Consider the following 57671-nt stretch of genomic DNA (forward strand, 5'->3'; position numbering starts at 1 on the left):
GTTGGTGGAATTTCTCGATCACATAGCGGAAGTTGTCCGACACCTAGCCGAATTTCCTGATAACGGGACGCAATTCATTACAGAGACAGCCGACAAAAAAACACTCGATGAGAGTGTTTAGATGTGTGAACTATTTTCTTTCATGTATCCTCTGTTTTTAGATGCGCCTACAGGGACTAGGTTCATATTTAGTAGAGTTCGACGAGTGAATTGCGAACAATGGACACGGCAAAATCTCCTCCATTCTTTGTTAGTCAACGGACCACCGAACAGATGGAACCAATCCAATATGGCTTGCTTGTGTGCAGTTGTAGATCGATTCCTACAGCTTGGACAATTCCAGAATTGGCCATTTTTCATCATGCCAAGAGCATGACACGCTGGACAGGCAACCCCAGTCAAGAAGTCTTCAGGAGGTATCGAGTAAATTTCAGCAACTGGTTTAGGTGAATAGGCGCGATGTTCTTTAACCATACGGCGGGCCAAGCTCTCAAATTCTTCAGGAGAGAGTAGTGGGTGATTCGTGTGAATCGACCGTATGTGTTGAGGAATTATGCTTGGAAAGAGGATAGGCACAGGGGTCTTAAAGATCGATAGTCGTTGCTTAGGGTATGCCAACACTACACACCCGAGGACCGGGAGATTGATATTTTTGGCACTCAGCCAGTCTTCGAATAATTGACAGGTGTTGGTCAGTTGAGCAATCGGACTTGGAAACCCGAGTATTTCACCATTTTCTGACATACGCAGAAGCTGTGGGGGATTCTCTGTAACGGAGAGGTCTCCTGCAATATTTTTCACTTCACAAATCAATGCAAATTCTTGGGTGAGAATCAATGTGTCAATCTGAAAGAGGGAGCTAGAGGATAACGACACATCATTTAAAATATGCGTGGGCATCGGAAAGGTATAATTGCCAAGAACTCTGTCCAGTTCTTGCTCGCCTCCATACCCCGCTTTTATGGACGCCGCGCGTTGCTTGATTTTCCCATACATAGGATGGGTCTCAGGCAGTCTACTTAAAGCGACTGTCAGTCCTTCCAAAGCAGGCGGAAAAGATCGTTCTTTATAAATGATTGCATTCACTTCCTTTCATGTTATTAAGTCCATTCTATCACACTTGTTAGAATAATCTATCATTAATTATAAGTATGCTGCTCAATTTTAAGAATCAGCTACAGGGGAAATGCCCGACACCGGTCACAGATTGTGCATCACACAAAGTGAGTTCATCATCACGTAGCCAGGTTTCCCCGACACTTAGCAAAGTTTCTCGATAACGAGACACAATTCAGAGTGATGAAAGTATTAATTGGCAGCGCTGCGCTTGTTAAAATTAGAGCCATACTATATAGCTGGCTCCCGTAAACTATCTACATCTGTTCACTACAGAATTTTCTGTCATATTATCTTGCGCTCCAGAATCATGAGTGGTACAATCATCTTCTGTTTCAAATTTCCCCAGCAAGCCATCACCATCCGGAAACGACAGGACAAATTCTAGGAAAGCGGAGGATCTGTACATGCAGAGACACCCTGATTTTGAGTTTGAGGCTGAGCGTCTGGACTACACCGTACATTACATGCGACGGCTTTTAGAAGAATCGCAGCGTGATGTCGACGCCTCTCAAGAACAAATTCGTCACGCGATGGCGGATTTGGATTATTTGGACTCCAGTATGAGTTACATTAACATTCTCACGAACACACGGTTTTTCGAAATGGCACGGTCCCAGAAGGAGACATTTGAAGCCGTTCAGAAGAAGCCGTATTTTGCGCGGATCCACTTTCAGCCTGATGATGAAAAGGACCAAATGCTGTACATCGGTAAGACCTCGGTGTTTCATCAGGAGACGCAAGAACCGATAATAGTCGATTGGCGTTCGCCAGTCGCGAATGTGTATTATGACGGACGTTTAGGTGACCTGACGTATGATGTGCGGGGTGAAGAAGTCAGTGGTCATCTGCATTCGAAGCGGCAATATCAGATTGAAGAGGGCGGATTGCTTGATGTTCGTGACATTGACTTGACCACGAACGATGAGTTGCTGCAGGAAGCGCTCGCGGGCAAAGCGGATGTCCGGTTGACGGAAATCATCTCGACGATCCAATCCGAGCAAAACGACATTATCCGAGCAAGTCTGCGCAAGCCGATAATCGTACAAGGCGCTGCAGGCAGTGGAAAAACGACGATTGCGCTGCATCGGATTTCCTACTTTCTTTACACAAAGGGAACGGATTTCCCTGCTGAAAAGCTGATGATTCTCGCACCGAGTAAGTTGTTCATGGATTATATCGGAGATGTGCTCCCTGAACTTGGGGTCGGCAGTATTTGCCAGACAACGTTTGAAGAATATGTCCTGAATGCCACAGGTCTTAAGCTGAAATTGACGGATACGAATGCAAAACTCGAGAAATTGGCATCATCGGATTCGGTGGATGAAACCGCAATCGCCATTGCGAGGATGAAAGGATCCGATGAGTATCGGTCAATTATGGAGAGGTACGTGAGAAAACTCGAGCAGCAAACAGCGGCATTATTCGAGGATGTTTTCATCGACAATTATCGTATCATGGGTGCAAAGCGGTTGCGCAAGTTATTCCTGGAAGACTTCGGATACTTGCCAATTGAGAAAAGACTTGATCGTATCAAGCTAGTCATGAAATCGGAAGTGACGCGGAAGCGCAAGCAGCTCTACCAGCTATTATCGGATAAATACGAAGCAGCATTGGATAAAGCGTTATATGGAATCCGGGATGACGATAAGCGGCGGGCCAGGATCACACGGATCATGGATGAACGAGATGAGAGACTTCCTAAGATTGAGAAGGAAGGCAAGCAGAAAGTCGCTTCTTATATGAAGAGATTCAAGAAATTTAACGTGAAGCAATTGTATCGGAGTTGGTTGGTAGATGTCGGGTTACAGTCAGAACTTGCGCCGGAGTGGTCGGAAGCGTTCCGGGTTTCGTTCCAAGAAGCGCATTTAAAAGGCATATGGGAAACTGAGGATTTAGCAGCGCTGTTCGACTTGCATGTGCAGCTGAAGGGGCTCGAAAGTGAATGGAAAATGCGCGTCGTTTTCATAGATGAAGCACAGGATTACAGTGAGTATCAGCTCGCGGCGCTGCACGACGGGCTCGAAACGGAGTTGTTCACATTGGTTGGCGACTTGGCGCAAGGAATCCACAGTTACCGGGCATTGACGTCATGGGATCCCGTACGGAAGATGCTGCCGACCGCCACATATACGACGCTTCAGAAGAGTTATCGGACAACGATTGAAATCATGAATCTAGCGAATCGGGTGTTGGCTCAAATGGAAGAAGATTTGCCGCTCGTCGAGCCGGTCGTTCGACATGGAATCGAGCCGGTGTTTTACGAAATGGAGGAGCTGGATGTCGGACGAGTACGGGAGATTCACGAGGAAATTGCGGGGCGCGGCCATCGCTCGGTTGCGATGATCTGTAAGACGAACGGTGAAGCAAAGCAACTTTTTGAAGTGTTGTCCAAGGGCGGAACAGCAGTCCAGCTGCTTGACGAGCAAAGCGATATCGATGATGCACGCATGCTCATCGTGCCAAGCGTTTTGTCGAAAGGATTGGAATTTGACGCAGTCATTGTGGCAGCTTTTCATGATCCATTTCGTGACTCCCAGATCGACCGAAAGCTGCTGTATGTCGCAATGACGCGCCCGATGCACGAGTTGCATGTGCTAGGTGATGCAGCAAAAGAAGTTTTAGGCGAATAAATTCCGGAATCCCGTGGGCGAGTGGTGCGCTGCGGGATCTTTTGCGTGGTTAGATGAGGGAGGCAGTTGTGCTCATATCAGAGAGAAATCTCGCTGGGAAGTCGCACCAATACAACTTCTCCGACACATAGAGTGAGTTGTCCGACACCCCGAGAGCTTTCGAGATCACTCAGTCTGAATTCTCCATTACATAGAAGCATTTCTCCGACACCCAGCAGAATTTCTCGATAACGGGACACAATTCACCTACTTTCAGGGATTAATTGGGTGCGCTTCGCTTATTGAAAGAGGGCTAGTCACCCACCCCAAGCCTTTCCTGCGTTCCTCGACACATCCTGCCGTTTGTCCGTCACCAGATGAAAGTTCTCGATTACATAGTGCCCTTTACCAATCAACTCTTTGCATTTCTCCGACACCTAGCGGAATTTCTCGATAACGGGGCACAATTCACCTGCTTTCAAGGATTAATTGGGTGCGCTTCGCTTATTGAAAGAGGGCTAGTCACTCAGCGTCAGCCTCTCCTGCGTTCCTCGACACATCCTGAAGTTTGTCCGTCACCTGATGAAAGTTCTCGATTACATAGTGCCCTTTACTAATCAACTCTTTGCACTTCTCCGACACCTAGCGGAATTTCTCGATAACGGGACACAATTCAACTGCTTTCAGGGATTAATTGGGTGCGCTTCGCTTATTGAAAGAGGGCTAGTCACTCGGCGTCAGCCTCTCCTGCGTTCCTCGACACATCCTGAAGTTTGTCCGTCACCTGATGAAAGTTCTCGATTACATAGTGCCCTTTACCAATCAACTCTTTGCATTTCTCCGACACCCAGCAGAATTTCTCGATAACGGGACACAATTCAACGGCTTTCAGGGATGAATTGGGTGCGCTTCGCTTATTGAAAGAGGGCTAGTCACTCAGCCGTCAGCCTCTCCTGCGTTCCTCGACACATCCTGCCGTTTGTCCGTCACCTGATGAAAGTTCTCGATTACATCGTGCCCTTTACCAATCAACTCTTTGCATTTCTCCGACACCCACCAGAATTTCTCGATAACGGGGCACAATTCACCTGCTTTCAGGGATGAATTGGGTGCGCTTCGCTTATTGAAAGAGGGCTAGTCAACCACCCCAAGCCTCTCCCACGTTCCCCGACACATCCCGTCGTATGTCCATCACCTGGCAAGAGTTCTCGTTCACCCAGTGCCCTTTACCAATCAGCTCTCCGAACTTCCCCGACACCCACCAGAATTTCTCGACAACGGCACACAATTCAGCATGAATAAGCAAAAAAATAGAATCACCCAATATCTAAATAACAAGAAAACACCCATAATTAAGAAACCCTCAAGCGTTAAATCCCCCTGCAACCCAACAAATCCTGTCGCATCCATTGTAACTAACCTCGAAATTTGTTGTAATGGTAAAAACGGAACGGCTGGGGGGACTCGTATTGGAGAATGATATTCAAGCACCGACGCAGCGATTGGCGGATACGACAGTGCGTGTACTACGTTGGGGAGCGACTCTCCGCCGTATCATTATGCTTGTGATTCTGGGGGGGTTCCATGCTGCCAGTACGTACTTTTCCTGGTGGGAATGGACGCGCACGATCACATATTGGGGCGCAGGGCTCACTCTGATTACAGCCATCTGGTCCATCGGCTTGCGTCCCGTCTATTTCCATAAGCATTTCCGTTATGGGGTTACAGATGAATTTCTGCACATAAAATCAGGAGCGTTCCATGAAAACTATGAACTGATCCCGATGTCGAAGATCCAGGCAGTCTCAACGAATCAGGGACCGATTTTAAGGCGCTATGGGTTGTATTCCTTGGAAATCGAAACAATGGGGTCGAGTCATGGCATTCCTGCGTTGCCGAAAGAAGTGGCAATTGAAGTGAGAAACCAAATCGCCCGCCGCGCGAAAATTAAGGAAGTGGATGAATGATGAAGCGCTATCATCCGTCGACCATCTTGTTCGACTTTGTTGCCATTGTGAAAAGCTATGCCATACTTGCGTTTGTTGTGGCCGTCAACATCGGTTCGGATTCTTGGCTGTCTCGAGTGGGCCGTATACTTTTGCTGGGATCAGTAGTCCTCACCGTATCCGCCAGTATTCTGAAATGGTTCTCTCGAAAGTATGCAGCAGACGATATGGCGTTCCATCTGGAATCGGGCATTTTTGAGAAAACGGAGCGGACGGTGTACTTCGACAAAATACAAAATGTGCAGTGGCATACCTCGTTTTTACATAAGCTGTTCGGGATGACTTCCATCACCTTTGAAACAGGTACTTCCGGGATGAATTCAAATGTGAAATTCGATGCATTAAGACGTTCTGAAGCGGATCGTTTAGAAAAAGCAGTGAAAGAATTCATGCAACCTGTGAATGAGATAACACAAACGGAAGACGGAATAGCGCCTATTATTCCGGAGCGCGTCGTCCATTTCACTCCTACTAGAAAAGATACGATCAAAGCGTCTTTCACATCACTCAGTTTTTTGATTATCTTGCTGGTTGGTACATCGGTCTTCTCCAAACTGAACCAGCTGTTCGATGTCGAGGATTATGTAGAGGGATGGCTTGCTTCCATTCTTACGTCGGGTTGGATGATCGCTGGGTTATCACTCGGTCTCTTCGTTCTTGCTTTGACGATAGGCGTTGTTTGGACGTTTGTGAAATATGGACATTACGAAATCGCTTCGGACGAAGATCGGATCTTCATTTCAAAAGGCGTCTTGGAGGAAACCGCATTTTCCATCGCGAAGAAACGAGTGCAGGCAGTCGAAATTACGCAGTCCTTCATGAAAAGAATGCTTGGCCTAGCTGAAGTGAAGCTGATTAGCGCAGGAGATCTTGGGGATGATGAGGATGAAGTCAGTACACTGTATCCATTTTTGCCAGTGAAGCGGGCGTATGCCATGATTGCAGAATTGCTGCCTGACTACGAAGTGATTCCGGATACCAAGCGGCTGCCGCGGAAATCGTTGGCGGCTCGGCTCTTCAAGCCCTATTGGTTTTGGTTGATTGTCACCAGCCTGCTCGCCTATTTCAGGCCGGAAGTATTCAAACTGCAATTCGGCTGGGCAATGGTGTCCATCGCACTTCTCGTCCTTCTTGTAATCAGTCGGATACTGGGCTATTGGAACACGTCTTACGCGCTGAAGGGGCAATTCATTCAACTGAGTCAGGGGACATTTGAGAAAACGACATTTCTTTCGAGGCGTGACAAAATCATTGAAGTCTCCGTAAAGCGGACCAAACTGCAGCAGTGGTTCGGCCTCGGATCGATTGGACTGATTAATCGGGCAAAACCGGTGCGGCACGAGATGCTAGAGGACATGCCCATTCAAGAAGCCCGGCAGTTTGTTAGCTGGTATGCAGAACGGACCAAAGACGTACAGTTACAGTGAGAGGGTTTTAATCGGAACAACTTCAGGAATAGACTAAGTAGTGATGTCTGTCTAATAAAAGGGGTGTTGAAGTGGGGAGACGAAAAAAATTCGGGAAGATGAGTGTAGTGGTGCTCGTGACGTATATAATCATGATTGTCATGAACTACTTGGCGAACGAACTGCCACTGAATGGGAAGACGACAGGGGAAGTATCGGATTCTTATAGCAACTTGTTTGCACCGGCAGGATATACGTTTGCGATTTGGGGACTCATTTATGTGCTGCTAGCGTTTCATGTCATTTACCAACTCGGTTTCTTCCGATCAGGGGAACGGTCGGACGTGACCCGGCTCATGCAGAAGAATGCGGTGTATTTTTCGATTTCATCCGCAGCGAATGCTTTGTGGATTGCAGCGTGGCATTACGGAAAGCTTGAAGTTTCCATTGTTTTGATGGTCCTGATTTTAGTGAGTCTGATCATCATCAACGGCATGACGGTGAAAGCCGATCTGTCGTTTAAAGAGAAGTTTTTCATTCGCCTGCCATTCAGTGTGTATTTCGGATGGATTACAGTTGCGACCATCGCAAATATTACTGCATATTTCGTTTCAATTGATTGGAACGGCTTCGGGCTGTCCGATCAGACGTGGACAGTCATCCTTCTTATTGTTGGAACGGCTATCGGCATCGCGACGCTATTGAAAAATTGGATTGCCTCTTACGGATTTGTCCTTGTTTGGGCGTATGTCGGGATCTATAACAAACACGTTTCTCCGGAAGGGTGGAATGAGGCCTATCCTGGTATTATCATGACGGTTTCCATCTGCATCATCTTGCTTGGGGTGCTCAGTCTTTGGGTACTTGTGAAAAGACCGAAACGACGTAATCGCAAAGGGAGAATTCAAACATTCAGGTGATTGGTTTTCAAATAGGTGAAAGTATTAGTAAAGGATCCTTTAGATCCCGAATGGTCACTTTCCATTCAATCCTGTATACTGGCTTTAGGAAATTAATGGGGTGTGATGGGAAATGAAACCATTTGAACGATTTATCAACTATACAACGGATCATACAGATGAACTGGCCGCAACGATTGTCGATCGGGTGTGTGAACAATTACCTGAAGAAGTGCCTCAAGAAGAGCAGCATCAGGCATTGATCATGTACAAGGAACTTTGGAAATCATTGGGTGAATCATTAAAGGATGACCAATTTAAAATCCCGGAAGCACTCATGAAATGGAGTCGCAGTAACGCGGCGATGATGACGGAGATCGGTGGTAAAATCTCTGTCATCGTCGATCGCTATCCTCCGACACGCGTCATATTTTCCGAAGTTCTCGTGGAAGTCAGTGAACGATTAGGACTTTCGTTAAAAGAGTTCGCCCGTGTCAATCAACAAGTGAACACCATGCTCGATATCAGTCTGAACGAAACCTACTATGCATTTGAACGGCTATCCGAGCTGTATCGTTCTGATACGGAGCAGGAACTCGCTGAACTATCAGCGCCGATTGTTCCTGTACGGGATGGCATTGTCATCATTCCGTTCATTGGAGAAATCACCGACGATCGATCCTATGCAATCATGAATAACGTATTGCCTAGAATTGCGGAGATGGAAGTCGAGTGTACGATCACTGATTTTTCCGGTCTCGTTTCAGTGGACGATCAGGTAGTCCGGTCCCTTCACCAGCTTGAGGATGCACTCAGTCTGATGGGCATTGAAGTCATCACTACGGGACTCCGTCCGGAACTCGCTCAGAAGATTGTCAGTTCAGGTATGGATTTCGCGGGGACGAAATACTATGCAACCGTTAAACAGGCATTGGAAAGTTTGTTGTGATTTTATAGAATTCGAAAAACGCGGTCTCTATCGGGATAGAGATCGCGTTTTTTCTGCAGAAATCGGATCCTCCTCTAGTTACGTCACAAAACATAGAAAAACCAGCCGTCTGGCAGCGGCTGGTTCGGGAAAATGTGAATCTATATCAGGATTGTATGTAGGTGCTCTGTTTGCTGCAAGATAAGAGTCTGTTTTGAACAGTGAACTCGTCTTCGGTAAGAAGTCCTGATTCCCTTAAGTCCTTGAGCCGCTTCAATTCGCTGGCTAAGAACTCTTGACGGGCCGGGCGTTGGGAGTGATTCGTTTGGCCGAACCGTTTCTGGTGATTCCTGAAAAATGTAACCCCTGCATACAGTGCGCCACATGTAAGAAGTGACAAGATTCCTATTGTAACTGACTTTGTAAAACCCCATGTGACTAGAAGGACAAAAATACCGAGAACTGACCAGCTCATCTAGTTTTACCTCCACTGCGTGATAAGACTATATTATCTATAAAATGAAGAAATGTATACAGGACTTTAGGTCTATATCTTTCTATTTGCAAGGTTTAGCTCTTCTTTAGGAGCATCGTTTTATAGAGATTTGTAAGTCTTTGTAAGTGTATGCTGCGGCTTGAGTGAACTCTCCTAATTGTCCTGAAATTCATAGATGTTCCTTGGATTTATTGCTCCACGACCTATTCAAACTGTATAATTATGGTCGATATAAAACACAAATGCACTACAGGGGGAAATATGTTGAAGAGAGAAGCAAGAACTTATCGCAAGTGGTCGCTACTGATCATCCTGATGATGATCGTGTCATTCATTTCACCAGGACTGGTGGAAGCGGATGGGTTTCGGGACGTCTCACCTGCTTACAAGGAATCGGTCAATTACTTAACAGCTAAGAAATATACCAATGGAATATCACCAACTCTTTTTGGTACAGGTGAGCCGATTACACGCGGCAGTGCAGCCGTCATATTGGCCAACGCATTGGAGCTGCCGATGAGACCTTCTGAAACAGGTGCGTTTTCGGATGTACCTGCGCGTGCAGAACAGGCAATCGCAGCATTGAAAGAAGCAGGGATTGTCCGTGGAAAGAACGATACCTATTTCGGATTTGCGGATTCGATTAAACGGGGTGAGATGGCACTCATGATGAGTCACGGAGAGGCGTACGCCTTAGAAGGGGAGCCTTCAAACGTTTCGTTTCGTGACGTCAACAGCCGGTATCTAGACGCGGTGGCAGGATTGGTGTCCAGCGGGATAACTAGAGGGAAGTCAGATACACACTTTGGAACAGACGATTTACTGAAACGTGGGGAGTTTGCCGTGTTGGTGTATCGTGCTGAAATGGACAAGCTGACGAAGTCGATGCCGAAGTCGTACAGCCAATTCGCTGATAAATTGAACAGCGGGAATGTGAAAGCCGTCAAATTGATCGGCGATAGTATTACTGCTGGTGCTGGCGGTGACGGGTTTTCAATCCCTCCGAACGGTCGGGTGATTTTACAGGACGGGAAATCGACGTATCGGGAAGCTTCCTATACAGCGGATACTTGGGCAAATCGGTTCCGCTCGTATATCGCCAGCCCGGAATATGGTCAAATTGAATTCTTCAATGCAGGCATCAGCGGAAAAACGGCGCAGTGGTTGTTAACGCGCAAGGATCAGCTTATTTCATCCGAAGAAGATGTTGTCTTTGTCATGCTTGGTACGAACGACCGTATTGATAGTAGCCTAGATCAGTACGAGCAAACGATCCGCACGCTGCTCAGTGAAGTGGAGAAGCGATCGGAGCTGATGATCGTGATGGCGCCGCCGCCTTCGACGAATACGATCGCAAACTACCAGTTCGCACCCGAGAGTATCAACAACGTGTTAAAACGGATAAGTGATGAAAATGGCTATGTGTTCATATCGCACTTCGATGCACTGAATGCCTATTTGGCGCAGCATCCTGACAAATCCTATGAGGATCTGATGGAAACGAGGAGCCCGCATCCAACGAGCGCAGGCTATGCAGTCATGTGGGAAGCGATACAAGAAAAGTTACAGTTGAAGTGATGAGTACCCGGCCCCCTTCTTGATCCTTTGAAGGGGGTTTTATGCTGGCTGAAATGAGCAGGAACACAAAAAGCCACCCTCGAAAGGGTGGCTTTTTCGGTTCAAGAATGTGTGCGGACGTTTTGCAATTCATTAACGAATGTACGGGTGATATCACGCGGACGGGTAATCGCGCCGCCGACGACTGCAGCATATACCCCAAGCTCGAATACGCGTTTCAGCATGTCGGGTGTCGCGATATTCCCTTCTGCAATAACAGGTGCGGTTACAGAGTTCAATACTTCTTTCAAGAATTCGAAATCATTGGTATACACTTTTTGCCCACTCGTATTGGCGGTATAGCCATGTAATGTCGTACCGATATAATCGAAGCCGATCTGTTCTGCGTGAACCGCTTCTTCCACGGTCGCAATGTCAGCCATGAGTTCAACGTTAGGTGCAGTCTTCCGAACGTATTCAACCAGTTCCTGAAGGGATTCTGCTGGACGCTCTGCAAGTGTGGCATCCATTGCAATCACTTCGCAGCCGCTTGCGAGCAGTTCATCCACCTCAGTGCGTGTTGCTGTAATGTAGACGTCCGACCCCGGATAATTCCGCTTTACAATGCCGATAACAGGCAGCGGAACTTCTTGCTTTATCGCTAGAATATCTTCTTTTGAATTGGCACGAATCCCTTTTGCACCGCCTTGGAACGCGGCGAGTGCAAGCTTACTCATGATGAAGGACGAGTGTAGCGGTTCGTCTTCGAGTGCCTGGCAAGAGACGACCAAATCAGATGGTAAATGCATATAGAATTCCTCCTTATTGCTCTAAAATTTCTTCGATCTCATTTTTCACGACAGAAACTTGAGGACCATATACGACTTGGACACCAGTTCCATTCATAATGACACCTTTACTGCCTGTTGACGGGAAAACCTCTTTCTTAACCAACTCAGGGTCCTTCACCGTCACGCGCAGCCGGGTCGCGCAATTATCGAGGTCGAGAATGTTTTCTTTACCGCCAAGTGCATCGATGATGGAATGCGGACGGCTCGCTTGAGGATCGATGGACGATTGACCATCAGCAGGTTCAACGGCTTTCTCATCTTCACGACCAGGTGTTTTAAAGTTGAACTTGCGTATCAAAAACTTGAATGTGAAGTAGTACAGGAAGAACCAAACGATACCGATCGGAATGACGTACATCCAGTTCGTCTTCGCCTCGCCTTGTAACACCCCGAAGAGGATGAAGTCGATAAATCCACCAGAGAATGTCTGACCGATCGTAATGTTGAAAATATCCGCCATCATGAACGCGAGTCCATCAAAAATGGCGTGGATCAAGTACAACACAGGTGCAATGAATAGGAATGAGAACTCGAGAGGCTCTGTAATTCCTGTTAAGAACGAAGTCAATGCAGCAGAGAGCATGAGTCCGCCAACGACCTTTTTGTGCTCAGGCTTCGCTGTATGATATATCGCAAGAGCTGCCCCTAGAAGACCGAACATCATCGTAATGAAACGGCCGGACATGAAACGGGATGTCCCTTCATAGAAACGACCTGTCGTCGGATCACTTAGTTGTGCAAAGAAGATGTTTTGTGTCCCTTGTACAAGTTGCCCTCCGATTTCAAGTGAACCACCGAGACCGGTTTGCCAAAATGGTAAGTAGAAGATGTGGTGCAATCCGAAAGGACCGAGCATACGGAGGATGAATCCATATAAGAACGTCCCGATGACACCTGTTGCATTGACCAGATTTCCGGCTTCTGCAATCAGGTTCTGGAATAGTGGCCAGACGAGATACATGATCGCGCCGAGAATGATGGAAGAAAACGCCGTCACGATTGGTATGAAGCGGGAACCTCCAAAGAACCCTAAGTACTGTGGAAGCTCGATTTTGTTGAATCGGTTATGCAGCATCCCTGCCATGATCCCGACGACAATACCACCGAACACACCCATCTCCAGGGTTTGGATGCCTAATGCGGTTCCTTGTCCGACGGCAGATAGATTGTCTGTTGCAAGAGAATCGGTAATGATCAAAATGGCATTGATGGTTGCATTCATGACTAAGTAACCGACAAGTGCTGCAAGTGCGGCTGTCCCTTTATCGGAACGCGCAAGACCAATGGCAATCCCGACGGCAAAGATGACCGGGAGATTGGCGAATACAATACTGCCCGCACTGCTCATTATGGTAAATAGTGCTTGTAGGAAAGATTGATCTAAAATAGGATATGAATTGATCGTATTCGGATTGGACAATGCGCCCCCGATACCGAGCAGCAAACCAGCAGCGGGTAAAATCGCGATGGGCAGCATGAATGATTTACCGAACTGTTGCGCTTTACCGAAAAAGTTTTTCAAAATGATTGCACCTCCTGGAAATATTTTTAATAGAATAGCAAACGCTTTCACTCTTGTCAATACATGATTCTGTTTTTTCAAAATGATGTTGGCGATTTTAAGCTATGCTATGATGGAAGAAAAACCAAGATGTGAAAGGGTTTGGACTATGGACTTTGAAAATCGCCTCCAAAAGCATAGTGCGGAGTTCACCGATAACGATCGTAAAATCGCAGAACACTTGCTGAACGTGAAAAACATTGAAAAGAAATCGATTACAGATCTCGCGGATGAGATTGATGTATCGCCTTCTAGTATCACCCGTTTTTGTAAAAGGATTCAGTTCACCACTTTCCAACAGATGAAGTATGCCATGCTTGCAAAACGGCACGCACCGCATGCAGCGGATGCGGAAGCGGATCTGATTTCCGATTATTATAAGAGAATCATTACGTCGACCAAGCAATTCATCGATCCTCAACAGACCGATAGAATTGCAGCTGACTTGAGCGGTGCAGAGCGTGTAATGTTTTGCGGTATCGGCAATTCCGGTCTGATTGCCCTGGAATTCAACAGCCGAATCGAACGGATGGGCATCAATTCAACAGTGGCCACTGATGCCCATGCCATGGTCATGAAAAGTGCGTTGCTTCGAGCGAATGATGTGTTCATGTGTTTTTCATATACAGGTAAAACACAAAGCGTGTTGGATGCTGCGCAGCAAGCGAAGGATGGAGGAGCACGTGTCATTGTAATTACGACAAATGATGCCGCTGAACTGACTGCACTTGCTGACGAAAGTGTGCTGATTTCAGCGCATGTCTTTCTGGATGATGAAAAGTTCATCAACTCACAAATCTCCAGCCTGTTCTACTTGGATGTCCTGACCTATCATTTACTTGAAGATCCGGAACTGTTGGAGAATCGGCAAAAAACATTGACTGCGCTTCGACGGTTCGGGTGAAGTGCAAAACAGATCACAACGTGTAATCTATAGCCATTGACGACATGCGTGTGCAATCGTTTAGGACGAGGATAAGATGTCCGGGGATGCGTTTTTTTGTGGCTAAGGTTTGTAACGGATGGAAGAGGGTACAATCCGTTAGTACATAAAATGAGCAATCAGGTTAGGGTGATCCGATTGAAACAAGTAACACCGGTTTTCTGGTATTCATTGGCAGGCTGTCTTGCATTAGTTGCCTGGGGCACAGTGTCTCCGGATACGCTTGAAGCTAGCACGACAGCATTGACTCGAAGCATTTCTACAGCATTCGGCTGGTATTATTTATGGTTGGTTGCAGGCATCGTTGTATTTTGCCTGTATTTGATATTTTCCAAGTTCGGTCATCTGAAATTAGGGAAACAGGATTCGCAACCTGAATTCAGCTTACTCTCTTGGTTTGCTATGCTTTTTAGCGCAGGAATGGGAATCGGCGTCGTCTTTTGGTCAACAGCCGAGCCGATTACATATGCCTTCAAATCAGCACCAATTGCCGATATCGGCACGGATGTGGCCGTTAAAGACTCATTGAAGTTCACGTTTTTGCACTGGGGGATCAGTGCGTGGGCGGTCTACGCAATTGTCGGTTTGGCTCTTGCCTATTTCAAATTCCACAAAAACTACCCAGGTCTCATCAGTTCGACGATGATTCCGCTGTTTGGAGAAAAAAGGATGTCGGGTTGGTGGGGGAAGTTGGTGGACGTCTTGGCTGTGCTGGCAACTGTTGTCGGCGTAGCAGCAGCACTCGGTTTCGGTTCCGCACAAATCAGCGGAGGCTTCAATTATCTCTTCGATACACCGGAAACGTTCGCTGTGCAGCTTCTGATCCTGTCTGTTACCACGGTACTTTTCATGATCTCCGCCTGGTCGGGAATCGGAAAAGGGATCAAGTATTTGAGTAATATCAATATGGCGCTCGCCATCATTCTTTTCATCATGTTGTTCATCGCTGGTCCGACACTATATATTCTTAATATGTTTACGGATGCATTTGGCAGTTACATAACCGACCTCGTGGAAATGAGTTTCCGTTCTGCACCTCAAAGTGCCAGTGGCCGTGAATGGATCAACAACTGGACGCTGTTCTATTGGGCGTTCTGGATTTCCTGGTCACCGTTTGTCGGTTCGTTCATCGCCCGGATTTCAAAAGGCCGCACAGTCAAGGAGTTTTTGCTCGGTGTGCTGCTAGTCCCTTCCTTTGTCTGTTTCATATTCTTCTCCATTTTTGGTGTTTCTGCACTTAACGTTGAAAACAAAGGGCTGTCTATTCTATCGGACATGTCCCTCGAGACGATGACATTCGGCATGCTTGAACAATATCCCCTTGGCTATTTCATGTCCATACTCACCATCATCGTCATCGCGATTTTCTTCATCACGTCTGCAGACTCTGCGACATTTGTGCTGGGGATGTTTACGACAAACGGCATGACGAATCCCGCACAAGCGGTCAAACTGGCATGGGGCATCATCCAAGCAGCTGTTGCCGCGATCGTGGTGTATTTCGGCGGTACGCAAGGCCTGCAAAACACCGTCATCATTTCCGCATTGCCCTTTTCGTTCATCATCATTTTGATGGCAGTGTCATTCTACAAATCAGCTAATGAAGAAGTTATGAAGAAAGGCTGAAAGTTCGCTCTCCCATTTGCCGATATTGGCGAGTGGGTTTTTTTGTTGCAACGAATTGGTGAAGGCTGCAGAGGATTCATCCGTTTTGAGGAAAGAGGTTGCTGATTTTCAGCGTGTTGAGTCTCGTGTGAATGTGGATTTTTATTCGTTAATGAGTATTGTTAGACTTGTTTAAAATAATGATACTTATAGTTCGAATGCCTTTATTACATGTAGTGACGTATATGAAATCGATTGCTGAGATGTAGGAGGTTGAAATTGTATAAGTGATTATTCATATCTTTGGAAACTTGAACCAGTGGATGACTCCGCATAAAACTGCTTAGTGATGAAATAGAGGGAATCGGGAGGAGGGAAGTCAGAGAAAACAATGAGTTCTAAGGGAAAGTGGAGAATGGAAGCACCGCATCCGTTCGTCATCTTAATTGCGCTCGTTTATTTCTGGCCTAGTAACAATTGAGGAGGAAGTTTCATGTTGAAACCATCATTTTATCGTGTAGATAAAATGTATCCTGAACAAGTCTCGATACTACGCGAGCTGCGCCAGCATCCCGACCTGTCGAACTAAGAAGTGGGCGACCGCGGTGTGGTAGGAACGTTTGTCCGCGGCCGGCCTGGCAGAACGATTGCATTACGGCCATGATCTGCATACAGCATCGCTGGCGGAAGAAACCCTGAAATCCAAGCTGTCTATCCGCATCACCAACCGAAGTTCGATGTAGACGAACGCTCGATGGAGTATATCGGCAAAACGTCCATTGGACTCTTATTCGAAGATGTATTAATGAACTTTCATAAAGTGATCATTGAAAAAGCTCGTACCCTTAGTGATGTAAGGGATACGAGCTTTTTGTATGGGATGAAACAAGGGGGCGCTGTTAAAAAAACACTTCGACGAACCCGATCACGATGAGTAATCCACCTGCAATGCCACCAGGGGTTTTCCCGATCCAAGTACGCGCAAGAAGTTCTCCGAATTGATGGCTTGCGCCGATGGTGATAAAAGAAAAGAAACCGACCGAGGATATCGTGCCAAGCATGGAGCTCCCGCTAACACCCATCCCGAATCCCGCCGCCAGACAATTCGCGGACAACAAGAAACCGAGAGGAAGCGCTTCACGAATGGAAATAATCCGGTCGCCATCGACATCCGCAACAGCCGGGTCTTCGAATGGATTCGGTTGAACAGGCTTCGGCTGAAGCAACATCCAAAAACCAATACTGCAGAGCAACAATCCGCCTATGAGATCCGCAGTCCCAACTGAAATATAAGTCGACAGCTTGTCACCCGTGACCATTGCGAAATACGTAACAATCATCGAGACAAGCGCGATGGTGACGTTCGATCGAAGGGGGATCTTCGTCTTTTGAATTCCGTATGCCAATCCAATCCCTAAATTATCTAAGTTGGCAGCGACACCTAGCAAAAGTATCATCATCCACTGCATAGTCCTTGCCTCCTCGGTGTACCCTGCAGTATATGCCGGGGGGATGGGGAGAAGGGGGCGTCTGCATTAGAGGTCAGTGCAATCGTTTCGGCTAAGTTGTGTGCTGTTATCGAGAAACTTTGCTGCGTGTCGGAGAAATGAGAAGAGCTGATTGGTAAAGGGCATTAGGTGATCGAGAACTTTCATTAGGTGATGGACAAGCGGTGGGATGTGTCGGGAAAAGCAGAAACGGCATGGGCCAAGCGACTAGCCATCCCTAAACAAGCGAAGCGCTACCAATTAATCTCTTTAACTGGGTGAATTGTGTCCCGTTATCTAGAAATTCCGCTACGTGTCGGAGAAATGAGAAGAGCTGATTGGTAAAGTGCACTAGGTGAACGAGAACTTCCATCAAGTGATGGACAAGCGGGGGGATGTGTCGGTGAACGCAGAAATGCCTTGGGCCAAGCGATTAGCCCTCCCTCAACAAGCGAAGCGCACCCAAATAATCCCTTAAAGTAGCTGAATTGTGTCCCGTTATCGAGAAATTCCGCTACGTGTCGGAGAAATGCGAAGAGCTGATTGGTAAAGGGCACTAGGTGATCGAGAACTCTCCCCAGGTGAAAGGCAACCGATGAGATGTGTCGGTGAACGCGGAAACCGCTTAATCCAGTGAGATAGCCCTCCCTCAACAAGCGAAGCGCACCCAATTAATCCCTTAAAGCAGTTGAATTGTGTCCCATTATCTAGAAATTCCGCTACGTGTCGGAGAAATACGAAGAGTTGATGGGTAAAGGGCACTCGGTGAACGAGAACTCGCTCCAAGTGACGGACAACCAATGGATATGTCGTAGAACACTGTCTCACCTACTACCAGTGTCATTAAAATCATGCCTGATGAGCGTAAATGCGACTTCTCCATAATAAGTAAACTATATACTTATTGACTAAAGGAACTAATAGTGTAATAATACACTAAATGATTCAAAGGTATATTAACTGTATTTGTTGAGAGCTCAAAATAACTTAGTTCCCTAAGTTATTTGCCTTAGTATCGCTTTCCTGCAAGGGGATTTCCGATAGGTACCACTAATTAGTGCCACGCCAGCGAGCTTGTATGGAATTGCGCTCTCCTAAACTATAATTTTTTCCTATACTTGCTGCCTGCAAATGATGTATTCGAATGATCACCTTTTACATTCTTAAGAGGAAGCTTAACAACTCGAGAAGAAAACAGAGGATGGGCGGTTAACTATCTTTAGAAAAGGAATTATGATAACTCAAAGTGCGGCACAACAGCAAAAATTTCATTGGATAGGAGAGGATTGAGGTGGCGGCTTTATTGTCAGCAATGCTGCTCGTTGTACTCGTATTTCTAACTTTTATTGCCTTCGTCATTGCGATGATGAATGGAACGGCTTATCTCATACCTTTAATCATCGTATTACCGACAGTCTTATATTTGGCCGTCTCCTTATCCTTATACAAATTCTTCACGACGCGAAAGAGGATCTTCACCTTCATTGGAATCGCAAGTATCGCACTTGCGATCACTGGCTACGTGCCGATTCGGGAAGCATACACTGAAAGCATTCCGACAGTAGATGAGGAAGCGAATCCAATGTTTTACGAACCGTACCGAGCTGATTCTAAACTTGCAGAGCTTGAAACACCTGCATCGTTGAAGTTTCAGGAGCCGTTGCCGAAACTGGATGGCGAGACGTGGCTGTACCCCATGTATGCGGCTTTTGTCCAAGCTGTTTATCCTGAAGGGGCCTATCCTGCGTATACGGCTGATGGTCTTGTTATGGAGGATAGCAGAGGCTATGCGTTTACTCACTTGATTGAAGGGAAGGCAGATCTGATTTTCACCACTGCACCTATGAAATGGCAATATAAAAAAGCGGAGGAAGCAGGGCTTGAACTGACAGTGACGCCGATTGGCAAAGAAGCATTCGTATTTTTTGTGAATGAAAAAAATCCGGTACAGAACTTGAAGAGTCAGCAAATCCGGGAGATCTATGGGGGGACTACCGAAAACTGGAAAGAAGTAAGCGGACAGGATAAGCCGATCATTGCATATCAGCGGAAAACCAACAGTAGGAGTCAGAAGGCGTTAGAACAATTTATGGACGGCACACCGCTGATGAAGCCCGCGACCGAGGATGAGTTTGAAGATGGTTACGGCATCGTTCAGCAGCGTGCAGAGTACCGTAATTATAAAAATGCGTTTGGATTTTCGCATCGATTCACAACGTTGGAATTAGTGGAAAAGCATAAAATCAAGCTGCTGAATATAGATGGAGTGGCACCGACCAACGACTCGATCCGCTCAGGTGAATACCCGCTAGTACGTGAGTTTTATGCCGTGACAGCAGGTACGGACAATCCAAATGTTCAGCAGTTCATCGACTGGATGGTGTCAGAAGAAGGGCAGCGACTGTTGGAGAAATCCGGCTATGTTTCGCTACGAGAAGGGACTAAGGAACAACAGTAAAGAACATGGAACGAAATTCGATTGCCTGCACAATATCGATATGACTTTTGAGTATCTAGGAAATCGATGATGAACCTGTTAAAAGGAGTTGTGATCCAATGAAAAAGTCAACGCTCATACTATCCCTTTTATTATTTGCAAGCATCGTCACGGTATTGTATTTGGCCGTCGACCGCTATATCACCCGTTCGTCCTCGCCTAACTTTGAGGACCAAGTGATTTTAGGGGAAATGACCATGATGGTGCTGGGGAATAAACAGTATCAGGACATTGCATCCAAAGAAACGGTCTATGCCATCAAACAGGGAGTAAGCCGATTCAATGGGGTGGACCCGGCTTCCATGGCAACCTATATAGTGAGTGTCGTAACAGATATACGATCCTATATATTTACATGTGTGGATCGAGCATGTACGGATGTATCCAATAGAAGTTGGAATTATTCCAGATACATAGAGAATGATCCAGTATTACCGTTAGACATAGTTGAATGACCCGTCCATCCTGTAGAAAAACGTAGTGCTCTCCTTGAGACGTTTCTTTTGAGATGTCAGCATCTATTGTGTCACTTTATATCACAGGTTTTCTTGCAGACAAAACTGGCAGCCTTGCGTCTGGATTCTATCTTGCTAGTCGTCGGATTCATCGCCAGCTTCTTCTTGATGAAAGCAACCGCCCAAATAGGTGCGCATAAAGAGACGGTAAAAACATAATCTAAAAACCCTGTCTACGCCTTCAATGAGGAGTAGACAGGGTTTTTACGGAGTAATGATGTAAAAAATCCATTCACTAACTTATAAAATAGCGTGCTCAATTTCTCCCACCGAACACATACTCTTCACCAAAACTTCCAGCATCACCGGCAGACGCACAAACGCACTCTCCATATGAAGCCGCTCCGTCCGTTGATGGGCGTCTTTACCGAACGGTCCGACATTGAGTACAGGTGCATCCAACTCCGTCATTGCTTCAAACGGAATACTATACGTCTTCCCCCATACAGGGGTATTGTGCTCGTATGCGGTCCAACCGGTTGCCGACCCTGTATAATGCACATAACTCAAATCACAAATCCCGTTGAAGTAATGGACTTGATCGACCTGAGTCCCTAACTCCATTGCCGTTTTCTTCATCAATTCTATGGAACGGATGACTAAAGGATCTTCTGACGTGTTTACGGCTGGATAGTAGGGAGGTGCAAACAATAACACGGTTGCAGGCGTCAATTCTTGACATTCGATCAGCAACGCATCTGTAATCTTGAAGCATTTCTCCCGATCGTCCAATTCCTCATTAAGAACTGCAGTCCCGATAATTAACTCAACGGCCTCTGAACCAAGTTTAGATTGTGCATACTCCAACAATTCCTCGTACCGCATCACACGAACTTCACCGACTGGCTCGGTTCCTTCCCGTTCGCAAATCTTTTGATACGATGCATTACAAGCATCCATCGCTTGATGGGCAACGTCTGAAAACAGCTGCATGATTTCTGAAGCATCGCGATCCATCAGAAATACGTTATATAAAGAAGCTGCACGATAAGGCGTTTGCGTTGAATAGGAAGTCTTCAGATCCTTCAGCTGTAACGAGACGGGGAGAGGGGTGGTCTCTCCATAATTCGTCTCTTTGAACAACGGATTGAACTCCATCTGCTGAGCTAGAAAAGATGAGATATACGTTGCTGTCAATCCTTTCAACGGCTCACCAACGTGGGTTTCTTTTCCGTAAAACAACGCAGCGGGCATGATTTTTCCAATCGTCCCTGAATAGATATACTCTTTAGGATCTCCAGGTTCTTGTGAAAATGTCGGCTCACTGTTCAAGAAAAGTTTGTAAGAAAGGCCATACACGTCACGCATGCGGACGAGTTCTTCTACAGCTGTCCGCATCCCGGCTGAATTCACTTCCTCATCCGGAACGGTCAGCAACACTAGATTGATCGGCCACTGTTCGAGTGACGCTTTTTCAATAAGTGCCATGTGGAGGGCTAATCCCATCTTCATGTCCATCGTGCCGCGCCCGAATAAGTAGTCACCGGACAATAAGTCGTTCCGTGCATCCTCCGGAAGTTCATCCGCCACTTGGTGGAGCGCGGCAGTCAACGCTTCAGGTTGGAATGCAAGCGGTTCCATTACACCGTATTCTTCTGTCCATACGGTATCGAAATGACTGATCAGCACAATCGTATCTGTGGCTGAAGGATTCTTGTAAAGCGCAAGCACGGAATTTCTTCCAAGACCAGCGTCATGGAGCTTCAAATGCTCGGGATGGTGGGTGAAATATGTCAATGTCTTCAGTTTTTCCGCAACGCGTGTAGAAAACGTGCATTCCCCATCCGTAGTCGTGCGGCTGTCCCAGCTAACGAGTTCGTTCAGTAAACTTCTCAGTGAAGCGGGTGTATTCCATTGTGAAGTACTCATTCTATAGCCTCCTGAATTAAGATGTCATTCATTCATTCATTCATCAGTGATTCACTTCTGCAGGTTCGACCGCTAACGTGCCATCCGCGAGGTGCTTCTTCTCGAGTCTCACCTTATAAAAAATCATACAAGCAGCAAAGAAACCGATGCCGTATACCAACCCTATGCGCTGTGTTGGGTCAAACGCCAGGAAAATAAGGATGATCAAACAGAACGAGATGCAAGTCAGTGGAACTAAAGGATAAAACTTCACCCGATACTGGAGATCTTCCAGTTTTCCGCCTTGTTTCAAGTAGCGTCTTCTGAATAATAGCTGGGACGTTGCGATGCCCATCCAAGAAATCGTGACGGCAATTGCCGCGATCGACATTAACAGGACAAACACAGCATCCGCTTCCATGACACTTGTCAGAAGGGAGAGTAACGAAAATGCCATTGTGAAAATCAATGCATTCAATGGAACCTTCCGTTTAGTCAAACGACCGAAGAGCGAAGGGGCCATACCGTCTTTCGCCATGGACCATAGTAAACGGGTCGATGCATATAGGCATGAATTTCCGACGGATAGAATAGCGGTCAAAATGACGAAGTTCATAATACCTGCAGCATAAGGGACACCGGCAAGCTCCATCAATTTGACGAAGGGGCTCTGCATTAACCCGAGTTCAGAAGAAGGGAAGATTGCGGATAGGACAACAATCGACGCGATATAGAATACAACGATTCTGAAGAGGATCGTCCGGATCGCTTTCGGGATATTCTTCTCTGGGTTTTCAGTTTCACCCGCAGCAATTCCGACTAATTCAGAGCCTTGGTAGGAGAAGATGACGTTCATCATCGTTATGAATACAATCGCAATCCCTGCTGGGAATAATCCTGAAGGTGCTAGGTTCGTTAAATGCGGTGTCGGTTTTCCATCCAAAGGGATCCAACCGATGATTGCTGCGCCGCCGATTACGATGAAGGCCAAGACAGCAACAACTTTAATGCTCGCAAACCAAAACTCTGCTTCTGCAAACCCTTTTGTTGTGAGGGCATTCAATGAGAAAAGTAACACCATGAATACGGCACACCAAATCCAGACAGGTGTATGTGGAAACCAATGTTTCATGAGAATTCCTGCTGCCGTGAATTCAACTCCTGCCGTTGCGGCAGATCCTACAAAGTACATCCAGCCAAGAGAGAATCCTGCAGAAGGACTGATATAGCGGGATGCATACTTTTGGAAAGAACCAGTCACTGGCATGTAGACCGCCAGTTCGCCGAGACAGGTCATGACCATATACAAAATGAGACCGCCAATCAGATAGCCGATCAACGCACCTCCTGGTCCAGCTTGGTTGATTGTGTAACCGACGTTTAGAAATAATCCTGTTCCGATGACACCGCCAAGTGACAACATCATCAAGTGGCGGCTTTTCATGGAACGGTTCAATTGAGGTTCTTCCAGGTTTTTCATTAGTTTCCCTTCCTCTCGTTCGGATATCGCGCTGGGTTCTTTAGAAGCGGAGCGATAGACAGCTTAGGCCGCCATCGTGCTTTTGAACTTCAGACATGTCCAATTCAATTGTTTGATAGCCAGCTTCAGTGAATTTGCGATTGGTTTCCGGGAAGCCGCTTGGAATGATGACATAGTCATTCACACGGATACAGTTCGCTGAATACTCATCTTCCTTCCCGATGACAATCTTTTCATAGGAGTCAAATGCGGGATGATCCACGAATTCCCCAGCAACAACTAATTGGTTGTTACCAAGGTAGGCAATCCCTGTCTTCAAATGGAAGAACTCTTTCAAAGGGATAATGTCCGCTTCAAATCCTTCGGACTCCAAGATTTTCTTGAGCTGTTTAGCACCTTCTTCGTTCGTCCGTTCAGAGATTCCGATGTAAAAGTGATCTTCTGCCTGTAGGACATCCCCTCCATCAAGTGTTCCAGGAGATTGGATGAAATAAAACTTGTTGTAGAACTTTTTAGTGACAGCTTCGATTTCGACAGTTTCCGCGTTTCGGGACTCCGCTCCAGGATTTGTGATCACTGCAAAATCAGAAGTCAATACGGCCGCGTCTTCCACAAAGGTTGAGTCCGGGAACTCTTCACTTGCATCAAGCGCCGTTACAGCCACTCCGCATTTTTCAAGTGCTTCCACATAGGCATCATGTTGCTTTAGCAACAATTCATAGTCGGGTTTTCCTAAATCGGAAGTGGTAAGACCTTCCAAATAACTTTTTCCGGGTTTTTTGACGATTACATTCGTGAACATTGCATTCTCTCCTTTTCAATTACGAATCGTTTTCATCCTCGAACGACTGGGCATGTCAAGCAAGTGGGACCGCCAGTGCCGAGAAGGCTGATTTCTTGTCCTTTATAGACGTGTACAGTTGCACCTGCATCCTTCAACTGTTGAATCGTGGAAGCGTTCTCTTCAGTCAGCACACAAACACGCGGGGCCAGTGCCAACACATTGCAACCTAACGTGTCATATTCTTCTTTCGGCACTTCAATCAGCTGGTATCCTTTTTCGAGTAACAGCTGGCGGAGGAAAACAGGCATCAATGGTGAATGGACGACAGCGAGATCTTTGTCCACGACACTCAGGAAGGACATCAGATGCAGACACTCTTCTTCACCTTGGTCATGTGGGAGCTGGACGACGATGAATTCATCCACTAAGTCAGCAGTCATTTCTTTCAACTGGCGAATCGCTTCGTCATTCGTGCGGTAGCCTCGTCCGACGAGTAATGTCCTGTCATCCAGCCATACGATATCCCCGGCATCAGAAACCGCGTCGCCTGTAAGTTCTCCGACAATCGGAATTCCTTTTTCTGTGAGAAACTCTTTGAATACCGCTGCTTCAGGCTGGCGAAGTGTTTTGCCGGATTTTAAGATAAGTGCACCAGCTGGAGTGAATTTCACTGGATCGTGGGCATAAATCGAATCCAAACCGACAGTGTCGCTCGCAGGAAGGTAGTCAATTTGAGCACCTTGGTTTTCGATTATATTTATCAATTCAGAAAACTCTTTGCATGCTTTATCGAAATCCGGTTCTCTTAAGTAGTTGAACGTCTTCCAGTTTTCTGAGAGATGAAGTTGAGACTTGAAAGCGTCCTTGGGGTGTTTCATGATCACATGATTTAGCGTGCTATACATTGAACTGCTGTATTTCATCATTCGCCTCCTATTTTCCGTCTAGTGGAAAGTGTTTCCGTTGATAGGAAACCTTATCTGTTAATATATTCTGAGTATGGTATAATGTCAATGTATTTCGAGAATTATTTCGAATTTTAATCTCATAACTAGGAAGTGAACGTATGCAGTCAATCGATCGGGTCATGCAGCTTGCCAAAATTCTAGCAAACGAGAATACTTCTAGCGGCATCTCAATCTCTGATCTAGCAAAGGAATGTGACTTAGCATTGAGCACGCTCCATCGCATCTTGAAATCGATGGTGAAACAAGGTCTCGCTGAACAAGACACGGATACGAAACTTTATAAATTAGGCCACGTATGGATGGAATATGGTCTTCGCGCATACGATACGATGGACTATATATCGTCGATCCGGCCGGAGTTGGATCGACTTAGCAGGGAAGTGGAAGAGAGTATTTACTTGAGTAAATGTACAGGAATAGAGGCGATCATTATCGAGAGAATCGATAATGAGAATAACCAGATCCGTATGTATGACAAGCTGGGTCTGCGGATTCCCATGAATATTGGAGCGGCTAACAAAATCATGCTAGCGTGTATGCCGGATGCTGAATCGGAGAAAATCATTCAGCAGCTGGTGCAAGAAAGCGAGCAGGAAACGTTCAAACAAATGCTGCAAAAGATTCGGAAGCAGGGATACGCAATCAGTCACGGAGAACGGACTGAAGGTACTTCGTCCATCGGAGTGGCTATCGTAACCCGCTCAGGAGAAGTGCTGGGTGCAATAAGTATTGGATGTGTGACGTTCAATCTTTCAGAGGACAGGCTGCAGATGATGATCGAGAAGATCTTGGAAGCGAAGGAACGGGTGTCTGAAAAGATTGGACGAAGCAGTTGACGGGGAAATCCGGAAATAAAAGCAGAAGAGGGGATTGGTGCACTCCCTCTTCTGCTTTTTCGTTTACACGTGTCTCTATTTAGTTAGCAAAGCTAGCGGGACATGATAATAATCCTGCCGCTCTTTCTGCACAAACCCGATCCGTTCATACAACTTCAACGCATTATCATTCTGCGTTTCCACATCGAGCTTGATCGTGTTTCCAGTGGATTGTTCCTGTTTGACAACCCATTGCAATGCCTGACTGCCGTAGCCTTTTCCTCTGCATTCCGATAGCACTGCAAAGCCGGAAAGGTAGGATTCATCCGGATTCCGCATGACACGAATCTTACCGATTGGGGTTCCATGCGCTTCAATGATGTACCTGCGTTCCCTTTCTCTGGACAATCGTTGGGTATAGTAGGACTTGGCGTCTTCTAATGTAAGGGAGAAGGCTTCCGCATCCAAAGCGGTTTCAAACTTTTTGTCTTCTATAGTGGCTTCCCGCAACACGATGTTTTCCGGGTCTGCAAGCTCTTTTTCCGTCCAATGCATATGGAATTCTGAAAACGAATAGGTACACGATTGTCCTGACATCCATTTTTTGGCGGATTCTGACGTCCCGGGGGCATTGAAAAGCACTTTGGCGAACCCTTTCTCCAAAATCGTCTGTTGTGCCTGCATCCAAAGAGTTGAGAAGTGCCCATTTCTGCGTTCCTCCGGTTTCACCATGCCGCACACTTCGACAGTGGAGCCGAAACCGTATAATGCTAAATAAGCGATGAGTACATCCTTTTTCAAAACAAAGAAATCCATGGACTCATCTTGTCGATCCCGAAGCATTTCCCAATTCAATTTCAATTCGATAGAGTCATGCTGTTCACATTGTTGCTGTAATTGTTGAATTCCTTCAAGTTGTTGAACGGTTAGCATATTACGCCTCCTATAGTTACTGTATTTCAGGGAGTTGTTCCGGTTTTACTGGTTTAAAGAATAGAAACAATAAGAGAATAGGGAAGATCCATAATGCAACGTTATAGACTGCGCCAGTCAGCTGTTTCCTATCGTCAATCCTCTCACCTGTCACTTCCTGAATGAATGTACGTATTCAAACTCGTGATGAACGTACTGTCAATCTCAAAAAATAACACGGCACCGCTATGTTATACTGGTCCAAAGAATCCTAGGGAAAGAAGGTAAACCGATGAAAAAAGATATGCGCTATATTTGTTATCCATTCATGAGAGAATCCGCGTCCACTGTGGATTTTGAAATCCGTACAGACTCGTTGACGACGAGAATCGGAGAAGCGTTGGCTTTAACGAAAGACATCGAAAAAGTTCAAACCGACCTTCGGTGGCTTCAGCCTCTCGCGTATCACTTGAATGGCTCCGTCCGCGGCAAACTGGCGATCTTCCCGGATGACTTACAGCGTCTAAGTGACATGTATGACGAGTACGTCTGCGAACTTGGAGAACTGATCGAACAATTTGTACTGCCCCAAGGAACACAGGCCGCCACTGTACTCCACGTATGTCGCAGTGAAGCGAAGAAATCTGTGCGCGCGCTGCACAAAGTATCATTAGAACGCGATGTCCCTGAAATCCTGTTCGACTTCGCACAACTCATGGCAAACGTGCTATTCGTCATGGCTGTTTACACAAATAGAGCTCTCGGTTGTGATGAAATCCCATTCGTCAGTAAATCGTATCCCAAATGGAAGAAGAAAGCCGCTGCTGAGAAGTAGTCTTTTTCCTATGACAGACCACCGTTTCTTTTTATCTACACAGGAAGCGGTAGATTGACATAAGAACACCTTATGCTATTCGTTCTAAAGAATCGAATTACCTTATATGTCGCTGAGCAGTATACTGCAGTCAGAAGGGAGGCGAGTCTGAATGGAGTATATCGTGCTCTTTTTCATAGGACTCATTGCAATGATGCTTGGAACTCTTGCTGGCGGAGGTGGCCTCATTACCATGCCCGCCATGCTGTTGATGGGAATTCCGATCCATTCGGTCATCGGTGCGAATAAGATCTCCACGACGTTCAGTTCTTTTACGACATTCCTTACTGTTCTTTTGAAGAAGCAGATCACCCTCCGTGAATCATGGTGGATACTTCCGGCTTCACTGTCGGCAGGAACGCTGGGTGGTCTCGCAGCAACCCACATTGCAGAAGCGACTCTTTACAAAATTGCTATCATTTTGCTGATCGGCGCCTTTTTAACGTCATTCCTTTCGAAAGCGGACTTTGGTGGTCAAGAGATTCTCCATCCATCGAAAACAGGTGTGGCTGGATTGATGGGGATCGGGTTATACGACGGATTATTCGGTCCAGGTCAAGGGACGCTGCTGCTCTTTTTGTTCAATCAGTTGCGTATTTCTTACATGCGTTCGATTGGATTCATGCGACTTGCTACATTTTCGAGCGGATTGGGAGCTGCCATCAGTTTTATAGTGATGGGGAAAATCATTTGGCCGATCGCTATCGCCCTTGTACTCGGCTCCCTGTCCGGTGCCCAAATCGGCGTGCGTATTGCGGAAAAACTGAATCCGAAATACGTTCGTCTGCTATTGCGCTTGGTCATTATTGGTTTGATCGTCCAACTGATTGCAAAAGCCATACTGAACTCATGAAACTTGAAAGCAGCCAATTGTGTGCTGCTTTCGTTTTTTACCGTATAGATCATCTCTTCTGAGTTTTTGTAATCGCCTTCCAGCGTTTCCTTTCAGCGATTTGTGCTTGCGTATTCGTTTTACGTTCCAGATAGGCGATTTCCCGCTGCAGTTTAAGGTAGTTCGCGAAACGGTCTTCCGCGAGAGAACCGTCTGCGAGCGCTTGTTGAATCGCGCATCCTGGCTCTGTTTTGTGGCTGCAGTCATTGAATCTACATGATTCGGAAAGTGCTTCGATATCTGAAAAGCTGCCTTCTATACTCTCACTATCGTTCCAGAGCTGGAATTCCCGCATTCCCGGTGTGTCGATTAGGACACCTCCTGCTGGCAGTGCAATGAGTTCACGGTGTGTTGTTGTATGGCGGCCTTTCGCATCGTCTTCCCGGATTGTCTGGACTTCCATCGTCGCGTCCCCGCAAATCGCGTTGACCAATGACGATTTCCCGACACCTGAAGAGCCTAATAGTGCTGCGGTTTTACCGTCTTTCAGCAAAGATGTGACTTGGTCGATTCCAGCCCCCGTCTTACTGCTGACGGCGAATACATCCGTCCCGAATGCAATGTCACGAGCTTTTTCGACGAAGTCTTGTGGTGCGTCACACAAATCGGCTTTGGTGAGCACGATGACGGGGATGGCGCCTGAGTCATAGGCAGCGACCAAGTAACGTTCCAGTCTTCTAGTATTGAAATCATCATTCATCGATGTCACGAGGAAGACGATATCGATATTGACCGCAATAAGTTGCTCAGTTAAAGAGTGTCCTGCAGTTTTACGGGAAAAGACGGAAGTTCTCGGTAGGATCGAATGGATGATGCCGCGTTCTTCACCAGGCATATGTTCAATTGCTACCCAGTCTCCGACGGCTGGGTAATCCCGCCGATCAATTGCACGATGAAGTAAAGATCCGGAGCAGACAGCAAGCCACTCGCCCTGTTCAGTAACGACCCGGTACATATGCTTGTGTTCCAAAGTGACGCGTCCAATCGTGCATTCGACTGATGCGGAATTGTTCTGGAGTTCGATCCAGTTCGTTTGATGAAGTTCGTTCCAACCGTATTTTTGTAGTGTGTTCAAATGGTTTCCTCCTAAATATGGGCATATAAAAAAGCATGGGGGCCGTGGATCGGACTCCATGCTTTCACGCGCATATCAGAAGAAGCATGCCTGATCTTAAGGCATGGCAGGTGAAAGTATGGGGCCGATCCAAATTGCAATTGTCAAGTTGAAGTTCGCCATAGTCATCACCTGCTTTCTGAAAGTTAAATTTATCATAAAGGAGAAACCTTTGGAAGTCAATGAATTTTTAGAATACTTTATTGATGATAATATTCACAAGCTGGGAATTTTAAGCAAATCCGTTTCTTGGCCCCTGCAAACGCAATGCGGGAGTGAACTATGATACACTTAATCTCACGAGCAAACTAATTAAAGCAATAGATGAGGTGACTCTATGAAGTCTTATATAGTAAACATAACAATGGTTCACGTCGAACCGACGGTAAGGCGAAGAGTGATTATGCCTGCAGGCGCCACGTTTAATCGTCTCCATGAAATGATTCAGCAAATGACGAATTTTGAAAGTCACTTAACAGATCAGCCGCATCACTTTTTTAAAGTGGAAGTGGATGGTCTATGCATCACTGACAATCCGGTTCTGCGCGCTGAACTCAAAGATTCTAAAACGCTGACTCCGAAATTGCCGACCCGGGTGAAAATCGATACATACTTGGAGAAGCATAAGCAGCTCATTTATACGTATGATTTTGAGGCTGATTGGCGCTTTTCAATTGAGCTTGAAGAAATCGTAGACGACTATCACTTCGGTTTCCCAACACTGCTGGACGGGGAAGGGACAGCTCCTCCTGAAAACGTGGGGGGACTGACGGGATATGCCTCTTTCTTATCGATTATGGAAGATCACTCACATCCTGAACACGATCATATGAAACAGTGGGTTTCCAATGCGAGATACCATTCTTATGATAAAAAAAACATCAATGAAGCATTGAAATTCGTTAAATATAAGAAAACGGAATGGGATAAAATCGATCATGCTAATTACATGATCATTAGCGATCCATACCGGGAATCCGAAGTGTCCGAGGCACTGGAAACTGCAAAACCGAAAAAAACAGAGCCGAAGAAGCCGGCAAGCCATGGACTTACGAACGAGCAGCAAGAAGAAGTGGAACTGTACATCAAAGCGATGACCCGTCTGTATGGAATGGTGCAGTTTGAGCAAGTGGTCACCCTGTATAATTTACAAAACGACGTTAAGATCACGGTTGGACTCTTGGAAGACCTCCTCGCTTCAGGTGAGTTGGATCCAGGCTTGCAGAAAGAGGATATCCTCTACAAGGATGCGGTTTTCCTTGGTCCTAAACTTGCCGGTATCGTCCCTGAGCAATTTGTCAGGGAAACGATCGAGAAACCGTATTATCAGCCGCCGAAAGAACAGTTGCTGCGATTCGCAGATCCTGGATATTACGAGCGGACTTCGGAATTACTCCATTTGGAGAAACTGTTCCAGAAGGTGAACATCCCTCAAATTCAAATTGACCGGATGCTGCATACGTTCATGGAGGGACTTTCCAAGTGGCATGCGAATTTCATGGAAGTCATCGGTCGACTGATGGCGCAAGCTGGACCGTTACCCGAAGAACAAGTGAAACAGATCGTCCCTGTTGCGATCAACGTAGCCAATGCAGTTCGTCTCATTGAAAACAGGGGCCACACGCCTCAAGAAATGTTCGGATTGGAACGTTCAGAAGTGAAGCCGTTGACGGTGCAACCTGCTGCTTCTGAAGTGAAGGTCGGACGCAATGATCCGTGCCCATGCGGCAGCGGGAAGAAGTATAAGAAATGTTGCGGGCGGTAACCAGTTGAATGATTTTTAGTTGAAAAAGAGTCCACAGACTGTAGACAAACTCCAGAAATCATGGGGCTTGCCTACAGTCTTTTTCTTTTTCAATGAAAGGTTGGTTTCCGCTGCGAGCGGACGCGTTCCGGGGGGCTTGCTCTCAGCCAATCGAACGAGGAAGAGTTCGATTGGCCGTATTTTAGCGAACTTTGCTGAAATTAAGGCAGCACTCATCTCCCTCGCGTTGCTCAGTCCAGGATCTTCGAAAACACGTGCTCCTAACGCTTCGCTTTTACTCGCAAAAGCTGTTCTTCGTCACAGCTTTCGCTGATCCCTCGGGAGTCGCCGCTCTCCGCTACAATCAACAGGATCCCCCAACTATCAAATGAGGTGATGGAAATGAGGATGAAGAATTAAGATAATGAACGGGAGCAGATGGAAATGCTTACAATTGAACAGTTAGTTCCGCAAGAACATCTGGTTCTAAAATTAGATACAGCCATTGGTCTTTCCTTCATTTATCTATTGGATGAAAGTTTGTATTTGGTATCTGGGAGACCTAGCGTAGATATTGTTGTACTCAATAAATTCAATACACTAAGCGCATTTGGGGTTATCCATCGCGTACTATGCTTCTCCTTAGCATCGGCGAAGACGCGTTCGACCGTCTCTTACATTTACAAAGACTTCTTTGATTTCATATCGGTTTCTCAAATCTTCTGTTACATCTAGTTAGACTTGCTAGCTGGACAAGGAGTCCGTCAACTGCATTCTTTGCTTGAAAGATGTGAATGTCTCATGGGAAATTCAGTTGATTGAAGTGCAGGACGGCGACTCCTGGGGATCAGCGCAGCGCGAAGACCCCGCAGAAGCGAAGCGACGAGGAGGCTGAGGGCAAGCCCCCGGAAAGCGCCCGTCCGGAACGGAGATCAACGGCCTGTTAACCCTCATTTTCAGAGTCAACGATGCAAAAACACAAAAGGGTTGGGAATCAAATCGATTCCCAACCCTTTTGTCTACAGTCTGAGAGTACACAGACAAGCGTTGTCTTTGTACTCTTTTTCATTTTCTGTCGGTTGGACGCTGTAGTATTTCAACCCCGAGTTCTGCCAGCTGTTGCTACGCTTCCTCGCGTGTTAGCTCACCGGAGCGAGGATCATCGCATCTTTTCTTACACGTTCTTCAATTCCCTCAAGCAGTTCACCCCTACCGCCCTTTGCATTGGAAGGGGGTGTCCGTCAGGCTTTTGACCTTTTTCGAAATTGTAATTGTCCGGACCGCCACTCGGTGCATCCTACATAGTATTCTTGGACTCATTCATCCATGTGACACTGACTGTTTCTTTCCCGCCACTATAGGGACCGTCTTGGAATAACCCGTTTACAGGTGTTCCTTTAGGCTTTTCGCCTGATAATAGGGAGCACGTGGGAAAGAATCCCGAAGAACCGGTCAATCTCTTCGATGGTATTGTAATGGACGAGACTGATCCGAAGCGCACTGCCTCCAAAAGGTGCAGCCAGCCGTTTCATGAGACGAATCGCCAAATAGTTCCCTGTCCGTGCTTCGACCCCTGCATCATTCAATGCGCGACCAAGTGTGTCCGTCGCAATTCCCTCAATATTGAACGAGAAAACGGGCAGTCGTTCTTTAGACTGTTCAGCAGTTTTTCCATAAAGGACCACACCCTCCACTTCGGCAAGTTTAGCGAGGAAGTGATCCGTGAGCTGCTGCTCATACAAATGTGCAAAATGCATGGCACCGGCGATATTCCGACGAGAAGAACGTGTAGTAGCAAGCTGGGTTTCCTCCAACGAAAGGCCATGGCCTTCAGCATCCCTTGTCACCTGTGCTAAATACTCCATCGAGCCGATGAACCCTTCAATCCCTTCATGATTCTGGGATCCGACTTCAAAGAAGTACGAGTCTTTCTCCAATTCTTTCTGAATACGCCAACCTTCTAACCTTTCGAGCCGGTCCCGATTCACATACCCGAATCCCATATGTGGACCGAAGATTTTATAAGTTGAAAATGCCGCAAAATCGACACCGGCGGTTTTTACATCCATTGCCATGTGGCTCGCAGCTTGCACACCATCTGCCACTACGAGTGCGCCCGCAGCGTGAGCCATCTCTGTAATGCGCTGCATGTCATGAATGGTGCCAGTTGCATTCGACGCCCATCCCGCTGCTACGATTTTCGGTTCCAATTCAAGCAGTTTTTCATAGTGAGTAAAATCCAAGTCCCCCTGTGCATCGACATTCCATAAGTGGACGTGAATACCGCGTTCAGCCAGCTCCATCCATGGATTCACATTTGCCTCATGATCCGCTTCTGTAATAATAATATGATCACCTGCTTGCAAGTCTCTTCCTAGATGGTGCGCGAACAAATGGAAGAAGTTTGTCGCGTTTTGACCAAACGCGATTTCCGTATGGTCCGTTGCACCGACTAAATCGGCAGCGAGTTGCCGAGCATCGACAATCGTTTGTTGCATTTCCGCTGTACGCGCGAAAATCGTCCCTTTTTGTGCATTGCGATGAATGTAATAATCCGTAACGCGGTCAATGACGAATTGCGAGACTTGTGCGCCTGCCGAGTTGTCGAAAAATAGGACTGGCCTGCCGTTATAGGAGTTTCCGAGACTTGGGAAATAGGTACGAGCATGTTCGAATGTTAGTTGGAGTGCCTGTTGGTTATACATCGGATCATCCTTTCTTTGAAAGAAGTATATCACGAATGCAGCGTTCCACGGATGCAGGCATTTCCGTCATTATCGATTCTGGTAGATTCCACTCTCAGCATCCGCTTCCGAACGACGGTTCATTGTAAGGAAAAAAACTGCAACATCGAGTACACTTGAATGAGTAGGAAGTCGATAGTGAAAAGGGGTTAGCACATGGAAAGGAACAATAAGGAAAGTACATTGTTGGAAGCGGTACAACTAGGGGACCGTCCGCGTATTGCGCAATTACTCAAACAAAATACAGACGTTGAAGTGACTGATCATATGGGGCGGACACCGTTAATGATTGCTGTTCAACAGAATAATACGGACATTGTCGCCCAGTTGCTCGTGGCCGGGAGTGATCCGAACCATCGGGATTTGACAGAATTGACACCCTTCATCTGCGCAGGTGCGAACGGCTTCACGGCTTCGCTGAAACTGATGGCGGCAGCTGGTGCAGATGTGAAAAGTGTGAACCGTTTTGGTGGGACTGCTTTGTTGCCGGCAGCTGAAAAGGGCTACTTGCATACGGTTCAAGCCTGTTTGGCCATAGGTGTCCCTGTTGACCATGTGAACCATCTTGGATGGTCCGCGTTGCTGGAAGCGGTGATTTTAGGGGATGGGGGAAGGCTGTACGCAGATGTGGTACAAACGTTGCATGATGCAGGAGCTTCCGTTCATCTCCAGGACTTGGATGGGAAATCCGCCGTGTATTATGCGGATGAACAAAAGCAGGAGCGCGTACTCGGGATACTGACAGAAACGCTCGAAGATCCGCAGCATCCTGCAGTTCTTGAAGCCAAGTCATTGGCAGCACAGAACAATTGGTCAGCCGCTTCACAAACGGTTCAAACAGCACTGGAGTCTGACGGGGATAACTTGGATCTGTTATTTTACGCTGGTTTCTATTTAGCAGCACAAGACCGCTTCGAAGAGGCGTTGGCGCAGTATAGCCATGCGCTGGTGGTTGCACCTGATGCATTGGAGTTCCATTTCTACACCGCCTATTGCTACCGGTTGATGAACCAATCAGAAAATGCGCTCCAGGAATTTGAAAAAGGCGCAGCGCTATCTTCGGAAAACTCATTCTATCTCTATCACAAATCGAATTATTTGCGGGAACTCGGACGTCACGAAGAGGCGGTCGAAGTAATGGACGAACTCGTTGCTCGAAATCCGGAACGCTATGATTTCTGGTTCCATAAAGCGAATAGCTTACGTTCGCTCGGACGCCATGAAGAAGCGGTTAAAGCGATTGAATGTGCGATTGAATTGCAGCCGGATAATCCGCTTTATGCGAAACACAAAGCCCAATCTGAGCAGCTGATCTCAAAAAAGTGAACGGATAGATACTTACCTGTCTCGCCTTTAACCAAAGGAATGGCCCGTATGTATTGAAGGGGAGCACGAGCTATCAGTTCTTTTATGAGGGGCGTTTTCATGATAAACTGGTGAAACACAAGATTGGAGTCCATAACTATAATGAAGAAATATGTATTGATATATGGGGATGTCTTCGTCGATCATATCGCTGAAGACGCAACCAATTCATCATTTACTACCTATCTGGGCGGAGCGACTGTCAATGTAGCAGCTGGCATCGCGCGATTAGGCGCTCCCGTCTCTTTCATAACTGTAACCGGAAACGATGAAACCTCTGAATTTGTGCGCGCTGAGCTTGCGAATGAGGGGGTTGACTTGACTGCGGCTATCCTCAAACCCGAAAAACGTGTAAATGGCGTATACGTGCACCTCACGCCAGACCATGATCGTGTCTTTGCGAATTACCAGAACGAAACGCCCGATATCCAAGTAACCGCACAGGATTTGAGGAAGGAAACATTTCAGCAAGCATCGATTCTCCATATCTGTTCAGGCACGATGTTCCACCCGATTGCTCTTGAAACGACACGGAGAGCGATAGAGCTTGCAAAAGAAACGGATACGCTCGTCTCTTTCGATGCCAATATTCGGCCATTACGATGGGAGAGCGAAGAAATCTGCCGAGAAACGACAACCTCTTTCTTGCGGGAGGCCGATCTAGTCAAACTGACGGAAGAAGAGCTGACCTTCATGATGGAGACAGATACATTGGAAGATGGCGTCTCCCAGCTTGGAACATTGTCGATTCCTGTAGTCCTGATAACCCAAGGGGATCTGGGAACGATCGCAATCATTCATGGCCAACAGTTTCACATCCCTGCAGTGAAGAAGGATCCAGTTGATACAACGGGCGCTGGAGATGCGTTCATGGCGGGCGTATTGCGTCAGCTGCATCTGTATGGTTACCCGGCAGATGTTTCACAGTGGAAAGAAGTCGTCACGTTCGGTAATCGGATGGGAGCTCTTTGCGTGACGAAAACGGGCGCGCTGTCTGCAATGCCTTCTTTAGATGAGTTGGATAACGCTATTTTAGAATAGTGCATGTACTAGTTAATTCTATTGAAATGAGCTTTATAAACTCGAGTAAATTGTTATGAAAATAACTTATAACTTTTTTCAGACTTCTGGAAAGAGTTTTTTTATTTGTTTAAACGTCAAATTACTTTATAGAAATGGTATACTATAGCAGTTGGACATGTCGCGGATTATCAAGGATGTGCATTATAATAAAAAAAAGAAAAGGTGGAACTATTATGGACAAGGCAAAAAGTAAATTTCATTATGCGTGGTGGATTCTAGTTGGACTTTGTTTAATGGTCGGACTTGGAAAAGGCGCGCTCAATAACACAGCAGGTCTGTTCATTACCCCGGTTTCCAAGGATTTGGGAGTTGGAATCGGGAACTTGACGCTTTACTTAAGTATTTCTTCAATTGTCACTTTGATTTTCTTGCCAATCGGCGGGAAGATGATGGCGAAGTACGATATCAAAGCACTTCTTATTAGTGCGATTATCTTGCAGGCCGGCGCATTTGCTGCATTCGGCTTCATGAAAGCTGTATGGGGATGGTACCTCTTGTCGATTCCTTTGGCAGTAGGTGGCGTATTCATCACTGTTATTGCAGGACCGGTCCTCATCAACCAATGGTTCAAGAAAAGTAATGGATTAGCACTCGGAATCATGGGTGCGGCTGCAGGGGCGCTCGGAGCGATCTCCCAGCCTGTCGTTGGTAATCTGATTGCGAGCAGAGGCTGGAGCCAGACGTACATTATCGTAGGTGTAGCTGTTCTGGTCATCGTAGTTCCAGTCATCCTGTTGCTTATCCGGAAATCACCTAAAGACAAAGGGTTACAACCTTACGGCGCAGCAGCAGATTCTGCGGACGGTGAAGCGACTGAAGATATGAATGATAAAGGGATTGCAGTGGCAATTGCAAGGAAATCCGGTGCATTCTATGCGTTGACACTCTTTTTCTTCCTGATCACTGCAATCGCGAGTTTCTCGATTCACATCCCGACGTTCCTTGCGAACAAAGGCTATTCCGTTGAATTCTCTGGAACTGTAATGGGGATTTATATGATCGGTGTTTTACTAGGCGCGCTGATCCTTGGTGTACTTAGTGATAAAATCGGTTCTAAAAACACGTCATTGCTCGCAATGGTGCTTGGTATTTTGTCCATCCTCATGTTACTGTTCTTCCCTGACAGTGCGACGCTCATAACAGTTGCAGCAGGTATTCTTGGGTTCATGGCAGCATCGATCGGGACGCTTGCACCAACGCTTGCATCTACACTGTTCGGAAGCAAAGACTACAGCCAGATCTATGCGATGGCTTCACTTGGACTCGCGGTTGCCTCCATCATCGCATTGCCGGCATATGGGTATATCTATGATTTCACGGAAACATACACACTCGTCCTTTGGATCATTGTTGCAATGTTCGTGATTAACATTATTGCAATCCTTTATGCCTTCAAGAGTAAAAAACAACTGGTCGATCAAGGTCACTGGAACTGATGATCCATCCTCGTTTCCATCTTCATAAGTGAAGATGATTACACGAATATGCAAGAACTGAAAAAGCTGCTGGAGTGTCTAAGTACAGACACTCCAGCAGCTTTTTTATCATTTCACTTTCAATAAGGTAGAAAGTGAATACGTCATTTCGATTTCCTCTGCAGGAAGCGGCTTACTGAACAAATAGCCTTGACCATATTGACATCCGCACTGCGCAAGAAGTAAGGATTGACCTTCTTCTTCAATCCCTTCTGCAATGAGTTCCATGTCAAGGTTACGTCCCATATCGATAATCGTCTGTACGATGGATTGTATGGGGGCATGGGTAAGCATTTCCGTCGTAAAGGAGCGGTCGATCTTTAAATAATCGATTGGTAAAAATCCGAGTTTACTCAAAGACGAATAGCCTGTCCCAAAGTCGTCGATTGCCAATTTCACGCCAAGTGTCCGGATTTCCTCGATAATCCGTACAGACTCTGAATCATCCTGCATCATGGACTCGGTAATTTCCAAAATGAGCAAATGAGCCGGGAATTGTGTGATCTCAAGCACGTCTTTCACGAAACTCGGAAACTGCGGGTTCCTGAATTGACGGATGGAGACGTTTACCGCAAGTCCTATACCATCATTGGCGTCGTGCCATCTTTTTACTTGTATGCATGCCGACTCCAATACCCAAGTGCCGATATCGTTGATCAACCCTGAACGTTCTGCGACAGGTATGAACTCCCCTGGAGGGACGAGACCTAAATCGGGATGCTCCCATCGTACAAGAGCTTCGAAACTTTTGAGTCGGCCAGTGGTGAGATCGATGACAGGTTGGTAATGAACGATAAGCTGTTCCGTCTCGAGCGCATTTCTGAGGTCATTCTCTAGCTTCAGCTGTTTCTGTTCATACTCTCCCGTAATGTTAGAGAAGATGTTGTAAGTTCCGCCGCCCTGCTCTTTTGCGCGGTACATTGCCCGATCTGCATTTTTGAGTAATGTCACCTCGTCCGTCCCATGTTCGGGCATGAGGCTGATTCCCATGCTTACCGACGAATAGAGAAGGGTCTCGTTTATGGAAAATGGCTGCTGGAATGCAGCGCCCACCGCTTCTGCAATTTCCACCGACCTGCAATTCGGAAGTTCGGACAAAATGACAAACTCATCTCCACCATGACGGAAAACTTGTGCACCCAAAGGAACCGCCTGCTTCAGGCGGATACTGACCATCTTGATGAACTGATCACCGGATAAGTGGCCCATCGAATCGTTGATAGTCTTGAATCGGTCAAGGTCAAGAAAGAACACGGCCAGCTCGTGACGATCTTTGGCCATCTTACTGAGAACTTTGAATAACTTGTACCGGTTCGGAAGCCCTGTCAGGAAATCGTGTGTTGCGTTATATTCCAATTCAATATTGGAAAGTGCCAGTTTTTGTTGGATTTTCTTGTTTTCCTGCAGCTGCAGCTGCAAACGAATCGCTGTCTTGTCGTTCTGGCGAATCATATAGACAAAAACCGGAGTCGCAAACAACAGTATAATTGCGAAATCGATCACTTCATACCAAATTTCATTTTGGAGATCCAAGTTAAGGAACAATGAAATTAATTCTTTGAAAACTGAAGGGAGAAAAACGATGAATACGAGCAAAAATAATATGCGTTTTCGTTTATTAGGTTGAATATAGGATTCCATCATTTGGCCGCCATTTCGTAAGTGTTTTTGAAGACTGAAGTTAATGGAGAAAATCCATCGGAAAGATATATGTCATGTATCGACAAAAATCGAGCGATTTGAATAGGTTGAAGGGTATAAGAATGGATCGCGCAGAGCCTTTTGAATCGTCATCTGCTTACCATGAAAGGAACAAATTTGGATAGAGCAGAGATTAATGGCATACATTGTGTTATAATTATTAGAAAAATCAATTTTATTCATGATTTTTTCTTAATTGGTGGAGGATGAGATCTGGCTTGTCGGTGAAAATCCCATCGACTCCCATGGCAATAAGTGCAGAAGCCTGATCAGAATCATTGACAGTAAAAGGGTGTATCGCAAGCCCCGACTGATGAACGGTTTCTATCAACTGTTCTGTTACGGCAGCCGAATTCACTCCGATTCCCGATGCGTAGCGTGTCACCTGTTTCAGTTTTGAAGCTGGTAATTCCGCTTGTTTCTTAAAGGAATATAACTGAATCAGAGGTGTGGAGGGACTCAATTCATGTACTTTTTTCAAACTATCGCTGCTGAAAGATTGAATGATCACTTTGGGGATCGGATCTTCTCGATCTAGCAGGTGATGACCATCCAGTTGGTCAATAAGCTGCTGCTCGATGCCGGGATAACGTTCGGGAGATTTGATCTCTATGTAGTAATTGGTTTGTACCCCGAATTCACGGAGCACTTGTTCCAGAGAGGGTACCCGAAGACCCGCAAATCTCTGGGAGGCGAATTGGTTAGTGGGCTGGTTGAATTCTTCGGCTGGTTTGAACGCACCTAACGTATCAGAAGTGATCTCTTCAATCTCCATTTCGTTGCCATTCAACTCAATGGAATCATCGTGAAGAACGATCAGTTTGCCATCTTTAGTTCGCTGGAGATCGAGTTCAATATAATGGGCTCCCATATCTATCGCAAGCTCATAGGAAGGAAACGTATGAGGGGGCGCATACGCCGAAGCTCCGCGATGTGCAATAACTAGAAATGGTTCTGACGGGAGGGAAACGGGCTGCTTGGAAGCGGGAGAGCAGCTGGAAAGAAAAAGTATGAGTAAAAAAGCAATCTGTTTAACCTTCAAGGTCGTATCCTCCGATCATTTGAAGTTGTAAACCACGTGTAAAGATGATGTTAAATTATGTAAATAGTACGAAAACTCGTTACTGAAAATGATACCATGACCTTGATAAGAACGACAGGACATCTAGGAAATGGTTGCCTGAAAGGATGGATTGGATGAAGCAAGTCGAACTGATTGACGTGTCGAAGTCTTATGATAAACAAGTCGATGTGATTTCGAATATCGACGTAACGATTGAAGCTGGAGAGTTTTTTGTCTTAGTCGGTCCTTCAGGGTGTGGAAAGAGTACGATGTTGCGGATGATTGCAGGACTGGAAGAAATTACAGGTGGGATATTGGAAATCGGCGGAAAGCGAGCAAATCATTTATCACCTGACAAGCGTGATCTATCAATGGTATTTCAAAACTACGCCTTATATCCACATTTGACCGTGCAACAAAACATAACGTTCGGTCTAGACGTGAAGAAAGTGAAAAAAGCCGTACAAATGGAAAGAGCGAAAGAAGTGGCGGAGATGCTTGGGTTAACCGACTATTTGAAGCGGAAGCCGCGCGAATTGTCAGGAGGGCAAAGACAGCGGGTTGCGCTTGCTCGTGCCATTGTAAGTGAAGCACCGATCTGCTTGATGGATGAACCCTTATCCAACTTGGATGCGAAATTACGTGCTCACATGCGGACGGAGATTCGTAGAATTCAGCGTAAGCTTGGCATTACGATGATCTACGTAACACATGATCAGGTGGAAGCAATGACGATGGGTGATCGAATCATGATTCTTCATGAAGGAAAGATCCAGCAAGTAGGTAAGCCGATCGATATCTACAATTATCCCGCGAATCCATTCGTCGCGACATTTATCGGTTCTCCGCCTATGAATCTTTGTTCAGCCAGAATGGAACCGACCAAGTCCGGTATTTTCATAGAAGATACGATCCATATTCCGTTGAATGAGGTACAGCTGGCCGCTAGTTCCGCCAGGCCGCTGCTTGCAGGCATTCGACCAGAGCATATAAAGCCAGTTATATCTGGAACTGAGAGTGGAAATCGGATACAAGTAGAGGTGACCAATGTGGAAATCCTGGGCAATGAAACCGTATTTTCATTCCAAGTAGGTCAGCGTGAATGGATGGCGAAATGGAGCGGGCAATGGGATATTGCAATCGGTGACAGGGTTCCGATTGGGCTGGATTCTGAACACTTCTGTGTATTCGATGAAGAGTCAGGAGAGCTGATTCGTAAACCGGAAGGACTTGAACATCTTTCGATTGTGAAAGAGGTGAGCACATGACTTCTGCGAAAGCTCCTACTGCCTGGAAACGTTCTGCAAATTTACGTGTTGGTTTTTTGTATTTACTGCCCTCCATCATCTTATTTGCGGTGTTTCTCTTTTATCCGATGGTCCGGACGGTTTATTTAAGTTTTTATCTGACGGATCAAAATGGGAATGCAGCGGTTAACGTAGGATTTGAAAATTATAGCTACTTACTCACGTCACCTGCATTTTTGAATAGTATGAAGGCGACTGGGTTATTTGTCTTGTATACAGTGCCCATAGGCATTATTCTAGCGTTATTTTTTGCATTGCTTGCAAACGAAAAGCTGAAAGGGATCGGCTTTTTCAGAACGATGTATTCGTCGACAATGGGAATTTCCGTTGCAGCATCATCGGTAATTTGGCTTTTCTTGTTCCATCCAAGTGTCGGGGTCTTTAATCGGATATTGCTCGTTCTCGATCTTCCTCAGATCCAATGGTTACTTGATCCGGAGTGGGCATTGTTATCGATTGCCATTTCCACGATTTGGATGAACACGGGATTCTCTTTCCTGATTCTCCTTGGGGGATTGCAGAATATCGATGAGCATTTGTATGAAAGCTCACGGATTGATGGAGCTGGCTACTTTTACAGGCTTCGGCGCATTACAATCCCCATGCTGTCGCCTACATTGTTTTTCATTATTACGATTTCTCTTATCAATGCATTTCAAACTTTTGGTCAGATTGATATTCTGACCAAAGGAGGTCCATCTCAGTCGACGAATTTGATCGTATACTCGATCTATCGGGAAGCGTTCATTAATTATCAATTTGGTACTGCAAGTGCTCAAGCAGTCATTCTATTCGTCATTATTCTGGTGGTCACCCTCCTTCAATTCAAGCTTCTTGAAAGGAAGGTGCATTATCAGTGAGAGACTCGATGCTCAAGAAAGTTTGGATTTACTTTTTACTCATCGTTACATCTTTCTTGGTGTTCTTCCCTGTGTTGTATGCGTTCATGATTTCGTTTATGAGTGGACCTGAAATTTTACAAGGCCGATTTTTTCCGGAAGCTTTTAAGTTCGATAACTACGCGAAGGTGTTTGATAGACTCCCTTTGTTGAAATATCTCGTGAACAGTTTCATTGTTTCATTGAGCGTGATGGCGGGGCAGTTGGCGGTGTGTAGTCTTGCGGCATATGCCTTTGTATTCATACCGTTTAAAGGAAGGGATTTTGTGTTTTTCCTGTTCATTTCCACGATGATGATTCCGTGGGAAGCGACGATGATCCCGAACTTCTTCACGATTCAAAAGCTGGATTGGTTGAATACGTACCAAGGAATGTCGTTGCCGTTTTTTGCACTCGCGTTCGGAACGTTCTTGTTGCGCCAGCATTTCAAAACGATTCCGAAAGAGTTGCAGGAGGCTTCGCAGATTGCAGGTCTCGGTCGGTTCGCGTTCTTTTGGAAAGTGATTTTGCCGATATCCAAAACGAGTCTCGTTACTCTTGGGGCCTATGGGTTCCTGACAACGTGGAATATGTATTTGTGGCCGCTGCTGATCACGACGAACAGTTCGGTACGCACAGTTCAAATCGGATTGAAGCAGTTGCAATCCCAAGAGATGTCAACCGATTGGGGGGTGGTCATGGCCGGTGTCATCGTCGTCATCATTCCGACGTTACTGCTGTTGTTCATTGGACAGAAGCAACTACAGAAAGGCTTGTCGCAAGGGGCTTTGAAGTGATGGTGAAATAAGAATTCCTGATTTCCAATAAGCTCCTTCTGAATGTAAATCAACACCGTTTATTAGCCAACGAAATCGATGGAAACTTTGAGAGATGGGGTGTAGAGGAATATGAGGAAAACTGTGAAGTTCATGTTTTTATTTTTAACGGTACTCAGTTTGGCAATCCTTTCAGCTTGTACGAATAGTGATTCCAGCACGAAGGATGGAGGGGATGAGGGAGACAACACGAAAGCCGAGGCGACGAAGACGGAAGATGGCAAAGTGTCCATCGAGTTTTGGCACGCAATGTCCGGGACTGGGCAAACCTCGCTGGATGAAATCGTCGCGAACTTCAATGAGTCTCAAGACAAATACGAAGTGAAAGCGGAATTTCAAGGGACGTATGAAGAGTCCCTGACAAAACTACGAAGTGTCGGTGGAACGAAGGACGCTCCTGCCATCACACAAGTCTTTGAAATCGGTACAAAGTATATGATCGATAGCGGTTATATCGAGCCGATCCAGAAGTTTATCGATAAAAATGATTTTAATGCCGATGAGCTCGAGCAGAACATCTTGAACTACTACAAAGTAGATGATGAGTTATACTCCATGCCGTTCAACTCTTCGACACCCGTGATGATCTACAACAAAGATGCTTTCAAAGAAGCTGGACTCGATCCGGAGAAAGCACCGGAAACGTTTTCAGAAGTCATCGATGCAGCAGCGAAGTTGAAAAAAGGGGAAATGTACGGATTCTCCATGCTGACGTACGGTTGGTTCTTTGAACAGTTGCTCGCTACACAAGGCGGCGATTATGTGAATGAAAACAATGGTCGTACTGGAGACGCCACAGAAGCTGCGTTCAATAGTGACGAAGGGCGTCTTGTGTTTGAAACACTCAATACGATGAACAAGGCTGGAACGTTCGGCAATTTCGGAACAAACTGGGATGATCTCCGTGCGGCATTCGCTTCTGAAAAAGTCGCCATGTATTTGGATTCATCAGCAGGCGTTGCAGGAGCAATCGACACCGCTCCATTTGAAGTTGGTGTCGCATATATTCCTTATGCGGACGAAGTGAAACGCAATGGCGTCGTCATTGGCGGTGCTTCACTTTGGATGTCAAAAGGGATTGCAGAAGAGGAACAAGAAGCAGCGTGGGAGTTCATGCAATATTTAACGACTCCTGAAGTTCAGGCGAAGTGGCATTTGGATACTGGCTATTTTGCAATCAACCCGAAAGCGTACGAGGAAGAAAACGTGAAGGAGAAGTGGGCGGAGTTCCCTCAATATAAAGTGACAGTCGATCAGCTCCAAGATACGGTGCCAGGCTATGCCACACAAGGCGCGCTCATTTCCGTCTTCCCGGAGTCACGTCAGCAAATTGTGACTGCACTTGAAGATATGTATCAAGGAAAAGATCCAGTGGAAGCATTGGAACAAGCGGCTGAAGGAACAAATCGTGCAATTGAAGTTGCAAATAAAACGAAAAAATAAGGTGGAAGCGCTCCGTTACTGGGGCGCTTTTTCTTGTGGAAAAAGGAGTGGAGGGGGCGTTTTCCGACACATCGACCGATTTCTCGAACACTGGCGAGCCTTTCTCCATCGCGCACAGCGATTTGTCCGACACGCACAGCAATTTCTCCGACACATAGCGGAATTTCTCGATAACGGGACACAATTCACGAGTCGGAAGGGATTAATTGGAAGCGCTTCGCTTGTTTGGGGAGGGCTATTCCGCTGTGAGCTAGGCGGGGGGCGTTCTCCGACATATCGCCTGCCTTCTCGGACACTGGCGAGACTTTCCCCATCACGCACAGCAATTTGTCCGACACACAAAGCAATTTCTCCGACACATAGCGGAGTTTCTCGATAACGGGACACCATTCACCTGTTTAAAGGGATTAATTGGAAGCGCTTCGCTTGTTTTGGGAGGGGCTATTCGCTCGGCACCAGCATCTCCTGCGTTCCCCGACATATCCCAGCGTTTGTCCATCACCTGATGAAAGTTCTCGATCCCCAAGTGCCCTTTACCAATCAGCTTTTCGCATTTGCCCGACACCTAGCCAAATTTCTCGATAACGGGACACAACTCACTTGATTTAAGGGGTTAATTGGTAGCGCTTCGCTTGTTTGGGGAGGGGCTATTCCGCTGTGAGCTAGGCGAGCTGCGCTCTCTGACAGTAGTTAGGCGTTCTCCGACACATCGCCTGCCTTCTCGGACACTGGCGAGACTTTCTCCACCACACACAGCGATTTGTCCCACCCACACAGCAATTTGCCCGACACCTAGCCAAATTTCTCGATAACGGGACACAATTTACGAGTTGGAAGGGATTAATTGGTAGCGCTTCGCTTGCTTGGGGAAGGGCTATTCCGCTGTGAGCTAGGCGGGGGGCGTTCTCCGACACATCGCCTGCCTTCTCGGACACTGGCGAGACTTTCTCCATCACGCACAGCAATTTGTCCGACACATAGCGGAATTTCTCGATAACGGGACACCATTCACCTGCTTTAAGGGTTTAATTGGTAGCGCTGCGCTTGTTTTGGGAGGGGCTATTCGCTCGGCACCAGCATCTCCTGCGTTCCCCGACATATCCCAGCGTTTGTCCATCACCTGATGAAAGTTCTCGATCCCCAAGTGCCCTTTACCAATCAGCTCTTCGCATTTGCCCGACACCTAGCCAAATTTCTCGATAACGGGACACAATTCACGAGTCGGCAGGGATTAATTGGTAGCGCTTCGCTTGTTTGGGGAAGGGCTATTCCGCTATACATCGCAGAAAGAGGCGCAAAAAAAGCCGATGGTATCAGGGTTATGACCTGATACCACCGGCGATTCAACTTATCGATCAACCTATAATTCTCAATTCACGTGGGAACGTCGTAAGGACTTCGACATCACCCTCTTCATTGATATAAACGGTGTCTTCGATACGGACGCCGCCTTCGCCTGGAATATAGATGCCTGGCTCGATTGTGAAAACGAGACCGGGCTCTGCGATCTCCTCATTGTTCATGTGAATAGAAGGTTCTTCGTGAACTTCAATACCGAGACCATGGCCGACACGATTGTTGAAATACTCTCCGAATCCAGCTTGATCAATGACGCTGCGTGCAGCGATGTCGAACGTTTTCAACGGATTACCGGCTTGGACGGCTTGAATCCCTGCCTGATTCGATGCGAATACCGTGTCGTAGATGAGACGTTGACGTTCTGTGGCTTCGCCGATAATGAACGTCCGTGTTGTATCGGACATATATCCGTCTTTCGCAACTCCGAAGTCAATGAGTAAATAATCACCGACTTGCAGTTTACGCTCTCCTGGTTCACCGTGGGGCAAAGCAGCCTTTTCACCTGAAAGCACGATGGAGGAGAAGGAAGGACCGTCTGCCCCGAATTTACGCATCAAGTATTCGAGTTCAGCTGTCAGCTCGGATTCTGTCATGCCGACTTTTACGAGCTTGATGCCTTCTTCTAGAACACGCTCGATAATTTCTATCGGCTTCTTCAATGCCGCGATCTCTTCGCGCGTTTTACGCTTTCGTAACGTATTGATGTAGCTTTGCACATCAGCGACTTCTGCAGCAGGGAATGCAGTACGGAATTCGTTGTAACGGAAATAGCTGAATGCTTTTGCTTCGATTCCGACACTTCCTTCGATCTGACCCACAGTGGAACGGATGACATCGAAAGGAAGCTGTTCATCCGAAATTGAAACAATCGTTTCAATATCCGAGCTCTCTGCCGCTGCGTCTTTGTCGAGAGCGGGGGTGAAAAGAATGGTTTTCCCGTCAGTTGCTTCCATATATAACCCTAAGAACCGCTCGTGTGGGTCCGAGTTGAATCCTGTGAAATAGAAGACGTTGGCAGGATCTGTTACAAGGACCGCGGACAGCGATTGGTGTTGAAGATGAGTTAGCAGCGCATGGCGCCGTTTTTCGTACATATCAGTCATGATGATTTCCTCCTGGATATACAGTATATAGCTTCATTATGCCGTAGTTGGTAGAGGAACGATAGAGATTTGCATAATGAAATAAAAAAACCGGCTGCCATGAGCCGGTTTACAAAGTTAGCTGAAGATATTTATCGTAGTAATGATGATCGGCATCGAAACGACGTCAATCAGGAACGCGCCGACTATCGGTACGATTAAGTAAGCTGTCCGTGAGGGACCGTATCGTGCTGTCACAGCAGCCATATTGGCCATCGCGTTTGGTGTAGCTCCCAGCCCGTGTCCTGCAAATCCTGCACACATCACCGCGGCATCATAGTTTTTACCGAGAATGCGGAACAGAACAAATATCGCAAAGAGGACGAGGAATACAACTTGTACAAATACGATGATTAGTAGTGGAAGTGCAAGTCCAGCGACTTCCCAAAGCTTGATACTCATGAGAGCCATTGAAAGGAAAATGCCGAGAGCGACGTCACCGATGAGGGTGATGCTGCGCATATGTACAATATTTCCGTTAATGCGATCGACAATATTACGGATGACAACTGCGACAAACATCGCTCCTACATAGTTTGGCAAGACAATGCCGTTTTCCATGAAGTTGCTGGTGACTTTCGTGAACACGTCACCGAGTAACGATCCGCCAGCCATCGAAGCGACGATGAGGAAAGCCTGCATCGTGAAGTTATCGACTGAAATAGCAGGTTCGTGTGCTTCTGCAGTATATTCATACGACTCTTCCACTTCGTTGGATTTCAAGTCGTGTTTCTTTATCAAATACTTGACGAGTGGTCCGCCTACCAATCCACCTGCCACCAATCCGAAGGTTGCAGCGGCAATCCCGATAGAGAATGCGGAGTCGATTCCTAGCGCTTCCACAGTCGTACCGTACGCGGTCGCTCCACCGTGTCCGCCTTCCATGGAAACAGCACCTGCCATCATACCGATGAGAGGATGGATATCGAACAGGTAGGACATGGATACACCGATGACGTTCTGCATAATCGCAAGGAATCCACACGCCACCCAGTAGATGATCAGGAGCTTACCGCCCAGTTTGATGAGTGCAAAGCTTGCCCCAAGTCCCACTGTCGCGAAGAAAGTGAGCATGAATAAGTTTTGCAAGGAGGTGTCGAGCGTGAAATTCACGAGCCCGGACGCTTTTAACACGGTAGCGAGAATGGCGAAAAGCAAACCGCCTACCACTGGTGCGGGTATGCAGAATTTCTGCAGAATCTTAGATTTATTGACGAGTGCCGTGCCGAGTAAGAACAGTGCCATAGCTAGGAACAGCGTTGTCACTTGATTCATTTCAATTGTCATTCCGTGTACCTCCAAGCAGTGAGACAATCGCTTCATTCGCTAAGTAAGCCCCGAGTTTAACTGTCCGGCCGTCCTCATCGAGTAAAGGATTGATTTCTGAGATGTCAAATGAAAGCGTTTTCCGTGCAGACGCAACCATACGGATGAGTTCCCGTACTTGCTTAGGAGAAAGACCGAATGGCGAAGGTGCGCTGACACCGGGTGCAGCGGCAGCATCCAATACGTCTGAGCACAGCGTAAGCATAATATAATCTTGTGTTGCGATGAATTGATGAAGTTGCGTATAAATTTGTTCGACAGGAAGTTCTTCAAGCTGACGTTCCGTGATATAGGAAACGCCAAGACGGTCCGCTTCGTCAAATAACAGCTGAGTGTTCCCGAATTCCTGTATCCCTAAGACGTAATAAGACGTGTTCTCATTCAAGTCGAGCATTTGTTTAAACATCGTCCCCGAAGATGGCTGTTGTGAATAGCTGCGTAAATCGAAATGCGCATCGATATTTATCACACCGATTTTTGCCTCGGGTCCTGCAAATTCCCGCACGCCTAAGTAATGGCCGAAAGCGGTTTCATGGCCGCCCCCAAGAATTACAGGGATGTGGTTGGCGGTTAAACTCTCGTAAACCGTTTGCCCGAGTTCACGCTGTGCTTCCTCAAGTTTACCATCCTCACAACTAATCGTTCCTAAATCCACTATATGATGGTTCGCTGGTTGCCGCCAAGGAAGTTTTGCAAGTTCGATACGCAGTGAATCTGGTGCATTCGCAGCCCCGACACGCCCATTATTCCGCCGGACTCCTTCGTCAGATGAAAACCCGATCAATGCACAAGTCGGACTGGTAGCGCTTTCTTTCGGTGCGTTCAGCTGCATCGCCTGATGAAGACGAAAGGCTGCCCGATTGGTAACATCGTCGATTCTGCCGCTCCAGATACCTGGTTTGGTTGCGTTGATCATAAGAGTCACCCTTTCAAAGTTAAATGCAATACGCTTCATTATACGAGCTGGCATTTATTATTTCAAATAACTAAAATTCATTTACTTATGCATTTAAGTTATAATAGATCGAAAGAAGGAGTTGAAGTAAATGGATGTCAAGCAGCTTCGGTATTTTGTTGCTGTCGTGAATGAAAGAGGTTTTTCAGGCGCGGCTGTCAAACTGCATCTGTCCCAGCCTTCACTCAGTAAGGCGATTCGGGCGTTGGAGGAGCAAATAGGATTCCAGTTATTGGAACGTACAACAAAACGTGTGGATTTGACGGAATCAGGTCGGGTTTTTTACCAGCGTGCCCTTCACATCCTTGCTGAAATGGATATATTTGAAAAAGAAGTGAATGAAGTGAAAGTGACGGGCAGTGGGGAAGTTCGGCTCGGAATGATTGAATCCGTGAAAAATTGGATTCCGAATGTGTTGGGATGGTATAGGGAGGCTTACCCGGACATGCATGTCGTTCTGAAGGAAGTTCTCGGTCGAACTGATATTGAGCAGGCTTTACGGAACTATGAGGTACACATTTGTCTGACGAATGAATTCATCGATGAACCGGACATTGTCACTGCGCCATTATATAAAGAGAACTTAGTACTCGTCATGAATGCACACCATCCTTTAGCGAAACAAGTCGATGTTGAGCTGGGGCATCTGGAAAAGGAACCGTTCATCATCACGAGTAAAGGGTTTCAAACACGAGTGAACATAACAGAAGCATTTAAAGAAGCAGGCGTAAGTATGAATATATGCTACGACGCGGATCGCTTTGAGACCATTTTAACATTAGTGGAAGCAGGGATCGGGCTCTCCATCGTTCCTAGAAATTACATTGGCAAAACGGTACCGGAAACGTTAGCCATCCGGGAACTGGATTATCCGAGCCTCAAACGGAACGTGTATCTGGCGTATGTGAAAAATCGGTATCGACCGCCTGCGATTGAAGCGTTGTTAGAAAAAATGCTTAGTATATGAAAAGATAAATGGATAGTACTATATACCTTTGAATTTAATATATTGTGTTGCAAAATACCTAGTTATGAGATACCGTATATAGTATAAGGAATTATTGACACTATCTATTATCAATATAAAGGAGTGGATTGCATGAAGTTTTATAAAAGAAAATCTCCCTCTAAGCAGAACCTATCGCTGGGCAGTCCATTAACCAATCTCCATGAGTTAGATATGAATTCGTTCATCCTTATATTGAATCGACAGGGGATCATTAAAGATTTTAAAGGTAATGTAACTCAGGGAGAGCATGTTATTAAAGTCGGAGAAAGTTACATGGGGTATCTATCTCCTGGGGAACACGAAAAATATGCCCGGCATATGGAGAATGCTCTTCGAGGGAATGTCGAACACTTTTCCTCAAAAGGAATGCAGAATAACATCGAATTTGAATTTAAAATTACCATGTTTCCTTTTAGAGATAATTCTCAACAAATCGACGGACTCTACTGTATGCTGCAAACTATTATGCCCGTGAACGGTGGGGAAGAGAGCAATGATTCCGAAATCAGGAATCATATTTACGTCAACTCCAAAGAACTCTCAGGTATTTTGGATGACAAAGGTATTGTTAAATTCATCAGCCCAGCCGTGAAGCCGTTGTTGGGATATGAAGAAAGTGAATGCATCGGTCGAAGTTTCTTGGATTTCTTGGAAAGTGAAAACGCCGAAAGTGTCCGTAAACAATGGAATAAGCTTATGCATTTGCCGGATTCATCCCAAACACTTGAATTGAAGATTCTCAACACATACGGAGAGATAAGGGAGTTTCAGCTGAAGGTTACAAATTATTTATCAGACCCTAAGTTAAAAGGTTTTTTCTTTAACAGTGTCGACATCGGGGAGATAAAAAAGAGAGACGAAAGAATCCATTACCTTACAAACTATGATTATGTCACAGGCTTACCGAACCGGAAAGTATTCATAGAGAAAGCGGATATCGAATTGAAGATTGCCGAGCTGCTGTCTAAGAAGTTTGCAATTTTCGTTTTGAATATACGTAACTATAAGATGATCAATCGGGCATTTGGCCATGATTTCGGTGATCGCTATGTTGATAAAGTTGCGGCTAAGTTAAAAAAACAACTCGGCGATCAAATTGAGATAATTGGAAGAATCGGGTCTAACGAATTTGCAATATTGACAAAGTTCTTGGAGAACGAGAACGTGGCATCCCGGTTGGCCAGTGAGGTCCGTTCCATTTTTGACCAACCACTTTATATAGATGATTATGAACTGCTTATCACGACGCGCATGGGGATTGCCATGTATCCAGCCGCAGGAACCACTTCAGGTGAATTGTTAAGGAATGCGAGTGCTGCGCTACATTCTGCTCCCAAACACTTGAAAAATAGTTACCACTACTACTCGGATACGACATCCGGTGTATTGAGGAAGGAGCTCATACTAACAAAAGATATCGCAAGCGCAATTGAAAATGAGCAACTGGAAGTCTATTTTCAACCAATCTACAAGGCGCATACAAATCGGATTGCATCTGTTGAGGCACTTATCCGATGGAATCATCCGCCGTATGGATTGCTGACTCCTGCTGATTTTTTACAACTCGCCGAAGATATGGGGGAGATCAGTAAAATCGGAGAATGGGTCTTGGAATCCACTTGCCGCTCACTAGCGGAGTGGCATCAGAAAAATATTTACATAAAAGCTGCTGTCAACGTATCGGCGATGCAGTTTTATGCTGAAGACTTACCCACCACGTTTTTCAATATAACTCAAAAGTACAACATCGATCCAAAATGGATTGAAATTGAAATAACAGAATCCGCATTGCTCAATGAAGAAGAGATCCCTGAAAGTCTTGAACGGCTGGATGACTTTGGATTCGGTATTGTGCTAGATGACTTTGGGACTGGCTACAACTCGTTAAAGAAATTAAAAGACATGAGACCTCGGAAAATTAAAGTGGATCGTTCATTCGTGGATAATGTATTGGAAGATGAACGGTCAAAAACGATTACAACATCGATTATCGGAATGGCAAAATTGTTGTCTATCGAAGTAGTGGCTGAAGGTGTTGAAACAAGTGAACAAAAAGACTTTCTATTAGATTTGGAGTGTGATTTTTTTCAGGGATATCTTTTCAGCCGTCCTATCACAGAAGAGAATGTTACAAAACTGCTAACAAGAGAACAGGAACTTCTGGACTCGAAAGATAATGTTGTAAATCGAAGGAAGTACTTCCGGGTCAGTTCGGATCCTCCCTTCAAGGCACGGATGACGATTGATGAAGTGAATGGGAAAAAGGTGAAGGTTGGAAATGTGAATGTGCTGATTACGAACATCGGGCCGGGAGGGCTGTATTTCATATCCACAGTCGAGCTTCCTCAAAGACAGGACGTAGTGGTCAAGTTTACTATCGAACTGTTCGGCGAAATACACTTTTTCTATGCAAACCTCATCCATGGACGAGAAGAAAAAGATCTATTTGGATACGGGGTTTCTTTCCTAGCCGATGAGAAAACTAGAAATGCCTATATTCAACTGTTCCATCGTGTTGAAGTACGGTTAAACCAACCTAGTGCATATGATGACCTGCCACTGCTCGAAGGTACAAGGAGTTCTTATTTTGAAAATGATGTAAACAAAAACCGTGCATGAACGCTATGCACGGTTTTTCCATATAAGTAGATAGACGCTTTATTCAACATTTGTAATCTTAAGAAAGTCTTCAGGAATTCCCTAGGCATTTCAAAAGAAAGAGTTGTCATACTAAAGATGTTCAACTTCCAAAAGAATGGGTAAAACATAATAAGCGAGAGTTGGGAAAGGAGGGGGATCCATGAAGAGGTGGGGACTGATTTTCATAGCTGTTCCAGTGCTGCTATATAGTTTGTACACATATGCTGCAACGCTTTTCATTCGCATTACAAGTGTCGGAATACGGAAAAAGGTAAGTGGGCGAGAGGGGATCGCGCTTACATTCGATGACGGGCCGAATCGGCTCTATACACCATTACTGCTGGATCTGTTATCACGCTACCATATCCGTGCCGTCTTTTTCGTTGTAGGGAAGCATGCTGAACAAAATACGGAAATCATAAAAAGGATGCATGAAGAAGGGCATTCCATAGGTATTCATCATTACGATCATGTTTCAACATGGCGGCTGACTCCTGAACAAACCTATCAGCAAATCAGTCGGACAGCTGAAGTGATCAAAAGAATCACGGGAAGCGACCCTATTTTTTACCGACCGCCTTGGGGCCGTTTCAATTTGGCGACTCCGTTTGCCTCACATCCATATACCACGATCATGTGGACACATATTTTAGGAGATTGGAAGATCCGGACGTGCAATGGAAAACTGGCCGAAAGGTTGCGTGATATCGGGATGGATGGTTCAATCGCAGTGCTTCATGATGATGGAGGAAATCGCGGAGCGGATGATGAAGCCCCTGCTCATATGCTTCATGTGCTGGAATCTTACATTCAGGAAGCCAGAGCAAAAGGAATCCGTTTCATACCGCCGGAAGAGCTGACGGTCAAGGGGCAGGAGCATGGTCATGTCCATTGAAGCGCTGACCGACTATTTGCTCCAGTATGGCAGCATCGTCATTTTCATTCTCTTATTTTTCGGAATCGTCGGCATTCCCTCTCCTGAAGAATCGCTGATTTTCTTGATCGGTGTACTTATAGCCAACCATCAGCTTCATGCAATACCCACTGCCATTGCTGCAATTGCAGGAGCGTTGACCGGCATGATGACAGCTTATGCCGGAGGGCGGTTCATAGGGTATCCGCTGTTGCACAAAGTAGGGAGGTTCGTTGGACTGACGAAAGATCGGTGGAAGAAAGCGGAGCAATCCTTCAAAAGGAGAAGCAAGCGGACGGTCATCTTCGGTTTTTACATGCCGGGTATCCGACAGATCAGTCCTTACTTTGCCGGTTTGACATCGATGCCTGTCTATCAGTTTTTCGGTCTGGCCGTTTTTGGAACCGTCCTTTGGGTGGTGCCATTTTTGGCGGCAGGGTATGTGCTCGGCCGTTCTTTCCGTGTCAATCCAAGTTACGCTCCACTCGTTGGTGTGTTTTTCTTGGTGGTGATGGTCGGCTGGTTTTTCTTTAAAAAAATGTCGTCAAAGAAAGTTGAAAACGGATAACCGCGTACATTGGAGGTGCAAAAGATGAAGAAAATCTTGTTTTTCCCGCATTTGCAAATGCAGTCAGGTCATCATCAGGCAGCCGAAGCCTTGATGGATTTGGTTCAGCAGCGGTATCCTGACGCTGAAGTGAAAAAAATCGACTTATTGTCAGAGACGAATAAGTTGCTGGAAAAGGTCATTACGACAGGCTATCTGCAATGGATTAAACTTGCGCCGCGACTGTATAGCAAGACCTATAAAAAACTCTACTTCAGCCAGGAACCGCTGGACGAACAGTATATTTGGCATCAACCGCTGTTTTTGCACACACTGAGAAGAATATTGAAAGAAGAGGGGCCCGACCTCATTTTCTGCACACACAGTCTGCCTTCCTGCATGCTCAGTAAATTGAAATTGGCCGGCCAATGTCTCGTACCGGTCGTTAACGTCTATACAGATTTTTTCGTCCATGATTACTGGGGACATCGTGGAATCGATGCACATTTCCTCCCCACATTTGAGTCGAAGGAACAGTTATCAAAGGATCGGAACGTACCCGGAAAACTGTTGGTGACCGGAATTCCTGTAAACCGGAAAATTAGCCGTCCTCGCAATAGTGAATCACCGCGGCAGATCCATAGTAAACCTGTCATTCTTCTTGCAGGTGGAAACAGCGGATTGGGGTGTCCTTCCCGTATGTTTCATGAACTGGAAAGAGTGGATGATTTCCAGTTTGTCGTGTTATGCGGATATAATCACCGACTGTACCGGAAAATCGAATCTTGGAACCTCCCGCATATTCAACCGATATCCTATGTAACTTCGAGGGAAGAGATGAATGATCTTTATGAAGCTGCAGATGCTCTCATTACAAAACCGGGCGGTGTCACAGTCAGCGAAGCGTTGCGTAAAAGAATTCCGATGTTCATCCACTCCGCGCTGCCTGGTCAGGAAGAGATGAACTTGGAAATACTCATTCCAAAAGGACTGGTTACACGGATAGATTCGAGTCGTCCGTTGGCTGAGCAGCTGAGGAAGACCCTAACCAATCCGCAGCACATGCAAACCTGGTATAAGGCCATGGATGCATATGCAGATGAATTAATGATTCAGACAGATGAGCAGATGATGGACGTCATAGAAGAATTGCTGTCACCGGGTGATGAAAAAATCCAAGGGATAGCCCCAGCCCTAAAGCGCCGATCGATAACCGCAACGTGAATAGCGTGCCCTTTCCATTATCACATTTGAACTCATATAATGATTAAAATTCAGCCTGCGCCTCGCATTGTGACGCAGGTTTTTTGCTGTATGGCCTTCGAATGGCCTTGGATGACCCGATGGTCCCCATGATCCTTCAACGAAAGATGGACTGAGGAAAAACAACTTCTTTATCCTGAGAAAAACAAATCTTTTTGCTTAATCTCCCCTCTTGGATGCCGATATAGTTGTAGAAAAATCCATTATTGAAAGAAGGAAGTTGAGTGGGCAAGACACGTTTCTGTTTCCCCTTCGTTACTGCATGCCTAGTGAGTACTCTCAGTCTGTTATCTGGAAATCAGGTCTTGGCTGCGATGGATACGTCGCCAGCTCCTACACCTGTAACGAAAGAAACACAGAGTGAACTCCTCGTACAATACGTAGACGTCCCTAGATCGATTGCAATTGCACCTTCAATTCCTGCCGAAACGGAAAGCATTACGGACATTGCGCCATCTGTTCAGCTGTTCAGTTTTGAAACGCCTGCAGATATGAAAGAAGCGGCTGAAAAATTGAATCAGCAGCCATTAGTTGAACGGGTAGAACCGAACTATGAGCGCAAGTTAGCCGTTGCTGCCAGCGATCCCTATTATCGAAATCAATGGTGGATTCCACACGTGAAAGCACCGAGTCTATGGAACCTTTCAAGTGACCAAACCGGGTCTGTAATTGTCGCCGTCATAGATTCAGGTATCGATCGTTCCATTCCTGA

Annotated in this window: 47 protein-coding genes and 1 pseudogene (2 of these 48 cut by a window edge); 31 read left to right on the plus strand and 17 right to left on the minus strand. The window is 46.2% G+C overall.

What is annotated here, in order from left to right; genetic code table 11:
* Positions 1-121: the 3' portion of a hypothetical protein gene (locus tag ABE021_RS04250; RefSeq protein ID WP_430287026.1), read on the plus strand. Its footprint begins 191 nt before the window's first position; only the last 121 of its 312 coding nucleotides appear in the window; its start codon lies off the left edge, out of view; it ends in the stop codon at positions 119-121.
* Here ABE021_RS04250 and ABE021_RS04255 read toward each other — a convergent pair.
* Positions 118-1086 carry a nuclease-related domain-containing protein gene (locus ABE021_RS04255; RefSeq protein ID WP_430287028.1) on the minus strand — a complete coding sequence of 323 codons (969 nt, stop codon included), beginning with the start codon at positions 1084-1086 and terminating at the stop codon, positions 118-120. The genes ABE021_RS04250 and ABE021_RS04255 overlap by 4 nt on opposite strands.
* Positions 1087-1523: 437 nt before the next feature.
* Here ABE021_RS04255 and helD point away from each other — a divergent pair, with 437 nt between their 5' ends.
* The 5 genes from helD (at position 1524) to ABE021_RS04280 (ending at position 8988) form a co-directional block, all read left to right on the plus strand.
* Complete coding sequence (gene helD / locus ABE021_RS04260; protein WP_430287030.1) at positions 1524-3749, plus strand: RNA polymerase recycling motor HelD; 2226 nt, start codon at positions 1524-1526, stop codon at positions 3747-3749.
* A gap of 1448 nt (positions 3750-5197) precedes the next feature.
* Positions 5198-5695, plus strand: coding sequence for a PH domain-containing protein (locus tag ABE021_RS04265; RefSeq protein WP_430287031.1), 498 nt, complete (start codon positions 5198-5200; stop codon positions 5693-5695).
* On the plus strand, positions 5692-7161 hold the full coding sequence (locus ABE021_RS04270) for a PH domain-containing protein (RefSeq protein ID WP_430287032.1): 1470 nt from the start codon (positions 5692-5694) through the stop codon (positions 7159-7161). Before ABE021_RS04265 ends, ABE021_RS04270 begins: the two co-directional genes overlap by 4 nt.
* Before the next feature lie 71 nt (positions 7162-7232).
* Positions 7233-8060 (plus strand): tryptophan-rich sensory protein, encoded by an 828-nt coding sequence (locus ABE021_RS04275; RefSeq protein ID WP_430287034.1) that lies wholly within the window; start codon positions 7233-7235, stop codon positions 8058-8060.
* A 112-nt stretch (positions 8061-8172) separates the two neighbouring features.
* A complete protein-coding gene (locus tag ABE021_RS04280; protein WP_430287036.1) occupies positions 8173-8988 on the plus strand; it encodes an STAS domain-containing protein in 816 nt (271 codons plus the stop codon).
* 145 nt (positions 8989-9133) lie between these two features.
* On the opposite strand, the gene ABE021_RS04285 is transcribed toward ABE021_RS04280, so the two are convergent.
* The gene (locus ABE021_RS04285; RefSeq protein ID WP_430287037.1) at positions 9134-9442 is read right to left on the minus strand and encodes an SHOCT domain-containing protein; all 309 of its coding nucleotides are present in this window, start codon (positions 9440-9442) and stop codon (positions 9134-9136) included.
* Between the two features lie 285 nt (positions 9443-9727).
* Here ABE021_RS04285 and ABE021_RS04290 point away from each other — a divergent pair, with 285 nt between their 5' ends.
* The gene (locus ABE021_RS04290; RefSeq protein WP_430287038.1) at positions 9728-11041 is read left to right on the plus strand and encodes an S-layer homology domain-containing protein; all 1314 of its coding nucleotides are present in this window, start codon (positions 9728-9730) and stop codon (positions 11039-11041) included.
* A gap of 101 nt (positions 11042-11142) precedes the next feature.
* On the opposite strand, the gene ABE021_RS04295 is transcribed toward ABE021_RS04290, so the two are convergent.
* Positions 11143-11829: an N-acetylmannosamine-6-phosphate 2-epimerase gene (locus tag ABE021_RS04295; RefSeq protein ID WP_430287040.1), complete on the minus strand. Its 687-nt coding sequence runs from the start codon at positions 11827-11829 to the stop codon at positions 11143-11145.
* 13 nt (positions 11830-11842) lie between these two features.
* Positions 11843-13393 (minus strand): glucose-specific PTS transporter subunit IIBC, encoded by a 1551-nt coding sequence (gene ptsG, locus ABE021_RS04300; protein ID WP_430287041.1) that lies wholly within the window; start codon positions 13391-13393, stop codon positions 11843-11845.
* Positions 13394-13541: 148 nt separating this feature from the next.
* On the opposite strand from ptsG, the gene ABE021_RS04305 reads away from it, so the two are divergent.
* Positions 13542-14336 carry a MurR/RpiR family transcriptional regulator gene (locus ABE021_RS04305; RefSeq protein ID WP_430287043.1) on the plus strand — a complete coding sequence of 265 codons (795 nt, stop codon included), beginning with the start codon at positions 13542-13544 and terminating at the stop codon, positions 14334-14336.
* 177 nt (positions 14337-14513) lie between these two features.
* Positions 14514-16001, plus strand: a complete 1488-nt coding sequence (locus ABE021_RS04310; protein ID WP_430287044.1) for a BCCT family transporter — start codon at positions 14514-14516, stop codon at positions 15999-16001.
* An 878-nt stretch (positions 16002-16879) separates the two neighbouring features.
* On the opposite strand, the gene ABE021_RS04315 is transcribed toward ABE021_RS04310, so the two are convergent.
* Positions 16880-17494, minus strand: coding sequence for a manganese efflux pump (locus ABE021_RS04315; protein ID WP_430287163.1), 615 nt, complete (start codon positions 17492-17494; stop codon positions 16880-16882).
* A gap of 1264 nt (positions 17495-18758) precedes the next feature.
* Here ABE021_RS04315 and ABE021_RS04320 point away from each other — a divergent pair.
* The 3 genes from ABE021_RS04320 (at position 18759) to ABE021_RS04330 (ending at position 20638) form a co-directional block, all read left to right on the plus strand.
* Positions 18759-19925: a PstS family phosphate ABC transporter substrate-binding protein gene (locus ABE021_RS04320; protein ID WP_430287045.1), complete on the plus strand. Its 1167-nt coding sequence runs from the start codon at positions 18759-18761 to the stop codon at positions 19923-19925.
* A 98-nt stretch (positions 19926-20023) separates the two neighbouring features.
* Entirely contained in the window at positions 20024-20419 is a 396-nt protein-coding gene (locus ABE021_RS04325) for a hypothetical protein (RefSeq protein WP_430287046.1), read from the plus strand.
* A gap of 93 nt (positions 20420-20512) precedes the next feature.
* The gene (locus ABE021_RS04330) at positions 20513-20638 is read left to right on the plus strand and encodes a hypothetical protein (RefSeq protein WP_430287047.1); all 126 of its coding nucleotides are present in this window, start codon (positions 20513-20515) and stop codon (positions 20636-20638) included.
* An 81-nt stretch (positions 20639-20719) separates the two neighbouring features.
* On the opposite strand, the gene ABE021_RS04335 is transcribed toward ABE021_RS04330, so the two are convergent.
* From ABE021_RS04335 to ABE021_RS04350, 4 genes are read right to left on the minus strand one after another with little or no spacing between them, the layout of a single operon-like run.
* A complete protein-coding gene (locus ABE021_RS04335) occupies positions 20720-22348 on the minus strand; it encodes a M20/M25/M40 family metallo-hydrolase (RefSeq protein WP_430287048.1) in 1629 nt (542 codons plus the stop codon).
* 43 nt (positions 22349-22391) lie between these two features.
* Positions 22392-23807, minus strand: a complete 1416-nt coding sequence (locus tag ABE021_RS04340; protein WP_430287049.1) for an amino acid permease — start codon at positions 23805-23807, stop codon at positions 22392-22394.
* Between the two features lie 40 nt (positions 23808-23847).
* The gene (locus tag ABE021_RS04345) at positions 23848-24609 is read right to left on the minus strand and encodes a dimethylarginine dimethylaminohydrolase family protein (RefSeq protein WP_430287051.1); all 762 of its coding nucleotides are present in this window, start codon (positions 24607-24609) and stop codon (positions 23848-23850) included.
* Between the two features lie 32 nt (positions 24610-24641).
* Positions 24642-25514: a dimethylarginine dimethylaminohydrolase family protein gene (locus ABE021_RS04350; RefSeq protein ID WP_430287052.1), complete on the minus strand. Its 873-nt coding sequence runs from the start codon at positions 25512-25514 to the stop codon at positions 24642-24644.
* A 143-nt stretch (positions 25515-25657) separates the two neighbouring features.
* Here ABE021_RS04350 and ABE021_RS04355 point away from each other — a divergent pair, with 143 nt between their 5' ends.
* Complete coding sequence (locus tag ABE021_RS04355) at positions 25658-26395, plus strand: IclR family transcriptional regulator (protein ID WP_430287053.1); 738 nt, start codon at positions 25658-25660, stop codon at positions 26393-26395.
* 75 nt (positions 26396-26470) lie between these two features.
* Here ABE021_RS04355 and ABE021_RS04360 read toward each other — a convergent pair whose 3' ends face one another.
* Positions 26471-27307 (minus strand): GNAT family N-acetyltransferase, encoded by an 837-nt coding sequence (locus tag ABE021_RS04360; RefSeq protein WP_430287054.1) that lies wholly within the window; start codon positions 27305-27307, stop codon positions 26471-26473.
* A 271-nt stretch (positions 27308-27578) separates the two neighbouring features.
* Between ABE021_RS04360 and ABE021_RS04365 the strand changes: the two genes are divergently transcribed.
* Entirely contained in the window at positions 27579-28121 is a 543-nt protein-coding gene (locus ABE021_RS04365; RefSeq protein WP_430287055.1) for a hypothetical protein, read from the plus strand.
* A 151-nt stretch (positions 28122-28272) separates the two neighbouring features.
* The gene (locus tag ABE021_RS04370) at positions 28273-29013 is read left to right on the plus strand and encodes a sulfite exporter TauE/SafE family protein (protein WP_430287056.1); all 741 of its coding nucleotides are present in this window, start codon (positions 28273-28275) and stop codon (positions 29011-29013) included.
* A gap of 49 nt (positions 29014-29062) precedes the next feature.
* Here the strand turns inward: ABE021_RS04370 and rsgA are convergent, their stop codons facing one another.
* Positions 29063-30127: a ribosome small subunit-dependent GTPase A gene (rsgA, locus tag ABE021_RS04375; RefSeq protein ID WP_430287057.1), complete on the minus strand. Its 1065-nt coding sequence runs from the start codon at positions 30125-30127 to the stop codon at positions 29063-29065.
* 376 nt (positions 30128-30503) lie between these two features.
* Between rsgA and ABE021_RS04380 the strand changes: the two genes are divergently transcribed.
* From ABE021_RS04380 to ABE021_RS04390, 3 genes and pseudogenes are all read left to right on the plus strand, one after another.
* Entirely contained in the window at positions 30504-31931 is a 1428-nt protein-coding gene (locus ABE021_RS04380; protein ID WP_430287059.1) for an IS1096 element passenger TnpR family protein, read from the plus strand.
* Between the two features lie 19 nt (positions 31932-31950).
* Positions 31951-32244, plus strand: a complete 294-nt coding sequence (locus tag ABE021_RS04385) for a hypothetical protein (RefSeq protein WP_430287060.1) — start codon at positions 31951-31953, stop codon at positions 32242-32244.
* Positions 32245-32348: 104 nt separating this feature from the next.
* Positions 32349-32528, plus strand: a pseudogene (locus ABE021_RS04390) (IS5/IS1182 family transposase); the annotation flags it as partial.
* A gap of 779 nt (positions 32529-33307) precedes the next feature.
* Here the strand turns inward: ABE021_RS04390 and ABE021_RS04395 are convergent.
* Complete coding sequence (locus tag ABE021_RS04395) at positions 33308-34615, minus strand: aminotransferase class V-fold PLP-dependent enzyme (protein WP_430287062.1); 1308 nt, start codon at positions 34613-34615, stop codon at positions 33308-33310.
* A gap of 195 nt (positions 34616-34810) precedes the next feature.
* Here ABE021_RS04395 and ABE021_RS04400 point away from each other — a divergent pair, with 195 nt between their 5' ends.
* The 3 genes from ABE021_RS04400 to ABE021_RS04410 all read left to right on the plus strand — a co-directional run bounded on the left by ABE021_RS04400 (position 34811) and on the right by ABE021_RS04410 (position 38538).
* On the plus strand, positions 34811-35980 hold the full coding sequence (locus ABE021_RS04400; protein WP_430287063.1) for an ankyrin repeat domain-containing protein: 1170 nt from the start codon (positions 34811-34813) through the stop codon (positions 35978-35980).
* Positions 35981-36121: 141 nt separating this feature from the next.
* Complete coding sequence (locus ABE021_RS04405; RefSeq protein WP_430287065.1) at positions 36122-37060, plus strand: carbohydrate kinase family protein; 939 nt, start codon at positions 36122-36124, stop codon at positions 37058-37060.
* Between the two features lie 215 nt (positions 37061-37275).
* Positions 37276-38538 carry an MFS transporter gene (locus tag ABE021_RS04410; protein ID WP_430287066.1) on the plus strand — a complete coding sequence of 421 codons (1263 nt, stop codon included), beginning with the start codon at positions 37276-37278 and terminating at the stop codon, positions 38536-38538.
* 108 nt (positions 38539-38646) lie between these two features.
* Here the strand turns inward: ABE021_RS04410 and ABE021_RS04415 are convergent, their stop codons facing one another.
* Together ABE021_RS04415 and ABE021_RS04420 are read right to left on the minus strand one after the other, a co-directional pair.
* Positions 38647-40218: a putative bifunctional diguanylate cyclase/phosphodiesterase gene (locus ABE021_RS04415; protein WP_430287067.1), complete on the minus strand. Its 1572-nt coding sequence runs from the start codon at positions 40216-40218 to the stop codon at positions 38647-38649.
* Positions 40219-40453: 235 nt separating this feature from the next.
* Positions 40454-41320 carry a glycerophosphodiester phosphodiesterase family protein gene (locus ABE021_RS04420; protein ID WP_430287068.1) on the minus strand — a complete coding sequence of 289 codons (867 nt, stop codon included), beginning with the start codon at positions 41318-41320 and terminating at the stop codon, positions 40454-40456.
* Between the two features lie 155 nt (positions 41321-41475).
* Between ABE021_RS04420 and ABE021_RS04425 the strand changes: the two genes are divergently transcribed.
* The 4 genes from ABE021_RS04425 (at position 41476) to ABE021_RS04440 (ending at position 45805) form a co-directional block, all read left to right on the plus strand.
* Positions 41476-42609: an ABC transporter ATP-binding protein gene (locus ABE021_RS04425; protein ID WP_430287069.1), complete on the plus strand. Its 1134-nt coding sequence runs from the start codon at positions 41476-41478 to the stop codon at positions 42607-42609.
* Positions 42606-43508 carry a carbohydrate ABC transporter permease gene (locus tag ABE021_RS04430; protein WP_430287070.1) on the plus strand — a complete coding sequence of 301 codons (903 nt, stop codon included), beginning with the start codon at positions 42606-42608 and terminating at the stop codon, positions 43506-43508. Before ABE021_RS04425 ends, ABE021_RS04430 begins: the two co-directional genes overlap by 4 nt.
* 8 nt (positions 43509-43516) lie before the next feature.
* Entirely contained in the window at positions 43517-44323 is an 807-nt protein-coding gene (locus ABE021_RS04435) for a carbohydrate ABC transporter permease (protein ID WP_430287164.1), read from the plus strand.
* Positions 44324-44434: 111 nt separating this feature from the next.
* The gene (locus ABE021_RS04440; protein WP_430287071.1) at positions 44435-45805 is read left to right on the plus strand and encodes an ABC transporter substrate-binding protein; all 1371 of its coding nucleotides are present in this window, start codon (positions 44435-44437) and stop codon (positions 45803-45805) included.
* Positions 45806-47160: 1355 nt separating this feature from the next.
* Here ABE021_RS04440 and ABE021_RS04445 read toward each other — a convergent pair.
* From ABE021_RS04445 to hutG, 3 genes are all read right to left on the minus strand, one after another.
* Positions 47161-48267: a M24 family metallopeptidase gene (locus tag ABE021_RS04445; protein ID WP_430287072.1), complete on the minus strand. Its 1107-nt coding sequence runs from the start codon at positions 48265-48267 to the stop codon at positions 47161-47163.
* Positions 48268-48384: 117 nt separating this feature from the next.
* On the minus strand, positions 48385-49593 hold the full coding sequence (gene gltS / locus ABE021_RS04450; RefSeq protein ID WP_430287073.1) for a sodium/glutamate symporter: 1209 nt from the start codon (positions 49591-49593) through the stop codon (positions 48385-48387).
* Positions 49583-50548, minus strand: coding sequence for a formimidoylglutamase (gene hutG, locus ABE021_RS04455; protein ID WP_430287074.1), 966 nt, complete (start codon positions 50546-50548; stop codon positions 49583-49585). The genes gltS and hutG overlap by 11 nt, the downstream gene beginning before the upstream one ends.
* A gap of 130 nt (positions 50549-50678) precedes the next feature.
* On the opposite strand from hutG, the gene ABE021_RS04460 reads away from it, so the two are divergent.
* From ABE021_RS04460 to ABE021_RS04485, 6 genes are all read left to right on the plus strand, one after another.
* The gene (locus tag ABE021_RS04460) at positions 50679-51554 is read left to right on the plus strand and encodes a LysR family transcriptional regulator (protein ID WP_430287075.1); all 876 of its coding nucleotides are present in this window, start codon (positions 50679-50681) and stop codon (positions 51552-51554) included.
* Positions 51555-51686: 132 nt separating this feature from the next.
* Entirely contained in the window at positions 51687-54215 is a 2529-nt protein-coding gene (locus ABE021_RS04465; RefSeq protein ID WP_430287076.1) for an EAL domain-containing protein, read from the plus strand.
* A gap of 181 nt (positions 54216-54396) precedes the next feature.
* Positions 54397-55131, plus strand: coding sequence for a polysaccharide deacetylase family protein (locus ABE021_RS04470; protein WP_430287077.1), 735 nt, complete (start codon positions 54397-54399; stop codon positions 55129-55131).
* Positions 55121-55717, plus strand: a complete 597-nt coding sequence (locus tag ABE021_RS04475) for a DedA family protein (protein ID WP_430287078.1) — start codon at positions 55121-55123, stop codon at positions 55715-55717. The genes ABE021_RS04470 and ABE021_RS04475 overlap by 11 nt, the downstream gene beginning before the upstream one ends.
* Before the next feature lie 24 nt (positions 55718-55741).
* Positions 55742-56920 (plus strand): MGDG synthase family glycosyltransferase, encoded by a 1179-nt coding sequence (locus tag ABE021_RS04480; protein WP_430287079.1) that lies wholly within the window; start codon positions 55742-55744, stop codon positions 56918-56920.
* Between the two features lie 263 nt (positions 56921-57183).
* Positions 57184-57671: the 5' portion of a S8 family peptidase gene (locus tag ABE021_RS04485; protein WP_430287080.1), read on the plus strand. Its footprint extends 1339 nt past the window's final position; the window shows 488 of its 1827 coding nt (coding positions 1-488); its start codon is at positions 57184-57186; the stop codon falls past the right edge of the window.

The organism is Sporosarcina gallistercoris (assembly GCF_050459885.1).
In the GTDB taxonomy this organism is placed as follows: Bacteria; Bacillota; Bacilli; order Bacillales_A; family Planococcaceae; genus Sporosarcina; species Sporosarcina gallistercoris_A.

Excerpts from the sequence above, each read along its gene's own strand:
- helD (WP_430287030.1), top strand. The coding sequence starts at position 1,524 with ATGCAGAGACACCCTGATTTTGAGTTTGAGGCTGAGCGTCTGGACTAC.
- ABE021_RS04270 (WP_430287032.1), top strand. The coding sequence starts at position 5,692 with ATGATGAAGCGCTATCATCCGTCGACCATCTTGTTCGACTTTGTTGCC.
- ABE021_RS04280 (WP_430287036.1), top strand. The coding sequence starts at position 8,173 with ATGAAACCATTTGAACGATTTATCAACTATACAACGGATCATACAGAT.
- ABE021_RS04285 (WP_430287037.1), bottom strand. The coding sequence starts at position 9,442 with ATGAGCTGGTCAGTTCTCGGTATTTTTGTCCTTCTAGTCACATGGGGT.
- ABE021_RS04295 (WP_430287040.1), bottom strand. The coding sequence starts at position 11,829 with ATGCATTTACCATCTGATTTGGTCGTCTCTTGCCAGGCACTCGAAGAC.
- ABE021_RS04305 (WP_430287043.1), top strand. The coding sequence starts at position 13,542 with ATGGACTTTGAAAATCGCCTCCAAAAGCATAGTGCGGAGTTCACCGAT.
- ABE021_RS04325 (WP_430287046.1), top strand. The coding sequence starts at position 20,024 with ATGAAAAAGTCAACGCTCATACTATCCCTTTTATTATTTGCAAGCATC.
- ABE021_RS04335 (WP_430287048.1), bottom strand. The coding sequence starts at position 22,348 with ATGAGTACTTCACAATGGAATACACCCGCTTCACTGAGAAGTTTACTG.
- ABE021_RS04340 (WP_430287049.1), bottom strand. The coding sequence starts at position 23,807 with ATGAAAAACCTGGAAGAACCTCAATTGAACCGTTCCATGAAAAGCCGC.
- ABE021_RS04345 (WP_430287051.1), bottom strand. The coding sequence starts at position 24,609 with ATGTTCACGAATGTAATCGTCAAAAAACCCGGAAAAAGTTATTTGGAA.
- ABE021_RS04350 (WP_430287052.1), bottom strand. The coding sequence starts at position 25,514 with ATGAAATACAGCAGTTCAATGTATAGCACGCTAAATCATGTGATCATG.
- ABE021_RS04355 (WP_430287053.1), top strand. The coding sequence starts at position 25,658 with ATGCAGTCAATCGATCGGGTCATGCAGCTTGCCAAAATTCTAGCAAAC.
- ABE021_RS04360 (WP_430287054.1), bottom strand. The coding sequence starts at position 27,307 with ATGCTAACCGTTCAACAACTTGAAGGAATTCAACAATTACAGCAACAA.
- ABE021_RS04365 (WP_430287055.1), top strand. The coding sequence starts at position 27,579 with ATGAAAAAAGATATGCGCTATATTTGTTATCCATTCATGAGAGAATCC.
- ABE021_RS04370 (WP_430287056.1), top strand. The coding sequence starts at position 28,273 with ATGGAGTATATCGTGCTCTTTTTCATAGGACTCATTGCAATGATGCTT.
- ABE021_RS04380 (WP_430287059.1), top strand. The coding sequence starts at position 30,504 with ATGAAGTCTTATATAGTAAACATAACAATGGTTCACGTCGAACCGACG.
- ABE021_RS04395 (WP_430287062.1), bottom strand. The coding sequence starts at position 34,615 with ATGTATAACCAACAGGCACTCCAACTAACATTCGAACATGCTCGTACC.
- ABE021_RS04400 (WP_430287063.1), top strand. The coding sequence starts at position 34,811 with ATGGAAAGGAACAATAAGGAAAGTACATTGTTGGAAGCGGTACAACTA.
- ABE021_RS04405 (WP_430287065.1), top strand. The coding sequence starts at position 36,122 with ATGAAGAAATATGTATTGATATATGGGGATGTCTTCGTCGATCATATC.
- ABE021_RS04410 (WP_430287066.1), top strand. The coding sequence starts at position 37,276 with ATGGACAAGGCAAAAAGTAAATTTCATTATGCGTGGTGGATTCTAGTT.
- ABE021_RS04415 (WP_430287067.1), bottom strand. The coding sequence starts at position 40,218 with ATGGAATCCTATATTCAACCTAATAAACGAAAACGCATATTATTTTTG.
- ABE021_RS04425 (WP_430287069.1), top strand. The coding sequence starts at position 41,476 with ATGAAGCAAGTCGAACTGATTGACGTGTCGAAGTCTTATGATAAACAA.
- ABE021_RS04430 (WP_430287070.1), top strand. The coding sequence starts at position 42,606 with ATGACTTCTGCGAAAGCTCCTACTGCCTGGAAACGTTCTGCAAATTTA.
- ABE021_RS04435 (WP_430287164.1), top strand. The coding sequence starts at position 43,517 with ATGCTCAAGAAAGTTTGGATTTACTTTTTACTCATCGTTACATCTTTC.
- ABE021_RS04440 (WP_430287071.1), top strand. The coding sequence starts at position 44,435 with ATGAGGAAAACTGTGAAGTTCATGTTTTTATTTTTAACGGTACTCAGT.
- ABE021_RS04445 (WP_430287072.1), bottom strand. The coding sequence starts at position 48,267 with ATGACTGATATGTACGAAAAACGGCGCCATGCGCTGCTAACTCATCTT.
- gltS (WP_430287073.1), bottom strand. The coding sequence starts at position 49,593 with ATGACAATTGAAATGAATCAAGTGACAACGCTGTTCCTAGCTATGGCA.
- hutG (WP_430287074.1), bottom strand. The coding sequence starts at position 50,548 with ATGATCAACGCAACCAAACCAGGTATCTGGAGCGGCAGAATCGACGAT.
- ABE021_RS04460 (WP_430287075.1), top strand. The coding sequence starts at position 50,679 with ATGGATGTCAAGCAGCTTCGGTATTTTGTTGCTGTCGTGAATGAAAGA.
- ABE021_RS04465 (WP_430287076.1), top strand. The coding sequence starts at position 51,687 with ATGAAGTTTTATAAAAGAAAATCTCCCTCTAAGCAGAACCTATCGCTG.
- ABE021_RS04470 (WP_430287077.1), top strand. The coding sequence starts at position 54,397 with ATGAAGAGGTGGGGACTGATTTTCATAGCTGTTCCAGTGCTGCTATAT.
- ABE021_RS04475 (WP_430287078.1), top strand. The coding sequence starts at position 55,121 with ATGTCCATTGAAGCGCTGACCGACTATTTGCTCCAGTATGGCAGCATC.
- ABE021_RS04480 (WP_430287079.1), top strand. The coding sequence starts at position 55,742 with ATGAAGAAAATCTTGTTTTTCCCGCATTTGCAAATGCAGTCAGGTCAT.